At 63.2% G+C, this 53,087-nt stretch carries 42 protein-coding genes; 13 read left to right on the top strand and 29 right to left on the bottom strand.

The window, feature by feature from the left end:
• Window positions 1-332 precede the first annotated feature (332 nt).
• From J9889_RS07765 to yidZ, 3 genes are all read left to right on the top strand, one after another.
• Complete coding sequence (locus J9889_RS07765; RefSeq protein WP_063860845.1) at window positions 333-1,481, top strand: CMY-1/MOX family extended-spectrum class C beta-lactamase MOX-2; 1,149 nt, start codon at window positions 333-335, stop codon at window positions 1,479-1,481.
• A 292-nt stretch (window positions 1,482-1,773) separates the two neighbouring features.
• Window positions 1,774-2,940 (top strand): MdtL family multidrug efflux MFS transporter, encoded by a 1,167-nt coding sequence (locus J9889_RS07760; protein WP_210556309.1) that lies wholly within the window; start codon window positions 1,774-1,776, stop codon window positions 2,938-2,940.
• A gap of 10 nt (window positions 2,941-2,950) precedes the next feature.
• Window positions 2,951-3,991: an HTH-type transcriptional regulator YidZ gene (gene yidZ / locus J9889_RS07755; protein WP_210556307.1), complete on the top strand. Its 1,041-nt coding sequence runs from the start codon at window positions 2,951-2,953 to the stop codon at window positions 3,989-3,991.
• Here the strand turns inward: yidZ and ruvX are convergent.
• The 7 genes from ruvX to metK all read right to left on the bottom strand — a co-directional run bounded on the left by ruvX (window position 3,988) and on the right by metK (window position 9,728).
• Window positions 3,988-4,410 carry a Holliday junction resolvase RuvX gene (gene ruvX, locus J9889_RS07750; protein ID WP_010673863.1) on the bottom strand — a complete coding sequence of 141 codons (423 nt, stop codon included), beginning with the start codon at window positions 4,408-4,410 and terminating at the stop codon, window positions 3,988-3,990. The two genes, yidZ and ruvX, sit on opposite strands and share 4 nt — an antisense overlap.
• 101 nt (window positions 4,411-4,511) lie before the next feature.
• Window positions 4,512-5,066 (bottom strand): YqgE/AlgH family protein, encoded by a 555-nt coding sequence (locus J9889_RS07745; RefSeq protein WP_103261728.1) that lies wholly within the window; start codon window positions 5,064-5,066, stop codon window positions 4,512-4,514.
• A 143-nt stretch (window positions 5,067-5,209) separates the two neighbouring features.
• Entirely contained in the window at window positions 5,210-6,160 is a 951-nt protein-coding gene (gshB, locus tag J9889_RS07740; RefSeq protein ID WP_041215610.1) for a glutathione synthase, read from the bottom strand.
• A 182-nt stretch (window positions 6,161-6,342) separates the two neighbouring features.
• A complete protein-coding gene (gene rsmE / locus J9889_RS07735) occupies window positions 6,343-7,074 on the bottom strand; it encodes a 16S rRNA (uracil(1498)-N(3))-methyltransferase (protein ID WP_210556304.1) in 732 nt (243 codons plus the stop codon).
• 129 nt (window positions 7,075-7,203) lie between these two features.
• Entirely contained in the window at window positions 7,204-7,896 is a 693-nt protein-coding gene (locus tag J9889_RS07730) for an endonuclease (protein WP_210556301.1), read from the bottom strand.
• A gap of 73 nt (window positions 7,897-7,969) precedes the next feature.
• On the bottom strand, window positions 7,970-8,509 hold the full coding sequence (locus tag J9889_RS07725) for a SprT family zinc-dependent metalloprotease (protein ID WP_210556296.1): 540 nt from the start codon (window positions 8,507-8,509) through the stop codon (window positions 7,970-7,972).
• Between the two features lie 67 nt (window positions 8,510-8,576).
• Complete coding sequence (metK, locus tag J9889_RS07720; protein WP_010673869.1) at window positions 8,577-9,728, bottom strand: methionine adenosyltransferase; 1,152 nt, start codon at window positions 9,726-9,728, stop codon at window positions 8,577-8,579.
• A gap of 340 nt (window positions 9,729-10,068) precedes the next feature.
• Between metK and tkt the strand changes: the two genes are divergently transcribed.
• The 3 genes from tkt to J9889_RS07705 all read left to right on the top strand — a co-directional run bounded on the left by tkt (window position 10,069) and on the right by J9889_RS07705 (window position 14,377).
• On the top strand, window positions 10,069-12,060 hold the full coding sequence (gene tkt, locus J9889_RS07715) for a transketolase (RefSeq protein WP_210556295.1): 1,992 nt from the start codon (window positions 10,069-10,071) through the stop codon (window positions 12,058-12,060).
• Window positions 12,061-12,727: 667 nt separating this feature from the next.
• Window positions 12,728-13,600, top strand: a complete 873-nt coding sequence (locus J9889_RS07710; protein ID WP_069784475.1) for an ADP-ribosylglycohydrolase family protein — start codon at window positions 12,728-12,730, stop codon at window positions 13,598-13,600.
• Window positions 13,601-13,975: 375 nt separating this feature from the next.
• Complete coding sequence (locus J9889_RS07705; RefSeq protein ID WP_223915755.1) at window positions 13,976-14,377, top strand: hypothetical protein; 402 nt, start codon at window positions 13,976-13,978, stop codon at window positions 14,375-14,377.
• Window positions 14,378-14,489: 112 nt separating this feature from the next.
• Here J9889_RS07705 and J9889_RS07700 read toward each other — a convergent pair whose 3' ends face one another.
• Together J9889_RS07700 and J9889_RS07695 are read right to left on the bottom strand one after the other, a co-directional pair.
• Complete coding sequence (locus J9889_RS07700; protein ID WP_210556294.1) at window positions 14,490-15,614, bottom strand: anhydro-N-acetylmuramic acid kinase; 1,125 nt, start codon at window positions 15,612-15,614, stop codon at window positions 14,490-14,492.
• A gap of 64 nt (window positions 15,615-15,678) precedes the next feature.
• Window positions 15,679-16,989: a peptidoglycan DD-metalloendopeptidase family protein gene (locus J9889_RS07695; protein WP_210556292.1), complete on the bottom strand. Its 1,311-nt coding sequence runs from the start codon at window positions 16,987-16,989 to the stop codon at window positions 15,679-15,681.
• A gap of 114 nt (window positions 16,990-17,103) precedes the next feature.
• On the opposite strand from J9889_RS07695, the gene tyrS reads away from it, so the two are divergent.
• Window positions 17,104-18,303 carry a tyrosine--tRNA ligase gene (tyrS, locus tag J9889_RS07690; RefSeq protein WP_210556290.1) on the top strand — a complete coding sequence of 400 codons (1,200 nt, stop codon included), beginning with the start codon at window positions 17,104-17,106 and terminating at the stop codon, window positions 18,301-18,303.
• 78 nt (window positions 18,304-18,381) lie between these two features.
• Here the strand turns inward: tyrS and ygjK are convergent, their stop codons facing one another.
• The 4 genes from ygjK to J9889_RS07670 all read right to left on the bottom strand — a co-directional run bounded on the left by ygjK (window position 18,382) and on the right by J9889_RS07670 (window position 23,840).
• Entirely contained in the window at window positions 18,382-20,862 is a 2,481-nt protein-coding gene (gene ygjK / locus J9889_RS07685; RefSeq protein ID WP_210556288.1) for an alpha-glucosidase, read from the bottom strand.
• Between the two features lie 195 nt (window positions 20,863-21,057).
• The gene (locus J9889_RS07680; protein WP_210556285.1) at window positions 21,058-21,861 is read right to left on the bottom strand and encodes an AraC family transcriptional regulator; all 804 of its coding nucleotides are present in this window, start codon (window positions 21,859-21,861) and stop codon (window positions 21,058-21,060) included.
• 11 nt (window positions 21,862-21,872) lie between these two features.
• Window positions 21,873-22,406, bottom strand: a complete 534-nt coding sequence (locus J9889_RS07675; RefSeq protein WP_041212601.1) for a YbhB/YbcL family Raf kinase inhibitor-like protein — start codon at window positions 22,404-22,406, stop codon at window positions 21,873-21,875.
• Between the two features lie 177 nt (window positions 22,407-22,583).
• Window positions 22,584-23,840: an adenylosuccinate synthetase gene (locus tag J9889_RS07670; protein WP_210556276.1), complete on the bottom strand. Its 1,257-nt coding sequence runs from the start codon at window positions 23,838-23,840 to the stop codon at window positions 22,584-22,586.
• Window positions 23,841-24,030: 190 nt separating this feature from the next.
• Between J9889_RS07670 and J9889_RS07665 the strand changes: the two genes are divergently transcribed.
• Window positions 24,031-24,933 (top strand): LysR family transcriptional regulator, encoded by a 903-nt coding sequence (locus tag J9889_RS07665; RefSeq protein ID WP_041212603.1) that lies wholly within the window; start codon window positions 24,031-24,033, stop codon window positions 24,931-24,933.
• A gap of 63 nt (window positions 24,934-24,996) precedes the next feature.
• Here J9889_RS07665 and J9889_RS07660 read toward each other — a convergent pair whose 3' ends face one another.
• Both J9889_RS07660 and J9889_RS07655 read right to left on the bottom strand, forming a co-directional pair.
• The gene (locus J9889_RS07660; RefSeq protein ID WP_210556274.1) at window positions 24,997-26,343 is read right to left on the bottom strand and encodes a TAXI family TRAP transporter solute-binding subunit; all 1,347 of its coding nucleotides are present in this window, start codon (window positions 26,341-26,343) and stop codon (window positions 24,997-24,999) included.
• Window positions 26,344-26,491: 148 nt separating this feature from the next.
• On the bottom strand, window positions 26,492-27,631 hold the full coding sequence (locus tag J9889_RS07655) for a PatB family C-S lyase (protein ID WP_041212604.1): 1,140 nt from the start codon (window positions 27,629-27,631) through the stop codon (window positions 26,492-26,494).
• Between the two features lie 164 nt (window positions 27,632-27,795).
• Between J9889_RS07655 and J9889_RS07650 the strand changes: the two genes are divergently transcribed.
• Window positions 27,796-28,968 (top strand): MFS transporter, encoded by a 1,173-nt coding sequence (locus J9889_RS07650; RefSeq protein ID WP_210556272.1) that lies wholly within the window; start codon window positions 27,796-27,798, stop codon window positions 28,966-28,968.
• A gap of 71 nt (window positions 28,969-29,039) precedes the next feature.
• Here the strand turns inward: J9889_RS07650 and J9889_RS07645 are convergent, their stop codons facing one another.
• Together J9889_RS07645 and J9889_RS07640 are read right to left on the bottom strand one after the other, a co-directional pair.
• A complete protein-coding gene (locus J9889_RS07645; RefSeq protein ID WP_210556270.1) occupies window positions 29,040-29,924 on the bottom strand; it encodes a LysR family transcriptional regulator in 885 nt (294 codons plus the stop codon).
• Between the two features lie 89 nt (window positions 29,925-30,013).
• The gene (locus J9889_RS07640) at window positions 30,014-30,769 is read right to left on the bottom strand and encodes a YciK family oxidoreductase (protein ID WP_210556268.1); all 756 of its coding nucleotides are present in this window, start codon (window positions 30,767-30,769) and stop codon (window positions 30,014-30,016) included.
• A gap of 224 nt (window positions 30,770-30,993) precedes the next feature.
• Here J9889_RS07640 and sohB point away from each other — a divergent pair, with 224 nt between their 5' ends.
• Complete coding sequence (gene sohB / locus J9889_RS07635; protein WP_039040521.1) at window positions 30,994-32,001, top strand: protease SohB; 1,008 nt, start codon at window positions 30,994-30,996, stop codon at window positions 31,999-32,001.
• Between the two features lie 230 nt (window positions 32,002-32,231).
• On the opposite strand, the gene astB is transcribed toward sohB, so the two are convergent.
• The gene (gene astB, locus J9889_RS07630) at window positions 32,232-33,569 is read right to left on the bottom strand and encodes an N-succinylarginine dihydrolase (RefSeq protein WP_210556266.1); all 1,338 of its coding nucleotides are present in this window, start codon (window positions 33,567-33,569) and stop codon (window positions 32,232-32,234) included.
• Window positions 33,570-33,929: 360 nt separating this feature from the next.
• Here astB and topA point away from each other — a divergent pair, with 360 nt between their 5' ends.
• Together topA and J9889_RS07620 are read left to right on the top strand one after the other, a co-directional pair.
• Window positions 33,930-36,551, top strand: coding sequence for a type I DNA topoisomerase (gene topA / locus J9889_RS07625; protein WP_210556261.1), 2,622 nt, complete (start codon window positions 33,930-33,932; stop codon window positions 36,549-36,551).
• A 115-nt stretch (window positions 36,552-36,666) separates the two neighbouring features.
• Window positions 36,667-36,837: a hypothetical protein gene (locus J9889_RS07620; protein ID WP_164882955.1), complete on the top strand. Its 171-nt coding sequence runs from the start codon at window positions 36,667-36,669 to the stop codon at window positions 36,835-36,837.
• 83 nt (window positions 36,838-36,920) lie between these two features.
• Here the strand turns inward: J9889_RS07620 and J9889_RS07615 are convergent, their stop codons facing one another.
• The 11 genes from J9889_RS07615 to rimO all read right to left on the bottom strand — a co-directional run bounded on the left by J9889_RS07615 (window position 36,921) and on the right by rimO (window position 51,512).
• The gene (locus J9889_RS07615; RefSeq protein ID WP_039040524.1) at window positions 36,921-37,271 is read right to left on the bottom strand and encodes an MGMT family protein; all 351 of its coding nucleotides are present in this window, start codon (window positions 37,269-37,271) and stop codon (window positions 36,921-36,923) included.
• A gap of 66 nt (window positions 37,272-37,337) precedes the next feature.
• Window positions 37,338-38,891 (bottom strand): PAS domain-containing methyl-accepting chemotaxis protein, encoded by a 1,554-nt coding sequence (locus tag J9889_RS07610; RefSeq protein WP_041212609.1) that lies wholly within the window; start codon window positions 38,889-38,891, stop codon window positions 37,338-37,340.
• Between the two features lie 192 nt (window positions 38,892-39,083).
• Window positions 39,084-40,940, bottom strand: a complete 1,857-nt coding sequence (locus J9889_RS07605) for a beta-N-acetylhexosaminidase (protein WP_210556259.1) — start codon at window positions 40,938-40,940, stop codon at window positions 39,084-39,086.
• Between the two features lie 67 nt (window positions 40,941-41,007).
• A complete protein-coding gene (locus tag J9889_RS07600) occupies window positions 41,008-41,880 on the bottom strand; it encodes a BadF/BadG/BcrA/BcrD ATPase family protein (RefSeq protein ID WP_210556249.1) in 873 nt (290 codons plus the stop codon).
• Between the two features lie 104 nt (window positions 41,881-41,984).
• Window positions 41,985-43,712: a glycoside hydrolase family 9 protein gene (locus J9889_RS07595; RefSeq protein ID WP_210556247.1), complete on the bottom strand. Its 1,728-nt coding sequence runs from the start codon at window positions 43,710-43,712 to the stop codon at window positions 41,985-41,987.
• Window positions 43,713-43,819: 107 nt separating this feature from the next.
• On the bottom strand, window positions 43,820-44,818 hold the full coding sequence (locus J9889_RS07590) for an ABC transporter ATP-binding protein (protein ID WP_039040529.1): 999 nt from the start codon (window positions 44,816-44,818) through the stop codon (window positions 43,820-43,822).
• A gap of 11 nt (window positions 44,819-44,829) precedes the next feature.
• Window positions 44,830-45,852, bottom strand: coding sequence for an ABC transporter ATP-binding protein (locus tag J9889_RS07585; RefSeq protein WP_128345545.1), 1,023 nt, complete (start codon window positions 45,850-45,852; stop codon window positions 44,830-44,832).
• Window positions 45,849-46,754, bottom strand: coding sequence for an ABC transporter permease (locus tag J9889_RS07580; protein WP_010673904.1), 906 nt, complete (start codon window positions 46,752-46,754; stop codon window positions 45,849-45,851). Before J9889_RS07580 ends, J9889_RS07585 begins: the two co-directional genes overlap by 4 nt.
• A gap of 1 nt (window position 46,755) precedes the next feature.
• On the bottom strand, window positions 46,756-47,739 hold the full coding sequence (locus tag J9889_RS07575) for an ABC transporter permease (RefSeq protein WP_010673905.1): 984 nt from the start codon (window positions 47,737-47,739) through the stop codon (window positions 46,756-46,758).
• A gap of 117 nt (window positions 47,740-47,856) precedes the next feature.
• Window positions 47,857-49,539 (bottom strand): ABC transporter substrate-binding protein, encoded by a 1,683-nt coding sequence (locus tag J9889_RS07570; RefSeq protein WP_010673906.1) that lies wholly within the window; start codon window positions 49,537-49,539, stop codon window positions 47,857-47,859.
• A gap of 545 nt (window positions 49,540-50,084) precedes the next feature.
• Window positions 50,085-51,512, bottom strand: a complete 1,428-nt coding sequence (rimO, locus tag J9889_RS07565) for a 30S ribosomal protein S12 methylthiotransferase RimO (protein ID WP_234921231.1) — start codon at window positions 51,510-51,512, stop codon at window positions 50,085-50,087.
• A 486-nt stretch (window positions 51,513-51,998) separates the two neighbouring features.
• On the opposite strand from rimO, the gene J9889_RS07560 reads away from it, so the two are divergent.
• Window positions 51,999-52,958: an IS110 family transposase gene (locus J9889_RS07560; RefSeq protein WP_210556246.1), complete on the top strand. Its 960-nt coding sequence runs from the start codon at window positions 51,999-52,001 to the stop codon at window positions 52,956-52,958.
• The last annotated feature ends 129 nt before the right edge of the window (window positions 52,959-53,087 follow it).

The following is a 53,087-nucleotide window of genomic DNA, read 5'->3' as shown; positions in this document are numbered from 1 at the left end:
ATGACGGTATAACCTGGCCAGAAGGAGGCAATATCAATATGATGCACGGCGACAGCAGGGTGATGGTGGTGGTGTGTTTGGCGACAACCAGTTTACCAGCACCCTGTCTGTCAACTTCCACTTTCCCAGGATCCCGCGAAGAACCAGAAATAAGCCCGCGTTGCAAGGTGATTGAAGGGGAGCCATGGCTCCCCTTTTTCATGGGTAAAAAGAGGGGGCGGCTTCACACTGACTTCACAGAGCCTCATCGGCAGCACACCTCGTGGGACTATGCTGGGCTCATCAGTCGCCGCCATGGCGATACCTTGCTAACGACAGTCAGGAGACATGCTATGCAACAACGACAATCCATCCTGTGGGGCGCTCTGGCCACCCTGATGTGGGCCGGTCTGGCCCATGCAGGTGAGACTTCACCGGTCGATCCCCTGCGCCCCGTGGTGGATGCCAGCATCCGGCCGCTGCTCAAGGAGCACAGGATCCCGGGCATGGCGGTGGCCGTGCTCAAGGATGGCAAGGCCCACTATTTCAACTACGGTGTGGCCGATCGGGAGCGCGCAGTCGGTGTCAGCGAGCAGACCCTGTTCGAGATAGGCTCCGTGAGCAAGCCCCTGACCGCGACCCTAGGAGCCTATGCGGTGGTCAAGGGAGCGATGCAACTGGATGACAAGGCGAGCCGGCACGCCCCCTGGCTCAAGGGATCCGCCTTTGACAGCATCACCATGGGGGAGCTGGCTACCTACAGCGCGGGCGGCTTGCCGCTGCAATTCCCCGAGGAGGTGGATTCGCTCGAGAAGATGCAGGCCTACTACCGCCAGTGGACCCCAGCCTACTCGCCGGGTTCCCATCGCCAGTACTCTAACCCCAGCATAGGGCTGTTCGGCCACCTGGCGGCGAGCAGCATGAAGCAGCCGTTTGCCCAGTTGATGGAGCAGACGCTCCTGCCGGGGCTTGGCCTGCACCACACCTATGTCAATGTGCCGAAGCAGGCCATGGCGAGTTATGCCTATGGCTATTCGAAAGAGGACAAGCCCATCAGGGTCAGCCCCGGCATGCTGGCGGACGAGGCCTACGGCATCAAGACCAGCTCGGCGGATCTGCTGCGCTTTGTGAAGGCCAACATCAGCGGGGTTCATGACAAGGCGTTGCAGCAGGCCATCTCCCTGACCCACAAAGGGCACTACTCGGTAGGCGGGATGACCCAGGGACTGGGTTGGGAGAGTTACGCCTATCCCGTCAGCGAGCAGACATTGCTGGCGGGCAATTCGGCCAAGGTGATCCTCGAAGCCAATCCGACGGCGGCGCCCCGGGAGTCGGGGAGCCAGATGCTCTTCAACAAGACCGGCTCGACCAGCGGCTTCGGCGCCTATGTGGCCTTCGTGCCGGCCAAAGGGATCGGCATCGTCATGCTGGCCAACCGCAACTATCCTATCCCGGCCAGGGTGAAAGCGGCCCACGCCATCCTGACGCAACTGGCCAGGTAATGGTGCGCCGTCGCTGAGCCTTGAGCGTACGTCGCATCGCGGCGTGCCCGTTACCTCGGACCCGACCCCTCAAGGGCGACCTGGCAGGGGGCGGGTCGATGAGCATGCCAGTCCGGGCCTCTCCTGCGGGAGATGTCCGGATTGGCATCCACCGAGTGCCATCTCGTCACTAGGCCCCGGCAGGCCGTCCGCTCTATAGTGCCCGGCATCTTCCTCTGCTTTTGCAGGATTGAGTTGTCAATCTCGCTGACAGCGCACCTGTGATGGTGAAACCTGCTGCTATGGAGCCTTCATGGGTATGTTTCTGCTGTGTACTTTTCTGATGATCATCCTCTATCCCCTCGGGATCGATCTCTATCTGGTGGCCGTCCCCCGCATTGCGCAAACCCTGCAGGGGAGCGAGGCGCAGATCCACACCGCTTTTTCCATCTATCTGCTGGGCATGGCGGCTACCGTGCTGCCGGGGGGCATGCTGGCGGATCGCCATGGTAGGCGCCCCGTGGTGCTGGGGGGCGCCCTCATCTTCGTGGTCGCTTCCCTAGTGGCGGCGGAGGCAACCGGCATCGCCCAGTTTTATCTGGGGCGTTTCTGGCAAGGGGTGGGCGCTGGAGCGCTCTACATCATGACCTTCACCGTGCTGCGGGATGTGCTGAGCCAGGCGCGCCTCGCGATGGCCCTCTCCCTCATCAACGGCGTGATTTGCGTCATTCCGGTGCTGGCTCCCGTACTCGGTTATCTCATCCTGTCGCACTTCGAGTGGCGCGGCATCTTCGTGGGCATGGCGCTGGTGGCTGCCATCAGTGCCCTGGTCAACCTGCGACTGCTCAAGGAGACCCGCCCCGCCCGCCAGCCTGCGTGGGCATCGCCGTTGGCCCTGCTGGGCATGGCCCCCTTCATGCAGCGCGCCTTGCTGACCAGCGCCAGCGTGACCGCCATCCTGGTCTATGTGAGCGTCTCGCCCCTCGTCCTGATGACCACGTTCGGCCTGTCTCCCGAGCAGTACACCCGGCTGATGATGGCGATGGCCGGGGTGAGCATGTCCGCTTCCTTCCTGACCCTCTTGCTGCTGCGCTGGTTCGGCAAGGCAAGGGTGCTGGCGCTCTCCCATCTCGCCTACCTGCTGGCCTTGCTCGCCCTGCTGTGCAGCAGCGGGCCCGAAGGCGGCCTGTCCTGGCTGCTGGCGGGATGTGCCCTGGTCTGCATCGGGTTTTCCTGCGGGTTCGGGGTGGCGATGGGGGAGGCGCTGGATGTGTGCGGGGATCAGGTGGCATCGGCCAGTGCCCTGCTCTGCATCATGCAGATAGGGTTGTCCGGGCTCTTCATCTGGGGGATGGGCCATCTGGGGATGCCTGCGCTCTGGATGCTGATCCTGGCACTCCTGCTGGCGCTGCTCGGTTACCTGGTGGTCAAGGTGCTGCTACCATGGCGTGCGATCCGGCGAGTCCGGGCTCGGGGATAGGAGAGAAGCGATGCGCAATCTGGGTGAACTCGATTTGAACCTGCTGGTGGTCTTCAGGCACCTGATGCAGGAGCGCAGCGTGGCGGGGGCGGCCAAGAAGCTGTGTGTCACCCCGTCGGCGGTGAGCAAGGCGCTCGGCAAGCTGCGGGACTGGTTCGGGGACCCCCTCTTCGTGCGCGTGCGTCAGGGCTTGCAGCCGACCAATCTCTCCCTGACCCTGGCAGAGGAGCTCAAGACCTGGTTCCAGCTCACCGAGAGCATCAGCACCCTCAACAGCGAGGCGATCCCCGAGGGGGCCCGCTTCAGTCTGGTGATGGAGTCCCCCTTCGGCATCAGCTTCCTGAGCGAGCTGCCCACGACCATCTACCAGAAGTACCCCCACTCCGTGGTCAGGATGCTGGGCTGGGATCACCACTCTCTCAACGACATCGTCAACGGGGAGGCGGATCTCGGCTTCTGTGCCCGGGAGACCCACGGCCGCTCCCATGCCAGGGTCAACCGGCTGCCCTATTACATCGATCACGAGGTGCTGTTCTGCGATCGTCCCGTGGTGTTCCTGCGCAAGGATCACCCCTTGCTCGGGCAGACGTGGTCGCTGACCCGCTTTCTGGCCTGCCCCCAGGTGAGCGTGGTGTGGGAGGCCAGCGACAGCTGGGCACTGGATGATCTGCTGGAGGACGAAGGCCACAGGCGGCAGGTGCCCATCATGGTGGCGAGCTTCGAGCAGGCGCTGCACATCGCCGCCCAAAAGAGCCACGAGCTGATCGCCGTGGTGCCCTCATATTGCGCGGACTATGCCGCCAGACATCACCCCGACCTCATCCCCATGCCGTTGCCGCTGGAAGAGTCTCTCTATGCCCAGCTGGAGATCGCCTTCATCCTGCTGTGGCACAAGCGCCACAATCAGGATGCCAAGGTGATGTGGTTGCGGGGGGAGATCCGGCGGCTCTATGGCCTGGCCGCGGCGGGGATGACGCGTTTTGCCTGGGGCGGGCCCATGGAGAGCAGGGCGGCGAAAGAGAAGCAAGGGGGAGGAGGCTCCCCGGTTTAGTCGTACTGCTCTTCCATCCAGGCTTCGACGATGAGCTGGGCGGAGACGCCGTCCACGCTCCCCTTGTCCAGCGCCTTGTAGCCGCCACGTTCAAACAGGCGGGCGCGGGCATCCGTGGTGGTGAGCCGCTCGTCCTTGAACTCCACCGGCTTGCCGAAGCGACCGTGCAGGCGATTACCGAACTTGCGAGCCCGCACCGTGATCTCCTGGTCCGTGCCATCCATGTTGAGCGGCAGACCGACGATCAGCAGATCCGGTTGCCACTCCTTGATCAGCTTCTCTATCTCGTCCCAGTTGGGGATGCCGTCGTTGGCCTTGAGGGAGCGAAGGGGGCGGGCGCTGCCCGTGAGCTCCTGGCCGATGGCGACGCCGATGCTCTTGGTGCCGTAGTCAAAGCCCATGATGCTGCGTGATGACATGGGGTCTCCTCGAAATGGATGGATAAATGAGGGGGGAAGCCCCCTCCCTGTCTCCCCCTGCTCGTGAGGGGGGAGCGTGCCGCGGAGGGGAGGGCCGGGTGTCAGCTATGGCCCACCTGGCTGGAGAGGTGCAGGGGGTTGACCCCAATGCTCGCGGCGGCTTGCTGCCAGCGCAGGTGGATGGGTGTATCGAAGACCAGCTTGGGATTGGGGGGGATCACCAGCCAGGCGCCATCCACCAGCTCCTGCTCGAGCTGGCCTGCACTCCAGCCGGCGTAACCGAGCGCCACCAGCCAGTGGTCCGGCGCCTCGTCGGTGCCCAGGGTCTCCAGGATGTCCTTGGAGGTGGTGACCATCATCTCGTCGCTCACCTGCAGGGTGGAGTTGAAGCCCGGGCGGAAGCTGTGCAGCACAAAGCCGCGATCCCCGTGCACCGGTCCCCCCTGCAACACCGGCTGTTTCATCTCGGCGGTGGCGGGGGGATTGAGGTTGAGCTTGGTCAGCATGGCGTCCAGGGCCATGTCGACCGGAATGTTGACCACCAGTCCCATGGCGCCTTCGCTGCTGTGTTCGCACAGATAGACCAGGGAGCGCTGGAAATAGGCGTCCGTGAGGCTCGGCATGGCGAGCAGAAAGTGATTTTGCAGTGTTTGCATGGAGCGTATGTATCTCTTAGCGTGCAAAGGTATTTGGGGTGATTATGGCAGTTGATGGCGGCGGGCAAAACCGCTTTTTGCCGGCAGTCAAAGGGGCCTTCACGGCCCCTTGTGTGTGTTTCCTCGCCGCGGCAACGAAGGGGTCAGCGGCCCAGTCGGCGCTCGATGGCGTCCATCAGCATGCCGGTAATGGAGACGTCGAAGGCCGCCTCAATCTCTCGGATGCAGGTCGGGCTGGTGACGTTAATCTCGGTCAGGCGATCGCCGATGATGTCGAGGCCGACGAAGATGAGCCCCTTCTCTTTCAGGGTCGGGCCCACCGCGCGGGCGATGGCCCAGTCCGCGTCACTCAAGGGGCGGGCCTCGCCACGGCCACCGGCCGCCAGGTTGCCACGGGTCTCACCCTGGGCCGGGATCCGGGCCAGGCAGTAAGGTACCGGTTCGCCGTCCACCACCAGCACCCGCTTGTCGCCATCCTTGATGGCGGGCAGATAGGTCTGCGCCATGCAGTACTGGCTGCCGTGGGAGGTTAATGTCTCGATGATGACGCCGACGTTGGCGTCATCCTCCTTCATGCGGAAGATGGAGGCGCCGCCCATGCCGTCCAGCGGTTTGAGGATGACGTCCTTGTGCTGGGCGTGGAAAGCCCGCAGCTTGTCTGCTCTGCGAGTGACGAGCGTGGTCGGGGTGTGCTCGGCAAACCAGGCGGTGTAAAGCTTCTCGTTGGCGTCGCGCAGGCTCTGGGGCTTGTTGACGATGAGGCAACCCTCATCCTCGGCCCGCTCCAGCATGTAGGTGGCGTAGATGAACTCGGTGTCGAAGGGGGGATCCTTGCGCATCAGGATCACATCCAGGCTGGAGAGCGGCTGATCCACCACCTCGCCCAGCGTGTACCAGTCGGCATAGTCATATTTGACGGTGAGCGGACGCATGGTACCGAAGGCGCGACCGGCCTCCATGTAGAGATCCTTCATCTCCAGATAGAACAGCTCGTAGCCGCGCTTTTGCGCCTCTTCGAGCATGGCGAAGCTGGAGTCCTTCTTGATGTTGATGGCCGAGATGGGGTCCATCACGATGCCGAGTTTGATGGTCATCCGAGATTCCTTCTGGTGGCTCGATTGCGAGTGAGATTCTTAAAACTTGTTCAAGGTCTGTCACGAGAGGTCGTCAGCAAGGTAAAGAGCAGCGCAGGAACCGGAGCGTATAGACATACGTGAGGATTCCGAGCAGCGCATGAGCCTTGATCACGACCTCGCAGTAAGACATTGGACTGGTTTCAGGCCAGATCGCCAAAGCGGCACTGAAGCGCAGTAATCGCCGTCAGGGCGGCGGTTTCGGTGCGCAGCACCCGCGGCCCCAGCAGCATCTCCTTGAAATCTTCCTGCACGGTACGGGCGATCTCGTCGCCGGACAATCCCCCTTCCGGGCCGATCAGCAGGCGCACGCCGTGCTCGGGGATGGGCAGGGTGTTGATGCTGTAAGGGGCGCGCGGGTGCAGGTTGAGCTTGAGCTCCTGAGTCTCTTCCCCTAGCCAGGCGTCCAGCTCCATCGGCATGCGCACCTCGGGCACGGTATTGCGACCGCACTGCTCGCAGGCACTGATCACCACTTTTTGCCACTGCTCGCGCTTTTTCTCCAGCCGATCGGCGGGCAGCTTGACGCCGCAGCGCTCGGAGAAGAGGGGAGTGATGCAGGTGACGCCGAGCTCCACCGATTTCTGGATGGTGAAGTCCATCTTGTCGCCGCGGCTGATCACCTGACCCAGGTGGATGGCCAGCGGTGACTCCACCGAGCGGGTCTCGCAACTGTCGATGGTCACCTCAACGGACTTCTTGCCCACACTGGTGATGGTGGCGGGGTACTGGTGGCCGTCGCCGTTGAACAGCTCGAGCTGCTGGCCCGGCTGCATGCGCAGCACGCGGCCGATGTGATTGGCACCGTCTTCCGACAGGGCGAGGGTCTGGCCAACCTGCAGGCTGGCCGGTTCATAGATACGTGGAATGCGCATGGCTGATAGTCAGTCTCTTGCTTGGAAACCCTTCAATACCCTACTGCACGGCGGCGAGCAAGGCTCGCGAGACAGAGAGTGAAGGGATTCAGGAGGAGGGGGACGCTCCCCCTCCCTGGTCAAATGGGGTTATTGGCACTGCTTTTCAATGAAGGGATTGGTATTGCCCTGCAGCTTGCCGATACGGCGGTTGCGCTCGCACTCCCAGCGATCAGCCGGATACTGCCTGTCCCAGGCTTCGTAAAGCTTGCGCTGCTGGGCTGCCAGACGCAGTCCGTACTGCTGGCTCATGTAGAGGTAGGCGCGTGCGATCTGGCCACGCACCGGCCCCTTGGGCGGCTGCACCTGGCGCTCCTTGAAATCCACCAGCATCTGGCACTTGCCGTACTGGTTCGGTTTGCCGTTCCAGTCGCTGAAGCGGAAGTTCGCCCGATCGCCGTTCACCTCGCCGATGGCAGGGAAGAGGTTGTGCATGTCTCCCTCCATCCTGTTGAACTCGTCGCTCTTGCCGCAATTCTTGCGACCCCCGTCCTGCCAGCACTGGAGCTGGTGGCCGAACTCCCAGGCGGGCACCACGTGCTCCCATTCGATGCGGGAGGCCCGCTCGGCCTGCTTGCGCGGCAGGTAGCCGCAGCTCTCCCAGTCGGGGGCCATCTTCTTGCCGCTGAACTTGATGTTGCAGCCGCAGTAGAAGGTGACGGGGTGGTTCTGGTAGAGCTTGTTCAGATCCTGCTTGGCGGCGCGAAAGGTCTGGATGTTGTCGGCATGGGCCGGGGCGCTGACCAGCAGGGCCAGGCAGAGGGAGAGCAGAGGGCGAAACATGAATATCCTTGGCAATGAGACAGTTGAATGAAGTAAGCGCGCACCCTATCACAGGAGCGCGACACGGGGTGACTCAATCCGCCGTCGTGTCGCGCTGCCACACCAGGGGCTGGCGACAGCGGCGGCAGTGATAGCGGGCCTCGCCGCGTATCACCTTGTTGTGGCGGCGCACGGAGAGGGGATGCTGCTGGCAGGCGCAGGCATACACGAAGGTACGCTGGGCCAGCACCCCCAGATCGAAGCTGTGGGTGGTGCTGGGTTCGAGACCGAACAGCTCCCGCATCACCGACTGCCACTGGCGACCGTGGGGCAGTACCCGGCTCTTGCCGCGCCCCTCTCCCCAGAGCGCATAGACCAGCAGGTGTGCCACCTCGTGGGGCACCACTTCCCTTAAAAACGCCTGCTGATTGGCCTGATAGAGCGCCGGATTGAAACGCAGCTCCCAGGTTTGCAGCCGCGCCGACCCTGCCGCCCGGCCCCGCATGTTGAAATGGACTTGCGGGCGGGGGAAGGTGCGGCCAAGGCGCGTTTCGGCCTGCACAAAGCAGGCCTCGACGCGCGCGAGCAGCATCTCGATGAGGGCGGGGTCAAGCCGGGTGGCAGTGGCAGGCATGGGATCCTCGGGACGGACACAAAAGCAAAAGGGGAGCCAGGCTCCCCTTTTATCACAACCTCGAGCCTTACAGGCCGGCGGCAGCACGCAGCAGCTCGGCCTTGTCGGTCTTCTCCCAGGGGAACTCGTCGCGGCCGAAGTGGCCGTAAGCGGCGGTTGCCTGGTAGATCGGACGCTTCAGATCCAGCATCTCGATGAGGCCATAGGGGCGCAGCTCGAAGAACTCGCGCACCAGCTTGACCAGCAGGGCTTCGGCCACCTTGCCGGTGCCGAAGGTTTCGACGCTGATGGAGGTGGGCTCGGCCACGCCGATGGCGTAGGAGACCTGCACTTCACAGCGATCCGCGAGACCTGCGGCCACGATGTTCTTGGCCACGTAGCGGGCGGCGTAGGCGGCGGAGCGGTCCACCTTGGACGGATCCTTGCCGGAGAAGGCGCCACCACCGTGACGGGCCATGCCGCCGTAGGTGTCGACGATGATCTTGCGACCGGTCAGACCGCAGTCACCCATGGGGCCGCCGATGACGAAACGGCCGGTCGGGTTGATGAAGTACTTGGTGTCCTTGTTGATCCACTCGGCCGGCAGCACCGGCTTGATGATCTCTTCGCGCACCGCTTCCACCAGATCGCTGTGGCTGATGGAGTCGCAATGCTGGGTGGAGAGCACCACGGCATCGACACCCAGGATCTTGCCTGCGTCGTCGTAGGCGAAGGTCAGCTGGCTCTTGGCGTCCGGACGCAGCCACGGCAGGGTGCCGTTCTTGCGCACTTCTGCCTGACGCTTCACCAGCAGGTGGGAGTAGGTGATGGGCGCGGGCATCAGCACGTCGGTTTCGTTGGTGGCGTAGCCGAACATCAGGCCCTGGTCACCGGCACCTTGCTCCAGCGGGTCGGTACGGTCGACGCCCTGGTTGATGTCCGGAGACTGTTTGCCGATGGCGTTCAGCACGGCGCAGGAGTCGGCGTCGAAGCCCATGTCGGAGTGGGTGTAACCAATCTCGCGCACGGTGTCGCGCACGATCTGTTCGATGTCGACCCAGGCAGAGGTGGTCACTTCGCCGGCTACCATCACCATGCCGGTCTTGACCAGGGTTTCGCAGGCGACGCGCGCCTTGGTGTCCTGCTGCAGGATGGCGTCCAGCACCGCATCGGAGATCTGGTCGGCGATTTTATCGGGATGGCCTTCGGAGACCGACTCGGAAGTAAACAGCTTTGCCATGTTTGGTTCTCGATTCGTAAGGGTTATCGCCTTGGCCATAACCGGATAATGACAGGATGACTGTAGAGGTATCTACATCTGGACGTCTATTTTAAATAGGTCATCCGGTGATTGCCAGCACTATTTGGGGGTGGAGCCGCCCGGGGCGGGATGGGGAAGGGATACACCTCCATGGAGGTAAGGCAGGGGGCGGATTGAATCGTTTTCCCCGCCCAGAAAAGCGATTGTGCTCCCAAAGCCACTTTATTCGCCCAGATAATATTTGCACGCCGCGCCCCCTGCTGGGACAATAACGCGCCTTAATCTTGGCCATCAAATGAAGCAATCGCAGGAGATACAGATGCCTTCTCGTAAAGAGCTTGCCAATGCCATTCGTGCATTGAGTATGGATGCCGTTCAAAAAGCCAACTCCGGTCACCCGGGCGCCCCCATGGGAATGGCGGATATCGCTGAAGTGCTGTGGCGCAGCCACCTCAAACACAACCCGAACAACCCCAAGTGGGCCGACCGCGACCGTTTCATTCTCTCCAACGGCCACGGCTCCATGCTGCTGTACTCCCTGCTGCACCTCTCCGGTTATGACCTCTCCATCGACGATCTGAAAAACTTCCGCCAACTGCACTCTCGTACCCCGGGTCACCCGGAGTACGGTTATGCGCCGGGCGTTGAAACCACCACCGGCCCGCTGGGTCAGGGCATCACCAACGCTGTGGGCATGGCGATCGCCGAGAAGGCCATGGCCGAGCAGTTCAACCAGCCGGGTCACGACATCGTCGACCACTACACCTACGCCTTCATGGGCGACGGCTGCCTGATGGAAGGTATCTCCCACGAAGCCTGCTCCCTGGCCGGCACCCTGGGTCTGGGCAAGCTGATCGCGTTCTGGGATGACAACGGCATCTCCATCGACGGTCACGTAGAAGGCTGGTTCACCGACGACACTCCCAAGCGCTTCGAAGCCTACGGCTGGCACGTCATCCCGGCCGTTGACGGTCACAACCCGGAAGCCATCAACGCTGCCATCGAAGCCGCCAAGGCCGAGACCGGCAAGCCGACCCTGATCTGCTGCCGCACCATCATCGGTTACGGTTCCCCGAACAAGTCCGGCTCCCACGACTGCCACGGCGCACCGCTGGGCAATGACGAGATCGCCGCCGCCCGTGCCTTCCTGAAGTGGGACCACGCGCCGTTCGTCATCCCGTCCGACATCGCCGCCGAGTGGAACGGTCAGGAAAAGGGCGCCAAGCTCGAATCCGACTGGGCTGCCAAGTTCGCCGCCTATGAAGCCGCTCACCCGGCCCTGGCTGCCGAGTTCAAGCGCCGCACCGCAGGCGAGCTGCCGGCCAACTGGGCTGCTGAATCCGCCAAGATCATCGAAACCCTGCAGGCCAACCCGGCCAAGATCGCGACCCGTAAAGCGTCCCAGAACTCCCTGGAAGCCTTCGGCAAGCTGCTGCCGGAATTCATGGGCGGCTCCGCGGATCTCGCGCCGTCCAACCTGACCATGTGGTCCGGCTCCAAGTCCCTGACTCCCGAGAGCGCCGCAGGCAACTACATCCACTACGGCGTGCGCGAGTTCGGCATGTCCGCCATCATGAACGGCATCGCCCTGCACGGTGGTTTCATCCCCTACGGCGCCACCTTCCTGATGTTCATGGAGTACGCCCGCAACGCCCTGCGCATGGCTGCCCTGATGAAGCAGCGCGCCATCTTCGTCTACACCCACGACTCCATCGGTCTGGGTGAAGATGGCCCGACTCACCAGCCGGTGGAGCAGATCGCCTCCCTGCGTCTGACCCCGAACATGAGCACCTGGCGCCCGTGTGACCAGGTAGAGTCCGCCATCGCCTGGAAACACGCCATCGAGCGTACCGACGGCCCGACCTCCCTGATCTTCTCCCGTCAGAACCTGGCCCAGATGGACCGCACCGCCCAGCAACTGGCCGATGCCGCCAAGGGTGGTTATGTGCTGAAGGATTGCGCCGGTACTCCGGAACTGATCCTGATCGCCACCGGTTCCGAAGTGGAGCTGGCCGTGGCCGCCTATGAGCAGCTGACTGCCAAGGGCCGTGCCGTGCGCGTGGTCTCCATCCCCTCTACCGACGTGTTCGATGCCCAGTCCGCCGAGTACAAGGAGTCCGTCCTGCCGGCCGCCGTCACCAAGCGCGTGGCCATCGAAGCGGGCATCGCCGACTACTGGTACAAGTACGTGGGCTTTGGCGGCAAGATCATCGGCATGCGCACCTTCGGTGAGTCTGCCCCGGCCGAGCTGCTGTTCAAGGAATTCGGCTTTACCGTGGAAAACGTGGTGGCGGCCGCTGAGTCCCTGTAATCGCTGAACGTTGGGCCTTTTTGGCTCAATAGCCGGAACAATAAAACGCCCTCCATCGCAAGATGGGGGGCGTTTTTTATTGGGAAAGAAAAAATAATAAATTCAAAATATATTTAAACATCTGAGAGTTGATAGTACTTTCTCTAGGGAAGGTGCGAATAAGTCATATGGCACGAGAGCATTTACTGGTAATCCATTGATATTAAATGACTAAAATTTTCATTTTTTGTTCGTGGGATACTTGTTCGCACTTTCCCTATGCCATATCTTTTCAGTGGCGCGAACGCAGCCCGCCAGCAGGGCGCAGAAGCAAGGGGAGGGGGCCTTCCCCTTGCCTGCCCCGACTTGCCGCCCCCCGATGCATATCACTCCTGTCATGACCCTCCCTGTGAGGGGGCCCCGGAGTCCGCCCTGCTTTGCCGCCCTGGCGTATCCCGCACTCCTTGCGATGCAGCCGGCTCATCTTCCCCGCACCATCCTTATTTGTGTTCTTTGTCATCAACTGCCGTTATTGCGACCTGGGTCGGAGTTTGGGTGGATTATTAATTGTATGATTAATAATGAAATCAGGGACCCTGCCGACGAGCAGCACGGATCGGCACTCATCTGCCCGGGAGTGGCGCATGCGATCGCATCGCGATCCCCGTCATCTGACTTCGGAGGTTTTATGCTTGGATTCATTCTGGGTGACATGTACAGCCGCACCAGCGGGTTTCGGCCACCCCCCCGCCTAGGCAAGCACTTCCCCCTCGTCCCCGACTATCAACTGCGCGGTCGCACCGGTGCCGCCATCCTGACCATGGAGACCCTGCTCGATACCCCCTATCCCCAGAAGAAGTTCAGGGCCCTGATCTATGGCGCCTTTATCGAGCGCCAGCGTCGCCTCTTTGCCGAGCAGGTGGTCATTGGCCGAATGGAGGAGGGTCAGGACCTGGCGATCGCCATCGATCTTGCCTTTATCAGCACGGCGGTGCCCATCGGTCTGCTCGCCATCTCGGAGGAGATCGCGCTGCTGACCACCCCCCGTCCCACCCAGACCCATCCTCATCAGGAGGCCTTGAGCCAGGCGCTCGACTGCACCGCCATGCTGATGTTCTATGCCAAGGTCATTCGCCAGCGCAATGCGGTGCTTGAGCACATCGGCCACCAGTTCGGCTACAGGCCGCAGGCCGGGCTGGTGGCCAGGGTGGGCCACGGCGGGGAAGATGACTATGCCGCCTTCATGGTCAATGTGATGACCTGCATCGCCCATTCGGGCTCCTTCAAGGAGGCGCTGGAGAATGGCGTCAGGATGGGCATGCACGAGCCCGCCTTCTTCTGTATCGTCGGCGCCCTGGCCTCGACCCTGTGGGGAGTCCCCAAACCCTGGGCCCATGAGATCTCTCGATTCATCCAGCGCCAGCACCCCCACTATCTCCAGATCCTGCTGCGGGGCGAAGCCAGGGTGGGCCGCAGACAGATCAACCTGGAGCCTCCCAAACCGCCGCTCTGTGCACCGGTCAAGCGCCAGGTAAACCGCTTCCTGAAGTGGGCCTTCTAGGGCCATGGGAGTGCTCTCGAGGTGCGGGCCCATGGCACCATCCCATCGGCCCGCCCCTGCTGAGGGTCATCACGGGACTGTTATCTCACTGACCCCTGATCCCCCGGCTACCTTGCCCAAGAGAGGATTGCCAGAAAAGCCAACGGCTGCACGGGGGACAAGGGGTGGGTAGAAGGTGATCCACCTCGCCTTTTGATGTGAACGCCTTTTGATGTTTGGCGCCATACGATACCATGCGCAGCGTGTGTTCCTGTTGGGGGAGGCGCCGCCCATCGCCCCGTGGCTGGCCGCTGGTCCGTCATGATCACGGGATGCACAATCCGGGGCCGCCACGGCAACCCCTTATCGCCATAGCCAACAGGACGGAGTATCAGGATGGCCATTGCCATTGAACAGTCGGACAACACACTGAGGGTGAACAAGGATCGCTACGATCTGGGCCGCATCGTCGGCGTGCAGGTAAAAGCACTCGGCTGGATGGATCGGCTCAAGAAGACCTTGTTGCTGGGAGTGGTCACCTCCAGTGTGCTCTTTTACTTCACCCCTTCCTACGAGCAGGCGGGCAACTGGCTCATCGTGCTCTTCCTGCCCCTGGTAGGTTTTCTGTCTGGCGCCCTGATGGGGCTGCTCTCCTGCGCGAAATATGAGTTTTGCATCGAATTTTCCCACGCCGACGAGACGGGCGTGCAGTGGATCACCGCCGCCAGGAGTCGGCATGTCGCCGATTATGAGACCTTCAAGGCGCAGGCGGCCAGGTTGAAAGAGCGGCTCGGATAGGGAGCACAGAGTGACGGGTCTGCGCCATCTGGCGCCAGGCATAACAACAAGCCCGATCAGGTGCACCTGTTCGGGCTTGTTCCATTAGAGGGGAGGGCGCTCGGGGAGCGGCTCAGGCGGGATAGAGGGCGCCCAGCACCGCCGGGCGGCTCGCACCGGTCACCGCAGGCAGGTTGCCCGGCTTTCGCTGGATAAAGCGTTGTGCCAGCCAGGCAAAGGCGGCCCCTTCCACCCAGTCCGGTGCAAGGCCGAGCTGGGCGGTGCTGGTCAGATGCCAGTCGGGCAGCAGGGCTGCCAGCTCCGCCAGCAGCGGGGCGTTGTGGGCGCCGCCGCCGCAGACAAACAGCTCGGGCCGGGTTGGCGCATCACTGTGGGCGGGCAACTGGCGGGCGATGCTGTGGCAGGTGAGGGATTGCAGGGTACGCTGCACATCTGCGGGGGCGTATGCGCAGCCGTCCAGCTCGCCATCGAGCCAGTCGAGGGTGAACATCTCACGCCCCGTGCTCTTGGGGGCGGGGGCGGCGAAGTAGGGGTGAGCCAGCAACTGCTCCAGCAGCGCAGGGATAAGCCTGCCGCTGGCGGCCCACTGGCCACCGGCATCATAGCTGCCGCCGTGGGGCTGATGGCGGCGATACCAGCCGTCGAGCAGGGTGTTGGCGGGGCCGGTATCGAAGCCATATACCCCTGAACCAGCCCCCCCGTCGGTCTGGCCGGGCAGCACCGAGATATTGGCAATGCCGCCGAGGTTCAGCACCACCCGCAGGGCGCCGGGGCGGGCAAAGAGCGCCTGATGGAAGGCGGGCACCAGGGGCGCCCCCTGACCGCCGAGGGCCATGTCCATGGTGCGAAAATCGGCCACCACGTCGATGCCGGTCAGGGCCGCCAGCAGGGCCGCGTTGCCTATTTGCAGGGTAAAGCCGAGGGCAGGGCGGTGGCGTATGGTCTGGCCGTGACTGCCGATGGCGCGAATCTCCTTGGGAGTCAGCGCCGCCTTGGCGAGCAAAGCCTGGGTGGCGGCGGCAAATTCGCGGGCCACCAGGTTGTCGGCGACCCCCATGCGGTCGATTTCGTTCTCCCCCGGGGTGCAAAGCTCATGCAGGGTGCGAGCCGTATCGGCAGGCCAGGGATGGCAGAGGGCCGCCTCGACCCGCAGTGCATCCCCCTCAAGCTGCACCAGCACGGCGTCGATACCATCCATGCTGGTACCGGACATCAAGCCTATATAGCGTTCAGTCATGACAACCCCTTTCAATGATGCGGGGGAACCGTCCGATACCGTGTTCCACCTTGGTCGACAGCGGTCAGCTGTCGTCGCCGTTGTCCTTGTTGCTGGCCAGTTGCAGCTCGGGGCTGTCCAGCTTGGCCAGTTGGGGCATGGCCTGGGCCTTGAAGCTGGCAAGCGCCCGCCCGCTGAGAGACTCCGCCTGGGGCAGGTTGAGGGTGCGCGGGTTCTTGTGCACGCCGCCCACCACGAATTCATAGTGCAGGTGCGGGCCTGTGACCCGGCCGGTGCCGCCGAGCAGGCCGATGGTCTGCCCCTGCTTCACTCGCTGCCCCTTGTTGACGGTGCGCTTGGAGAGGTGCAGGTACTTGGTCACGTAGTTGCCCGCGTGCTTGATGAAGACGTAGTTGCCGTTGAACTGGTTATAGCCGGCGGCCACCACGCTGCCGCCGCCCGCCGCCATGATGGGGGTGCCCACCGGCGCTACGTAGTCGATGCCGTTGTGGGGGCGCACCTTGCCGGTGACCGGGTGAAGGCGGCGCGGATTGAAGTTGGAGCTGATGTATTTGAAGTTGACCGGCGCGCGCAGGAAGCTCTTGCGCATCGCCTTGCCGTCCGGGGTGTAATAGTTGCCATCCGTGTTCAGCACGGCGCGGTAGATGGCCCCCTGGTTGACGAACTCGGCGGCCAGGATGTCGCCGGAGGCAACCCGCTCGTCATCCTGGTATTTGTCCTGGTAGACCACCCGGAAGCTGTCCCCCGGTTGCAGGTCCTGGGCAAAGTCGATGTCCCAGCCGAAGATGGCGGCGAGATCCATGATCTGGTCTTCCGTCATGCCCGCTTCGACGGCGGCGCCCCAGAAGCTGGAGCGGATCTCCCCCTGGGCCACCTGTTCGCGGGTGTCGAGCTCGATCTTCACCGGCCTGGCCACGAAGCCGTCATCCCGGCGGTTCACCTTGAGCGCCTGCTCCAGGCTGTGGGGGTAATAGAGGCTGTGCAGCTCGCCGCCCTTGGTGAGCTTGAAGGTGAGCTCCTGACCGGGCTTGAGCAGGCGCAGGGTATCCGTGCCCTCGAGCTGGTCGATGAGGTGCAGATCCGTGGTACTGAGGCCCAGGCGCTGGAAGATGACCCCCATGTTGTCGCCGCTGCGCACCTTCACCTGTCTGGTGACATAGCGCGGTTTGGGCGAGGTGACGGGCTCGGCCCGTGCCAGCTGCGCCTCCTCGTCGACCTGCTGCTCGACGGCCAGTTCGTTGTCGTTGTCATCGACCCGGGTGGCGACTGCCTGTTCGCTCGGCCAGGCCGCCAGCATCATCACCATGATGCTCAGGATAAGCACCATCTTGCGGTGCCAGTGAGGGAGAGAGTTGAAGGCGTGCCAAAGGACCATGAGAAGCAGACAAAGTTGAACCCGGAAGAAGGTCGGAGTTTACCGCCTTTCCAATTGGCCCGCCATTCCAGTAATATGTCTGGCCCTGTGGAATCGTGATTGGAGAGTCAAAAAATGTCCCAGCTCGAGGTGGCGCTAGCCGAGATCAAGCGCGGAGCGGAAGAAATTCTGGTTGAAGAAGAACTGATCGCCAAGTTGAAGGAAGGGCGCCCCCTGCGCATCAAGCTGGGGATGGACCCGACCGCGCCGGACATCCACCTGGGTCATACCGTGATCCTCAACAAGCTGAAGACCTTCCAGGATCTGGGCCATGAAGTGATCCTGCTGATCGGTGACTTCACCGCCATGGTGGGTGACCCCTCCGGCAAGAACGCCACCCGTCCGCCGCTCTCCGAAGAGGCCATCAAGCACAACGCCCTCACCTATGCCGAGCAGGCGTTCAAGATCCTGGACCCGGCCAAGACCCGCATCGAGTACAACTCCACCTGGCTGAGCGAGCTGGGCGCGACCGGCATGATCAAGCTGGCGGCCAAGCAGACCGTGGCCCGTATGATGGAGCGCGACGACTTCAAGAAGCGCTACAGCAACGGCCAGTCCATCGCCATTCACGAATTCCTCTATCCGCTGCTGCAAGGCTATGACTCGGTCGCGCTGAAGGCGGACGTCGAGCTGGGCGGTACCGACCAGAAGTTCAACCTGCTGATGGGCCGCGAGCTGCAAAAAGATGCCGGCATGGCGACCCAGTGCGTGCTGATGATGCCGCTGCTGGTGGGCCTGGACGGCGTCAAGAAGATGTCCAAGTCCGCCGCCAACTACATCGGCGTACACGACGCCCCGGGTGAGATGTTCGGCAAGATCATGTCCATCACCGACGATCTGATGTGGAACTACTACGAGCTGCTCTCCTTCCGTCCGCTGGCTGAAATCGAAGAGTTCAAGGCGGGCATTGCCGCCGGCACCCTCAACCCGCGCGACGTGAAGATCTGGCTGGCCAAGGAGATCATTGCCCGCTATCACGACGAGGCGGCGGCCGAGGCGGCCCACGAGGACTTCACCCAGCGCTTCTCCAAGAACGCGATCCCGGACGAGATGCCGGAGGTCGAGCTGGCCCTGGAAGGGGACGGGCTGGCCATCGCCAACCTGCTGAAAGACGCCGATCTGGTGGCCACCACCTCCGAAGCGCTGCGGATGATCAAGCAGGGCGCGGTCAAGGTGGATGGCGAGAAGCTGGATGATGGCAAGGCCCTCATCGGTGCCGGTACCGCCGTCTACCAGGTTGGCAAGCGCAAGTTTGCCCGGGTGACCGTGAAGTAAGTCGCCACCTGCGGCCCTGCCATAAGAAAGGCCTCCCTTGCGGAGGCCTTTTTGTTGGCTCATTGCTGCAAAGAGGGATCAACCCTCGGTTTTCAGGAAGTTGCGATAGAGCATGTAGAGGTGGGCCGAGCTCCAGCTGAAGTTGCTGGCACCCTGCATGGCGCCGGTTTCCGGGTTGTAGTTCTCGCGGATGGGGCCGCTACCCGCCAGCCCCTCGGCGTTGGCAAACAGCTTGTTGACGAGCTGTTGGGCATCGCTGCGATAGCCGTAGTTCTCCAGCCCCTTCACCCCGAAGTAGAACTGATCCAGCCAGACCCGACCGCGCCAGTAGATGTCGGGGTCGTAGGCCGGGTTGGTCAGTGCCGCCGTGCCGAGCGGCACCCTGGTGTTGAACTCCTGGGCATTGAGCATCACCTCGCGCACCCGCGCCGCCTTCTCCTTGTCCGCTACCTCGGCCCAGAGCGGGCTCCACCCTTCCGGGCCACGGCCGCGGGCGGTCAACAGCTTGCCGACGCAGCCGTTGGCGTCGGGCAGATCCCCCTGGGCTATCTGGCGGTCGTAATAGAAGCCGGAGGCCTCATCGAACAGGCAGCTGTTGATGTAATCGGCCAGCTGGGTCGCCCCTTCGCGGTAGCGGCTCGCCTCGTCCGGCTTGCCGAGCAGCTCGGCCATGTCGGCCAGGATGCGCTTCTCCTTGGCGAGGAAGGCGTTGAGCTCCACCGACTCCTGATCGATGGAGAAGCCGATGAGGTTGCCGTCGTCCTGATGGTTTTCAAAGAAGAAGACGTTCCAGTCCTGGCGCGCCCTGGCCATGTCGCCGCCATAGGTCTTGTCGGCATAGCGCTTGAGCTGATCCGGCTCGATAAAGCCGAAGCGGGCGGCGTTGTCCATGCCGGACTCCCAGCCTGCGCCGTGCTGGGCGCCGATATCCATGTCGGCGTAGCCGCCAAAGCTCAATACCTGCTGATAGAGCGCCATGCCGGCGCAGCCATACCAGCCATCTCCCTCATTGGTACAGCTCGACAGATCCAGCCCGACCGGTGCCCCCGTCGGGTACTGCACCTTGAAGGTGATGTTGCCGAACTCGTCGTTGTGCTCGACGTGGCGGGTGGCGCCATATTCGATGATGCCGTTGCGGTTGTTGTCCCGCGCCCGATACCACCAGTCGTGATAGGCCTGGATCTTCGGGTACATCTCGGCGATGAAGGCCTTGTCCTGGGTGGCGCTGTAGATCTCCCAGATGGCCCAGGCGGAGAGGGGCGGCTTGGTGTCGCGCTCGTTCCAGTTGCCGCCGTCGCCACCGCGATCGGCGAGCTTGTTGTAGAAGACGGCGTCGATCACCATGCCGGCATCCTGCGGCCGAACCGGGTCATCGGCCTGGATCTGGTAGTCATACATGGCGCGCACGTTGTTCTTGGCTACCTCGGGGTTGAAGTGGGCCATTGCGTAAGCGTGCTTCCAGCTGTCCCAGGCCCAGACCCCGTCGAACCAGCGGGCGGTGTTGGAGGGGGTCACCCCGTCGTGCAGGATGGCACCGGCCGGCGAGCGCCAGTTGCCGTTGAGGGTCTCCATCGCCTTGACCGCGATGCGCCGCTCCGACTCCGGGATCCCCTGATTGGAGAGGCCGCGCGCCAGGTAATCCTCCCAGCGGCGGATGGAGTCGTCGAAATGGCTGGCGGGGTCGGCCAGCAGCGCCAGGCGGCTTCGCTCGAAGCGACTCGCGTCAGCACTGCTGTGGACATAGCTCTGCAGGGTGTAGATATCCTGCTGGCCCTTGGCGGCCAGGGTGAGGCTGGCCTCGCTCACGTAGCCGAGCCCCTGCTCGTCGAGGGTGGTACGACTGGGCAGGGTGCGATCGATGCGGTAGCTGGCGCTGCCGCTTTGCATGATGTTCCAGGTGCTGCGCAGTTTGCCGAACTGGAATGCCACGCCACGCTCGGTCTGGCTGATGGTGCGGGTCCAGGCGGGGTACTGCTCGGCGACCGTCTTGTTGGCATCCCACTGGTTGAGCAGCTCCCCCTGCCAGTTGAGCTTGAGGGTGAGGGGGGCATCAGTGTGGTTGATGAGGCGGGTACGAACCAGCGCAGTGCGGGCATCGCCGTAGCGCAGCTCCAGCTCCAGGGTGAAGGGGTCGAAATCGAAGCGCTGCACCAGCGCCCCCGGGATGGCGTACAGCGCCTGTTTGCTGGCGCTGGTAAGCGGGAAGGCGCGGCCGCTCTCGTCGCTCAGGGTCAGCTTGTCCAATTCGCTTGCGAAGAACAGGCTGTACTCCTCGGCGATGACCATGGGACCGGTAAAGCCGCCCCATTCGCTGTCGCTGGCGGGCAGCAGGAAGCCGTGCCAGGCGCCGAGATCGAGCAGCGGGTTGTATTTGAGGTTGGCGTAGCTGTCAAAGTCACGGAACTGGAGCGGGGTGCCGCTGCGGTCGATCACGTTTTGATACTGGTTCGCCAGGGTGGCGCTGGGGGCGGCCGGGCTGCTGGAGTCATTGCCGTTGCAGGCAGTGAGGCCGAACAGGGCGACGCTCAGGGTGATGGAAAGTAAATTTTTACGAAACATCCCTCGCTCCAATGACAGTTTTTGTAGGTTAAGGAAGGTGTTTTTTAGTGATTGTTTTAGTGAAAGCGTTTGCGAGAGCCATTATAGGGCGATTCTGACGGGATTATTGGCGCTGTGTCACAGTGCAGGAGGGGCGAGTGTGAGCCGGATCACCCGGTTACACGAGGTTACATAGCTCTTTGTTTTAGTAATTATTTACTTTTTTGTGGTGGCAGTCAGTGAGAGAGAGGAGGGGCAGGTACGCAGGTATTGGTGGGGGGTCAGGCCGAACTCCTCCTTGAAGCGTGCGGCAAAGCGGCCGGGGGAGTCGTAGCCACAGGCGAGGGCGGTCTGAAGCGGCGTGAGCCCCTGTTGCAGCAGGGAGAGGGCGTGCCCTAGGCGTACCTGGGTCAGCACCTGGCGAAAGCTGCGTCCCTCGGCGGCCAGTTTGCGGACCAGGGAGGCGCGGCTCATGGCGAAGTGGGTCGCTACCGTCTCCAGTCGGTGATCAAGACCAGGCTCTACGCTGAGGTAACGGGCCAGCCGCTCCCCCAGGGTCATGGTGGTGGCAGGAAAGAGCAGGCCAAGGCCCCCCGCTTCCCTGAGCTCGCCATAAAACCCTTGCAGCAGCTGGGTCTGGGCCGTCTCGCAGAGCTGCCGCTGCGCCATGGTGGTGACGAGATCGAAGCAGAAGGCGAGGGCCGACGTCACCCTGATGGCCGGTGGCTTGAGGAGATCGAGGGTGCTCTCTGCCAGCCACTCGGCCGGTGGCGGGGCCAGCAGGGTGAGCGCCTGGGAGCGAAACGTGCCCTGCTCCGGCTGGTTGACGAAGGTGAGCCGGTGACCCGCCGGGATCAGCAGCCAGCTCTCCTTGTCAAAGGAGAGGCGCTGCTCCCGCCACCACAGCTGCTTGCGGCCCTGCTGCACCCAGATGAGGGTCGGCGCGTAGATGAGCACCCGGCGCAGGGGCTGCTGGCGGATCCCGAAGTAGTGATTCAGTTGCAGCAGGGGCGTGCTCATCGGGCGGGCTCCTAGGGGGTGGTGAAGGTGGCGGTCAGGGTGGCCTTGCCAAGGGCCAGGCTGTTGAGCATGTAGCCTACCATGGCGGGCGGGGTGTTGGCCTTCACCTCCAGTGCCTTGGGCAGGGCCCAGACGGTGAACTGGTAGCGGTGCATGCCGTGACCGGCGGGCGGGCAGGGGCCGCCATAACCCTGGGTACCGTAGTCGGTGCCAAGCTCCAGCCCCTGCTTGAGCTTGCCGGAGGCATTGCTTGGCAGCTCGCTCTGGCTGGCCGGCAGGTTCACCACCAGCCAGTGCCACCAGCCGCTGCCGGTGGGGGCGTCCGGGTCATAGGCGGTGATGGCGACGCTCTGGGTGCCGGCGGGCAGGCTCTGCCAGCTCAACTGGGGGGAGCGGTTCTCGCCGCTGCAACCAAAGCCGTTGAAGCTGAAGACCTTGTCCATGGGTTCACCCTCGCGGATGTCGGTACTCTTGAGGGTCATGGCACCGGCGGGCAGAGCCGCGAGGCAGAACAGGGGCAGCAGCGGGATAATGGGGGATCTCATGATGGGCACTCCTTTGTGTGAATATGGCATTCACTCTAAGGGGGCTGGCTCAAAACAGAGTGCCCGTATGGCTCAAATTATGCCATATAGGTGGCTTTTGTGAGCTGTTCGGGGCTTTTGAGGGGCATAAAAAAACCGGCATCCTGGGATGCCGGTTTTTGGGAGAGGCGAGGGGCCTTAGCGCAGGATCATCTCGTCACGGCCCGGGCCGACGGAGACCATGGGCACCGGCACGCCCAGCAGGGCTTCGATGCGCAGCACATAGTCCTGGGCAGCCTTGGGCAGCTCGGCGAAGGTGCGGCAGCCGCTGATGTCTTCGCTCCAGCTCTCCATCTTCTCGTAGACGGGGGTGAGGGCGGCGGTCTGCGGCCAGATCGGGTTCTCGGTGTGGGCACCTTCGTAGGCCACGCAGATCTTCAGATCCGGCAGACCGGTCAGGCAGTCCAGCTTGGTCAGGGCCACTTCGGTGGCCGCCTGCAGCTCGACGCCGTTCTTGGTGGCGACGGCATCGAAGTAACCCACGTCACGGGGACGGCCGGTGGTGGCGCCGAACTCGTTGGTGATCTTGCGGAACTCGTCCTGGTTCTCCATGGCGGTCAGCAGGGTGCCGGTACCGACGGAGGAGCTGAATGCCTTGGCCACGGCGATGACGCGCTCCGGGCGCAGGCCCGGCAGACCGCCACCGATGCCGGCGTAGGCGCCGGAAACGTGGGAGGAGGTGACCCAGGGGTATTCGCCGTAGATGAGATCACGGCCGGCACCCAGCTGGGCTTCGAACAGCAGGGTCTTGCCTTCGGCTTGCAGTGCCTTGAGGGGCATGCTGACGTTGCAGACGGCGTCCAGCCAGGGAGCGGACGCTTCCAGCAGCCAGTCGGCCATCTCCTGGGCGGTCTGGGTGAATTCGAAGTCCGGATAGAGAGCCTTCATCTGCGGCAGTTTCCAGTCCAGCATGAACTGGATGCGCTCGACCAGCACGTCCGGCTGTTTCAGCCAGCCCACCAGGATCGCCTTTTTCATGACCCGATCACCGTAAGCCGGGGCGATGCCCTGACGGGTGGAGCCGTAGGCGCCGTCACCCAGGCGTTGCTCTTCCAGGGTGTCTTCCAGCGCGTGCAGCGGCAGGCAGAGGGTGGCACGGTCAGAGATGGCGAGCTTGGGAATGACGCCGGAGGCCTTGACCTCTTCCAGCTCGACGGTGAGCTTCTCGGGGCTGATCACCATGCCGGGGCCCAGCACGACCAGGCAATCCGGGTTGAAGACGCCGCTCGGCACCTGGTGCAGCTTGAAGGTGCCCAGATCGTTGACCACGGTGTGGCCGGCGTTGTTGCCGCCCTGGAAACGAATACTGGCGCCAGCCTGGCCTGCCAGATAATCGACGATGCGGCCTTTGCCTTCATCACCCCAGTTAGCACCTACGACTACGATAGACGACATGACTCTTTCTCCTAAGACGTTAGGCGTCCATCCTAGGAGCCCCGTGAGGATTAGAAAAATTAATTATCTTTATAATTCCGATAAGGAAGCCATATAATTCCGGTGCAATTATCGACACCGCGCTCCCTTTCGTGGTGCCCGTGCCCTGGCGGCGCTGGCCCTGCCACCGACCCGGGAGAAGAGGAACCCCATGCTGGACATTCACTGGCTGCACACCTTCGTCACCCTGGCCCGGTTGCAGCACTTCGGCCAGACGGCCACCGAACTGCACATGACGCAACCCAATGTGAGCCTGCACCTCAAGAACCTGGAGCAGGCGACCCGGGTCAAGCTGGTGGAGCGCAGCCCGTTTCGCCTGACCCAGGCGGGGGAGCGGCTGCTGCAAAGCGCCGAGCGCGCCATCAACGAGTTGCAGCTCTGCCAGTCCGATCTCAATGCCCTGAGCCAGTTGAGCCAGGGGACGCTCGCCATCGCCGCCAGCGACATCATCTCGCGCCTGCTGCTCATCCAACCGTTCCAGCGCTTCAAGCAGGCCTTCCCCGGCATCGACCTCACCCTGTTCAACACCACCTCGGATCAGGCGGCGGATCTGGTGCGGGCGGGCAAGGCGGATCTGGGCTTCGTGATGGCACAAAAGCGCAGCGAGCCGCTCTTCTACACCGAGTTGCAGCAGGTGACCTGGTGTGCCCTGGGGCACGGCCTGGCCCGCTGGCAGGCGCGGGCCAGCTCGGGGGAGAGCGATCCTCTGGACGAGCCGACCCTGATCCTGCTGGGGCACGACACCCGGACCCGGGCATTGATCGACCCCTCCCTGCCCCTGCTCGGTCTGCCGAGCTGCCGCATCATGGAGGTGGGGAGCGTGGATGCCCAGCTCGACTGGGCCGAGGCGGGTTTTGGCGTCGCCATCGTGCCGGATTTCTCCCTTCACCCCAGGCTCAAGCTGACCGCCCCGGTGACCCGGCTCACCGATTTTCCCGGTACCAGCCTGGGGTACGTGGTGCGCCAGAACCAGGTGCTGTCACGGGCCATCAAGCAGCTGCTGCACTGGGTGGAGGAGGAGATCCAGAATCCGGCGCTGCTGCTGGCGCCGTGACAGGCCAGGCGCCCGTTCCCGATAACCAAGAGGCCACCCCTGGGGTGGCCTCTTGGTTGGTGTTCATTGCCCGGCGGGGGTTGTGGTCCCCACCGCGTGGCTGGCCGGCATGGCCTGCGGTGATGGCGCCTCCAGCGGCGTTGCCGACGAGGCGGGCGCCTCAGGCGGGGTCAGGGGATGGCCTGGTGCCAGGGTTGCGCTGCCCGGTGTGGGCGGCTCAATCAGGGCCGGGGCCTGGTTGGTGGAGGCCGCCCCCGAACTGGTTGAGAGGGTCGCGGCGGCCGGCTGCTCCGGCAAGGTGTCGGACCCCTCCAGTGGCGCGGTGCCTTCCTGGGGGCCTGCCCCATCGGTCGGTGTGGCCGCGCTGCTCGCCGGGGGCAAGGTTGGCAGGGCACCCGAGGTGGCCACGGCACCGGATGCCGTGAGGGTGTCCGCCGGGAGGGTGGGCACGGCATCCAGCATGCCGGGATGGAGCAGGGCGATGCTGCCCGCCTGCATGCCTTCCCAGGTGAGGGTGGTCAGTGCCGGATGCAGTCGGGTGAACTGCTTGAGCCGCTCGTTCAGCACGTCCCGCAGGGTGCGCACCTCGCTCTCGGGCAGGCTGGCCAGGGCCACCAGTTCGGCGGTGACGGCGAAGGTATTGACGCCGCTTGTCTGCCCCGGATAGAGGTTGGCGCCGATGCGGCTGCGATCGTAGTAGGGGTGCTGCTTGAGCAGCTTGTCCACCTGTTCCCCCTCGATGGGAATGAGGCGGGCCTGACAGCGGCCGGTGAGATCGCCGATGGCCTGATTGGGGTGACCAGCGACCACGAAGGCGGCATCCAGGGTGCCGTCACAGAGCCCCTCCAGCCGGTTGCCCGGGGAGATCACAGGCGGGCGGCTGAAGTCGGCGACCCGCCACCCCATGGCATCGAGCAGGGCCCGGCTGGTGACCCTGTCCCCGGAGTTGGGGGCGCCGACATCGACCCGCTTGCCCTTGATGTCGGCCAGGGTGGTGATGTTGCTGGTGGCGCTGGCAATCAGGGTCAGGGACTCCTTGTGGAGCCGCAACAGGCTGCGCAGCTGATCGTCCGGGGCCTGGCCCGCGAAGGGGCCGGTGCCGTGCACCGCATGGTAGAGCACATCCGACTGCATCAGGGCGAGCTGTACCTCTCCCTTGGCGAGGGCCGCCAGATTGGCGATGGAGCCCGAGGTACTCTGCACCGTGCAGTGCAGGCCGTGGCGGGCACTCTCCTCGTTGAGCAGGCGGCAGATGGCCCCCCCTGTGGGGTAGTAGACGCCGTTGAGGGCTCCCGTACCGATGGTGACATAGGCGGGGGAGGCGAAGAGGGAGGGCGCCAGCACGGCCGCAAGCCAGGGCAGGGCGGTACGTGACAGACGCAACAGGGCAGAGAAGGCGAATGGGCGCATAGTGGACCGAAACCGTGGCTGAACATGAGGAGGAGGCGGGCTCATCCGGTGATGAGCCTCATCTTATCCGTATCAGACGGGAAGCTGAACGGATTTTACCGCTTTTGCGCGCACCGGGCGGCCTGGGGCCGCCGCCCGGGACGGTTCGCTAGCGGGTCTGGAGAATGGCTTTCTCCATGCGGGCCAGGGCCTCGGTGAGACGGGCCCGGGTGCAACCAAAGTTGAGTCGCACGAACTGGCCGTTGCCGAACTGGGCGCCGGGGGAGAGACCCACGCCCGCCTGTTCGAAGAAGGCGACGGGATCGTCCAGCCCCAGGGCGCTCATGTCGATCCAGGCGAGGTAGGTGGCCTGGTTGCGGGCCAGCTTGACGCCGGGCCAGCGGGCCACGGCCTGCTCGATCAGGGCCAGGTTGCCGGTCAGGTAGTCGAGCTGTTCATTCAGCCACTGCTCGCCCCCCTCATAGGCCGCCTCGGCCGCCACGAACCCCAGCAGATTGACGTCGGCGCTGATGCCGCGCATTGCCTGTTGCAGCTTGAGCCGCAGGCGGGCATTGGGGATCACGGCGAAGGAGCAGCACAGGCCCGCGATGTTGAAGGTCTTGCTCGGCGCCATCATGACGGCGGAGCGCTCGGCCGCCTCCGGGCTCAGGGCACCATAGGGGATGTGGCGGGCATCCTTGTCCAGCAGCAGATCGCAGTGGATTTCGTCGGAGCAGATCACCAGGTTGTGGCGCTCGGCGATGGCGTCGATGGCCAGCAGCTCTTCCCGGGTGAAGACGGTGCCGCCCGGGTTGTGGGGGTTGCACAGCAGCAGCAGATCCGCCGAGGGGGCCTGACGCTCAAGCTCTTCGAGATCCAGCACCCAGCGACCTTCTTCCTCCACCACGGGGACGGTGAGCAGGGGGCGGTCATTGAAGCCCGGCGCCTGCAGGAAGGGGTAGTAGACCGGCTTGGGGGTGATGATGCCGCGCCCGTGTTGGCTCCAGGCCTTGCAGGCGAGATTGAGGCCCGGCACCACCCCGGGCAGGAAGACGAGCCATTCGGGCTGGATGGTCCAGCCATAGCGGCTGGCCAGACGCGATACGATGAGTTCGATGAGCCGGGGAGAGGGGCGCGAATAGCCGAAGATGCCGTGGGCGACCCGTTTGGTAAGGGCCTCCAGTACGGCGGGGGGAGAGACGAAGTCGGTGTCTGCGACCCACATGGGCAGGACATCCTGACCCTTGTATTTGTCCCATTTCAGGCTCATGGTACCGCTGCGATCTATTTCCCGGTCAAAATCAAACATGTTAAATCCTTGTACTGGCGCTGGATGGGCTTCCAATGTACGGACTTGGACGCCCCCCCGCAACCCTTGAGGTGGCTGTTGATAATGGCATAAAATAGCCGCCGCCATACGCCAAGCCCGCCCGCATCTGGCTCCTTTTTTTCTTCCATATCAATGGTATCTCTATGAGTTTGCTGTCTGCTGCCCGCAAGAGGCCGGATCCCGTCTCTCTCTCGTTTCTCGCCGTGACCTTCATGACCGGGGTGGCGGTGGCGCTGCAGGTGCCGACCTTGAGCCTGTTTCTGGCCGAGGAGGTGCAGGTGCGCCCCTTCCTGGTGGGGCTCTTCTACACGGTGAACGCGGTGATCGGCATCCTCATCAGCCAGTGGCTCGGCCACCGCTCCGACAACAAGGGGGATCGCAAGCAGCTGATCCTGCGCTGCTGCTTTGCCGGCATCGTGCTCTCCCTGCTGTTTGCCTGGAACCGGCAGTACTGGTTGCTGGTGAGCCTGGGGGTGCTGCTGGCGAGCCTGACCGCCACCGCCAGCCCGCAGCTGTTCGCCCTGGCGCGGGAATACGCCGACAGCCGCAACAAACAGGCCGACATGTTCAGCTCGGTGCTGCGGGCCCAGTTCTCCCTGGCCTGGGTGATAGGGCCGCCCATCGCCTTCGCGCTCGCCATCGGCTACGGCTTCAAGGTGATGTATCTGGCCTCGGCGCTGGCCTATGTCATCTGCGCCTTCGTGGTGTGGCGCTGGCTTCCCTCCCTGCCGCTGCCGGTGATGGACAGCGAGGTGGAGCGGGTAAGCAGCTGGCGGGACCCGTCGGTGCGGGCGCTCTTCATCGCCTCCACCCTGATGTGGACCTGCAACAGCATGTACCTCATCAACATGCCCCTCTACATCACCCGCGAGCTGGGGCTGGAGGAGAAGCTGGCCGGTTTGCTGATGGGCACGGCGGCGGCCCTGGAGATCCCCTTCATGCTGCTGGCGGGCTACTACACCCGGTGCTTCGGCAAGCGGCCCATGATGCTGCTGGCGGTGCTGGCCGGGGTCGGTTTCTATGGCGGTCTCGTGACCCTGTCTAGCCAGCATGCCCTCATTGCGCTGCAACTGCTCAATGCCATCTTCATCGGCATCGTGGCCGGCATCGGCATGTCCTATTTCCAGGACTTGATGCCGGGGCGCGCCGGAGTGGCGACCACGCTCTTTTCCAACAGCATCCGCACCGGCTCCATCATGGCGGGGGCCATCGCGGGGACGGTGGCGGAGCTCTGGAGCTTCCACGGGGTCTTCATGGTGGCGGCGGCCCTGGCGCTGATGGCGCTGGCCGCCTGTTGGCGGGTCCCCAACGTATAGGGGATGCAAAAAGGAGCCGATGCCAGGATGTGCCGGCACCAGTGCCCCGGTCGTGCGGGGAAGAAGCGGCCTTACCTGGGGTTGTCTCCCTGGTATTCGATGCGCAGGCAGCGCAGCAGCAGCTCGGCCGCCGGTCCCAGCGCCTCCACCGAGGGGGTGAGCAGGTAGGTGTAGAGATAGCGTTCGTTGCCGCCGGTGAGATCCAGCTGCACCAGCGAGCCCTCGGCGAGCTCCTCCTGCACCAGGTGGCGGGGCACCCAGGCGTAACCCATGCCAAGGCGCATCATGTTGAGCACCTCGTGATAGTGGGTCGCCTTCCAGCCGGTGTCGTCCGCATCGTTCCAGTCCACCGAGCGGTGGATGGGGGGATGCAGGCTTATCTGGTTGTGGCTGGCCAGCACCTCGGCGGTGATGGGCTCTCCCTGCTCCGCAAGGGGGTGGCCCGCTGCGCACAGAGGAAGCAGACAGACTTCGTCCAGCGGCAGGCCGGTGCGATCCTGGGGCAGGTGCTCGGAGAGCATCAGATCTCCCGCCTGCAGCGCATTGAAGTGGCAGTGGATCCGCTCGTGCAGGTTGATGCGGCAACCGCGGCTGCGGGGGTAGAAGTGGGCCAGCGCCCGGTAGAGGCGCTCCCGCGGCTGCACCACGGACACATAGAGGTTGATCTGCGGCTCCCACTGCCGCTCCAGGTTGTTGGCCAGGTTCTCCAGCTCTTCCACCTGCTGGCTGAGCTGGCGCGCCCGCTTGAGGAAGATCTCCCCCGCCGGCGTCAGCACCGCCTTGCGTCCCCGCACCTCCAGCAGGGCCACCCCCAGACTCTGTTGCAGCTTGGCAACCGCATGATTGAGGGAGGATTGGCTCTTGTTCAGCGCCTCGGCAGCCTGGGCATAACCGCCGCAGTCCACCACCGCCTGAAAGATCCGCCATTGCTCAAACGTGCTCTTGGGACGAAACATAGTGCAACCTGTCTGGGGCCGATGGGATTCAACAGGGCGCGCCTTGGCACCCCCTCTTCACTGTAATCCCATCCGGTTGATTTGTTGATTTATTTGGGCTGGGCCCCGAAGGTCTTGCCGCTCTGGCCCTGACTGTCACGCCCCATCAGGTAGAGATAGAGGGGCATCAGATCGGCCGGGGTCTTGAGGGTTTGCGGATCTTCCGCCGGGAAGGCGCTGGCCCGCATCCTGGTGCGGGTGCCGCCCGGGTTCAGGGTGTTGACCCGCACCCTGGTGTTCTCCAGCTCGTCCGCCAGCACCTCCATCATGCCTTCGACGGCGAACTTGGAAATGGCATAGGTGCCCCAGTAGGCGCGCCCTTTGCGGCCCACGCTGGAGGAGGTGTAGACGATGGACGCCTCGCCGTGCTCCTTGGCGGTCTGGCGAATGAGGGGCAGCAGCGCCTGGGTCAGCAGGAATTCGGATTTGACGTTGACCTGCATCACCTCGTCCCACTCCTGCTCCTGAATGTGTTCGAACGGCGACAGGGTGCCGAGCAGCCCGGCGTTGAACAGCACGCCATCGAGGCGGCCGAACTGCTGGGCGAAGGTTTCCGCCATACCGCGGTAGTGGGCGGCAGTAGCCCCTTTCAAGTCCACTGGCACGATGGCGGGCAGGGGGTGACCGGCCGCTTCAATCTGGTCGTAGACCGCCTCCAGCTTGGCACTGGTACGCCCGAGCAGGATCACGGTGGCACCGTGGGCCGCATAGGTGAGGGCCGCTTCGCGGCCGATGCCGTCACCGGCACCCGTCACCAGAATGACCTTGTCCTTGAGCAGATCACGGGGGGCCTGATAGTCGAGCATGTGGACTCCTGTTAACAATGCCTGGCGGCTTGGCGCAACGAATCGAGTGGGCAAGTGTACTGATCCGGCCCGGCAGTTGACCAGTATGAGACGGCAAAAATGTGAATAAAACAGGGCGATAGCGTCGATCCCTCCGCCCTTGGCACGGAAGATGGCAGAGTTTTTGCGCGAGGGGGGCAAACTCCTTACTATGTGAAAAAACCGGACATAGCGCGGAGCATCAAGTGGCATTTTTGACCGAATACGGCCTGTTTCTGGCCAAGACCCTCACCTTCTTGCTGGCTATCGGCGCCGTCATCCTGATGGTGGCGAGCAGCCGCCAGCCCAAATCCCGCAAGGGGGAGCTGGTGGTGACGGATCTCTCCGGCGAGCTGGAGCAGGGGCGCCATCAACTGCAGGCAGCCTTGGCGGGCAAGGCCGAGCGCAAGCAGATGGAGAAGACCCGCAAGGCGGAGCACAAGGCCAAAGCCAAGGGGGAGGATGAGCGCAGCCGGCTGTTCGTCATCGACTTCAACGGCAGCATGGATGCCAAGGAAGTGGCCTCCCTGCGGGAAGAGGTGAGTGCCGTGATAGGCGTGGCCCGGCCCGGGGACGAGGTGCTGCTGCGCCTCGAATCCGGCGGCGGCGTGGTGCATGGCTACGGCCTGGCCGCCTCCCAGTTGCAGCGGCTGCGGGACAAGGACATTACGCTGACCGTGGCCATCGACAAGGTGGCGGCGAGCGGTGGCTACATGATGGCCTGCGTCGCGGACAAGATCCTGGCGGCGCCGTTCGCCATCGTCGGATCCATCGGGGTGATTGCCCAGATGCCGAACTTCAACAAGTTGCTCAAGAAGCACGACATCGAATTCGAGATGCACACCGCAGGCCAGTACAAGCGCACCATCACCATGTTCGGCGAGAACGACGATCTGGGGCGGGAGAAGTTTCGCGAGGAGCTGGGGGCCATCCACGAACAGTTCAAGGCCTTCGTGGCCGAGCACAGACCCGGTCTCGACATCGACAAGGTGACCACCGGCGAGCATTGGCTGGCGAGCCAGGCCAAGCAGCTCGGTCTGGTGGATGCGCTTTGCACCAGCGATGACTACCTGCTGGCCCAGGCCAGCCATCACAAGGTGGTCGGCATCCGCTACAGCAAACCAAGGAGCCTGACCCAGAAGCTTGGCAAGCAGGCTGCACTGGGGCTGGAGGCCGGCCTTGGTCGGCTGTGGCAACAAAGCCCCTGGCGCTGAGAACCTGTTTCGAGCTTACTGCGAGGTCGTGATCGAGGCTCATGTGCTGCTCGGAATCCTCATGTGTATCTACACACTCCGGTTCCTGCGCTGCTCTTCACCTTGCTGACGATCTCTCGCTACAGCTCGTGAACAGGTTTTATAGCTCAGTGCAAAGGACTAAAAAGAGAGCCGGGCATTGCCCGGCTCTCTTTTTTTATTGCGTCGGCTCTGCAGGCCGATGGCGCACCTCAGCGCTGGAAGGGGTAGACGGAGCCGAGTTTCAGGATCTGGGTCAGCTCGTCCAGGGCGGTGCGGGTCTCCAGCACCAGGGAGGGGTCGCGCAGATCGTCCAGCGCCAGGCTGTCGCGATAGTGCTTCTCGACCCACTGATCCAGGCGGGCAAACTGGCTGTCGGTGATGAGGCAGGCCGGGTTGACCGCGGCGAGCTCGGTGTCGTTCATGGCAACCCGCAGACGCAGACAGGCGGGGCCGCCGCCGTTTCTCATGCTCTGCTTCACGTCCATGTAGTGGACGTCCTTGATGGGGGTGCCCAGGATCACCAGCCTGGCCAGATAGGCGGACACCGCCGGGTTGTCGCGGCATTCGGTGGGGGCGATGATCGCCATCTCGCCGGATGGCAGGGTGAGGATCTGGGTGTTGAACAGATAGGACTTCACCGCATCCTGCACCGACACTTCGCTGGTCGGCACCTCGATGAAGTGCAGCTCCCCGTCGCCGAACTTGGTACGCACCTCGGCCAGCGCAGCGTCGGTATTGAGGAACGCCTGCTGGTGGAAGAACAGCACGTTCTGGTTGCCCACCGCGATGACGTCGTTGTGGAACACCCCCTGATCGATCACGTCCGGGTTCTGCTGAATGAAGACCGCACTCTCATCCCCCAGGCCATGCAGGCGGGCGATGGCCTGGCTCGCTTCCAGGGTCTGGCGGGCCGGATAGCGTTTGGGGGCGGGCTGGGAGACGTCGAAGGCGCTGCGGCCATAGACGAACAGCTCGACCCCGGCCTCGCCATAGGCGCGGCACAGCCGGGTGTGGTTGGCGGCGCCTTCGTCACCGAAGTGGTCGTTCTCCGGCAGATGCTGGTGGTGATAGAAGTGGCGATCGTTGTTGAACACGGCCCGCAGGATGCGCCCGGTCACCTCGGGCTCCAGGGAGCGGTGGAACTTGTTGGTCAGGTTGGCGGGGGTGAAGTGGATGCGGCCATCCTGGGTGTCGGCGCTCGGGGAGACGGTGGCGGCGTTGGCGGTCCACATGCTGGAGGCCGAATAGCAGGCGGCCAGCACGGCGGGGGCCTGTCTGGCGGCCTGGGCCAGGACGCTGGCATCGTTGCCGGTGAAGCCCAGGCGGCGCAGGGTCGCGAGATCCGGTCTCTCCTGGGGGGCCAGCACGCCCTGCACCATGCCGAGGTCGGTCAGCGCCTTCATCTTGCGCAGCCCCTGCTTGGCCGCTTCCTTGGGGTTGGAGGCCTCTTTGGCGTTGCTCTGGGAGGCGACGTTGCCATAGGAGAGGCCGGCATAGTTGTGGGTGGGGCCGACCAGGCCGTCGAAGTTGACCTCGAAGTGCTTCATGATCACATCCTTTCGATTTTTATATGGGGAGCGGTTCCTTCCGCGCACAAAGCTGCGGTGTGCGGCCATTATAAAGAGATTTCATCCTTTGTAACAAGCTGATAACCAGAATGGGTTTTTATGTCACAAGGGTGGCTGGATATGTCATTTCCAATCTAAAAAAGGGGGGGATATAGCATAAAAACAAAAAAGCGGTTGCTTCCCGCGCCCCGGCTTCGCATTAATAAATAAAGAAGCAGGGCGGTTCGGGCTGTCGGGCAAATTGACCCGCAAGATTGCTTTTTCCCGTCAAATCTCTTATACAGCCCCACAAAACCGCACGCCAACCCCGTCGGGTGCAATGAGGATAATAGTTACAGCATGGGCAAATCACTGGTCATCGTGGAGTCTCCGGCCAAGGCCAAGACCATCAACAAATATTTGGGCAAGGACTACGTGGTGAAATCCAGCGTAGGCCACGTGCGCGATCTGCCGACCAGCGGCAGCGCCAGCACCGAGCCCAAAAAACCTGTCATTCGCGGCATCAAGCTCAGCGAATCCGAGAAGGCGGCCAAGGATCGCAACGCCCTGTTCTCAAGGATGGGCATCAACCCGACCGCAGGCTGGCAGGCCAACTACCAGATTTTGCCCGGCAAGGAAAAAGTGGTCAGCGAGTTGCAAAGTCTGGCCGCCAAGGCCGACACCATCTATCTCGCAACCGACTTGGATAGAGAGGGGGAAGCGATCGCCTGGCACCTGCGCGAGATCATCGGTGGCGACGACAGCCGCTACAAGCGCGTGGTGTTCAACGAGATCACCAAGAGCGCCATCCAGGAGGCGTTCGCCCAGCCGTCCGAGTTGAACATTCATCGCGTCAACGCCCAGCAGGCCCGTCGTTTCCTCGACCGGGTGGTGGGTTACATGGTCTCCCCGCTCTTGTGGAAGAAGCTGGCCCGCGGCCTCTCCGCCGGTCGGGTGCAATCCGTCGCGGTGCGCCTCATCGTCGACAAGGAGCGCGAGATCAAGGCGTTCGTGCCGGTGGAGTTCTGGGAGCTCAACGCCGACCTGCTCACCGCCGAGAAGAGCGAGCTGCGCATGGAAGTGGTCAGCCGCAACGGTGCCGACTTCAAGCCGGTGACCCAGGCCGAGACCTTCGCCGCCGTGGCGGCCCTGGAAGGGGTCGACTACAAGGTGGTCAACCGGGAAGACAAGCCGACCGGCTCCAAGCCGTCCGCTCCCTTCATCACGTCCACCTTGCAGCAGGCCGCTTCTACCCGTCTGAGCTTCGGGGTCAAGAAGACCATGATGATGGCCCAGCGTCTCTATGAAGCGGGTTACATCACCTATATGCGTACCGACTCCACCAACCTCAGCAAAGAGGCGGTGGACGCGGTGCGGGAATACATCGGCGAGCAGTATGGCGCCGCCTACCTGCCGAGCGAGCCGAACCTCTACGGCGCCAAGGCCAATGCCCAGGAGGCCCACGAGGCGATTCGCCCCTCCAGTGTCCAGGTGACTGCCGAGATGCTGGAAGGGATGGAGCCCGATGCCATGCGGCTCTATGACCTCATCTGGCGCCAGTTTGTCGCCTGCCAGATGACCCCGGCCCAGTACGACTCCTCCACCCTGACCGTCAAGGCAGGGGAGTTCGAGCTCAAGGCGCGCGGTCGCACCCTGCGCTTCGCCGGCTGGACCAAGGCCCTGCCGCCCATGGGCCGCAAGGGGGAAGACAGCCAGCTGCCGGCGGTGACCGTCGGCGAGGTGCTGAAACTGGTCAAGCTGGATCCGCGCCAGCACTTCACCAAGCCGCCCGCCCGCTTCACCGAAGCGGCCCTGGTGCGCGAGCTGGAAAAGCGCGGCATCGGCCGTCCGTCCACTTACGCCTCCATCATCTCCACCATCGTCGACCGTGGGTATGTGCGGGTCGAGAGCCGCCGCTTCTTCGCCGAGAAGATGGGTGAGATCGTCACCGACCGCCTGGTGGAGAACTTCGTCGAGCTGATGAACTACGAGTTCACCGCCAAGATGGAAGACAAGCTCGACGGCATCGCCGAGGGGAGCCTGGAGTGGAAGAAGGTGCTCGACGCCTTCTACGCCGAGTTCACCCAGGAGCTGGAGCAGGCCGACAAGCCCCATGAAGAGGGAGGCATGCGTGCCAACCAGATGGTGCTGACCGACATCGACTGCCCGGATTGTGGCCGCAAGATGGGTATCCGTACCGCCACCACCGGCGTCTTCCTCGGTTGCTCCGGCTATGCCCTGCCGCCCAAGGAGCGCTGCAAGAAGACCATCAACCTGGTCAGTGCGGACGAGTTCGTCTCCGCCACCGACGGGGATGAGGCGGAAACCGATGCGCTGCGTGCCAAGCATCGCTGCGGGATCTGCGGCACCGCCATGGACGCCTACATCATAGACGACAGCCGCAAGCTGCACGTCTGTGGTCGCAACCCGGATTGCGATGGCTACGAAGTGGAACAGGGGCAGTTCAAGCTCAAGGGTTACGAAGGGCCGAGCATTGAGTGCGATCGCTGCGGATCCGAGATGCAGCTCAAGAATGGCCGTTTCGGCAAATACATGGGTTGCACCAACGAGAGCTGCAAGAACACCCGCAAGATCCTGAAAAATGGCGACATCGCGCCGCCGAAAGAGGATCCGGTACCCCTGCCCGAGCTGAAATGCACCCAGTCCGACGCCCACTTCGTGCTGCGGGACGGCGCTGCCGGCCTGTTCCTGGCCGCCAGCAACTTCCCCAAATCCCGCGAGACCCGTGCGCCCCTGGTGGAGGAGCTCAAGCGCTTCCGCGATCGCCTCTCTCCCAAGCACCAGTACCTGGCGGACGCCCCGGCGTCAGATCCTGACGGAAACGCCTCCGTGGTGCGCTTCAGCCGCAAGACCAAGGAGCAGTACGTGATGACCGAGGTCAACGGCAAGGCGACCGGCTGGACAGCCCATTACGACAACGGAAAATGGCAGGAGAGCCTGCCCAAGGCGAAGAAAGCCTGATGGCGACGCCGCTCACAGCATGATGAAAGAGGCCCCTTGCGAGGGGCCTCTTTGTTGGTGGATGGCGATATACTGGAATGGCTGCATGGATGGCAGCGCAAGACAGGGAGTTGTCATGGAGATACATGAAATACGGCCGGGCATGACCTGCCTGACCCGTGAAGGAACCGCCTATGTGCTGGAGGTGGACAGACAGAGTCTGCTGGTGCTCTTGCAACGGGAGGATGAGACCATCCCGGTACAGGTGCGCAGCGATGACATTCTGGGGCCCATTGCCGGCGACTAGGGAAGAGAACGTGACGGAGGGCGACCACAGAGGCCCTCCCTTTGTTGCAAGAGCCCCCATCCCTTCGGGGCGTGCCAGCCTCGTCAGAAGGGAACCAGAAAGAGCAGCTCGGCCAGGTCGGGCTGCCACTGCCACTCCCGCATCCTGACCCGCCCGCCAATCACGGGCACCCCCTCCTCCTGCAGCAGCCCCGCTTGCTTGTCAAAGCCTGCGGATCCTTTTGGCAGCGAAATGGTGCCTGCCGCCCCCAGCACCCGGTGCCAGGGCAGCACCTTGTCGGTCTCCCGCAAGACTTTTCCCACCAGTCGTGCCCGTCCGGGCAGGCCCGCGAGATCCGCCACCTGGCCGTAGCTCACCACGCGGCCGGGGGGGATCAGGGCCAGGATCGCCTCGATGCGGGCCGTCTTGTCCAGGGGGGGCGCGTTCGTTCTCATGATGATGGCTCGTCAAAAACAGCAGAAGCGCCATTGTGGCGCTTCTGTCATGGAGCTTGCAATCTGTCAGCCGAAGGTCTGGCTCAGTCCCCTGAGCTCGCGGGCCCGCCTGAGCAGCTCCTGGCTGGAGTCGTCCACCGCCTGGATCTTCTGGCTGTTGGCGCGGGAGTATTCGGAGATCTGGTGGATGTTGCGGCTGATCTCCTCCACCACCACCTGCTGCTGCTCCGCGGCGGCGGCGATCTGGGTGGAGAATTCGGTCACCTGATCGATTTCACCCAGCACCAGGTGCAGGTTGCCTGATCCCTGGCGGGTCATCTCGACGCATTCCCGGGTCTGGGCCAGGTTGTCCTGCATCATGCCCTGCCAGCGCTCCAGGGTGTGCTGGATTTGGCTGATGCTGCCCTGGATCTGCTCGGTCGCCTTGTGGGTACGGGTCGACAGGGTGCGCACCTCGTCCGCCACCACCGCAAAGCCGCGCCCTTGCTCGCCGGCACGGGCGGCCTCGATGGCGGCGTTGAGGGCCAGCAGGTTGGTCTGCTCGGCGATGCCCTGGATTTCACCCATCACGCTGCCAATGCGCTCCGACTCGCTGGCGAGCTCCACCGCGGAGTGGAAGGCCTGCTCCGCCTGGCTGGCTAGCCTGGTCATCTGCTGCTGGGTCTGGTCCAGCTGTTCCACCGTGCTCTGGCAACTGCTGCGTGCCTCGGTCACCTGGCCGTTGGTGTCCTGGATGTTGCGGGCAATCTCGTGTGCGGTGCTGGCCATCTGGGTCATGGCGGCCGCCATCTGCTGGGTCTGGGCATCCTGCTCGTTGATGTCGAGGAAGGCGCGGTGTGAGGAGTCCTGCAGATCGGTTGCCAGGGCCTGAAGCGGATGGGTGGCATCGTCGACCCGCCCCAGCACGGTGCGGATCCGGGCTTGCAGCATCTTCAGGTGAAAATCGGCGATGGCCCCCGGGGCATCCCCCGAATAGACCAGCCGGGTCAGGCTGTCATATTGCTGACCGAGCTGCCTGAGATAGCGGGGCAAGGCGATGAGCTCGCGCCAGTAGGCGCCCGCGATGGCGAGGGGGGGAAGCAGCATCAGCAGCGCGGTGAGGGGGCCCTGGGTGAGGGCGGCCCAGACCAGCAGCGCCAGCAGTGGCAGGCCGAGCATCAGCGGCCTGAAACGGCGCAGCGAGGGGCGGGCCGGGGTGCCCCGTTGCTCGGCCGAAAGCAGGGCCCGATAGGCCTGGGCGGCAGCCTGCTTGAGCTGGGGGTCGGGCTTGCAGCGCACCGACTGGTAGCCGCTTATCTTGCCGTGCTCGTAGATGGGGGTGACGTAGGCGTCGACCCAGTAATAGCGGCCATCCTTGCAGCGGTTTTTCACCACTCCCCGCCAGGGGTTGCCCTCCTTGAGGCGATCCCAGAGATCGGCGAAGGCGGCCTTGGGCATGTCGGGGTGGCGAACCAGGTTGTGGTTGTGGCCGACCAGTTCATCGACCTGGTAACCGGCGATGCGGCAGAAGGCGGGGTTGGCGTAGGTAATGACGCCGCGCAGATCCGTGGTGGAGACGAGTTGCACGTCGGCGGGAAATTCCACTTCACTGTCCACGACCTGGGCGTGTTTGCGGGCCATAAGGGTAAGCTCCGATCTGTTTGCTGATTGTTATTGTGGCGGAACCGCAGGGAGATGCATCCCCTGTCTGGTTTCATCGGGGGCCTTATTTTGCCAACAAAGGCAGATGAAAAGTAGGGGCTAGGTTGGGTTTTTGTTGTTGATGGGTAAAAAAACGGCGACCAAAAGGTCGCCGAAAAGAAAAAGATAACACTACCTCTGTGGCACCCGGTAACGCACTTGCAACTGGTCGAGGATGTGCAGCTGGCCGGGCAGACGGGCGACGAAGTGCTCCCACACCTTGCGGGCGGGAGTGCTCCAGGCCACCTCTGCCGTGGCCAGCATGCGCGGGAACAACATGTAGTCGAGACGATCGCGAGAGGTGATCAGTTCCGACCACAAGGGGCTCAGCACCCCCAGGATGTTATCGTTGGCATGGAAATCGGCCGGGGCAGGATCGCATGCATGCACCTGCGCCAGGTTGAGGGTACCCGCCCAGTAGAGTCCCGGCTCGTGGATGTCCTGACTCCAGGCGAGATCCAGATAGAGGTGCTGGGCAGGCGCCATCACCACGGGGTAACCGGATGCGGCGGCATCCAGGCCGGCCTGGAAGCTGGTCCAGGCGAAGACGGTGGCCTCCCGGCTCACCTTGTCACCGTGCAGTATCTCTTCCCACCCCAGCATCTGCTTGCCCTTGCTGGCCAGGTATTGCTGGCAGTGGCGCAGCAGGTGCCCCTGCAGCTCGCCGCAATCCTGATACCCTTGCTCGGCCATCAGCTGCTGGCAGGCGGGACTGTCGGTCCAGACGCCGGTGGGCACTTCGTCCCCCCCCATGTGAACCTGACTCCCTGGGAAGAGATCGCACACCTCGTCCATCACGGCGTCCAGGAACCGGTAGGTGCCGGGCAGGGCCGGGTTGAGCACGTTGTCGTCGAAATATTGCACCGAGAGGTAGCGGGAGCGGTCTGCCTCTTCCACCAGCAGCTCGGGCAGCGCCTTGATGGCGGCGTGACAGTGCCCCGGGATGTCTATTTCCGGAATGATGGTGATGCCAAGCCCGGCGGCGTAGGCGACCAGCTCGCGCACCTCGCTCTGGGTGTAGTAACCGCCATAAGGGTCGGGGCCGCCGCTCAGCTGGGGCCCCACCGCCAGGCCATGGCCGCGCCAGGCACCCACGGCGGTCAGCTGGGGGAAGGCCTTGATCTCAAGGCGCCACCCCTCGTCATCGGTGAGGTGCCAGTGGAAGCGGTTGAACTTGTAGAGGCTCATCTGCTTGAGCAGGCGCTTGAGGGTGGCGATGGAGTGGAAGTGGCGGGCACAGTCGAGGAAGATGCCGCGAAAACCGAAGCGCGGTGCATCCCGCACCGTCAGGCAGGGCAGGCTCTCTCCGTGTTGCAGCGCCCACTGGGCCAGGCTCACCAGCCCGTGTCGCCAGCCCGCCTCGCCGGCGGCCCGGATGACGATCTCCTCAGGGGTGATGGTGAGCTCATACCCCTCGGGGGGAAGTGTCGCCTCGACGAGGTGGATCTCCGCATCGTGATCCTGGGTCAGGGCCAGGCCTGTCAGCTCGTTGAAATGGGCTAGCAGGGAGGCGAGGGGAACGGGGCCGTCGACGTGGGCCCGCTCGGCCAGCCGGAAGTTGCCTTCTGTATAAATCAGGTGGGCGGGCTGGGGCACGAGGCCATTGACGGCCTCCACCTGTGGCAGGTCGGGGCCCGGGGAGGGCGGGTTGGTCAGGCCAAGGTCTTCCCCCTCCAGCACCAGGGGTTGCAGCTGTCCCTTGCTCTCCAGGCTCAGGAAGAAACCCTTGGGCATATCGGAGTCATGCTTGAGCGGGGTGTTGCGACAACAGAAGAGCAGCTCGCTCACCCCCTCATGGGGCACCATGACCTTGTAACTGCCGCTCTGACGCTCCAGGGTGCCCCCTTCGATCGAGTGGGGATCGATCTGGCGGGCGAGGCAGAAGTGGAGTTTCCAGGGGGCTGCTGGCAGTTGGCTCAGGGTGAAGCGAAACCAGACATCGTCACCGTCACGGTGATCGACCCGGGTGTGGATCAGGGGTGCGGACATGGGAATTCCTCTGATGGGGTGAAGGAAACGGGAGCCTGTCCCGCAGGTGTTGTCGGCCCGGCAAGGCTCAGGGATGCAGACATGGCAGCGCCTCCGTCCTGGCAAACAGGATGGCCCCCTCCAGCGCGTCGCGCTTGGGGGCGACCAGATGGAAGTGGCCCAGACGGGGGGCGAGGCGCGTGCCGATGCCGCCCAGCAGGGCGATCCGGTCTGCCCCGAGCTGGGTCATGCCCTCCAGCAGCATGCCGAGCTGGGCACAGGTCTCATCCAGCAGGGCGGTGGCGAGATCGTCCCCGTCGCTCGCGGCATCGAACACCCAGGGGGCGAAGCGGCCATAGTCGGCCGGGATGGCGCGCGCAGCCCAGCGCACCACCTCGGCCTGATCCCGCTTGAAGTGATCCATCAGGCGCACCGCCAGGGTGCTGGGGGGCAGGATGCCGTCGTGGCAGAGCTGGGATTGCTGGATGGCGCGCAGCCCGAGCCAGGCGCCGCTGCCGAGATCCGAGACGGGGAATCCGCGACCCGAGCAGGTGCGAAGGTGTCCCTCCCGGTAGATGAGCCCCGCCGAGCCGGTGCCCGCGATCAGGATGGCCCCCTCCTGGCCGTCGAAGGCGCCGAGGCAGGCACCAAAGGCATCGGAGGTGAGCTTCACCCGCGCAAACGGGAAGGGCATGGTCAGCATGGCGTGGTAGCAGTCGGCGAGCTCGGCGGAGGCGAGTGCGAGCCCGACTCCCATCCGCTGTTCGCTCTCTCTGGGCAGACCCGCGTCGATGCGGGCCTGATCGATGGCAGCCAGCACATGACCGTGGGCGAGGGCGATGCCCAGCTCCAGATTGGAGCCGGCGGCGCGCCCCTCGCCGAGCAGCTTGCCTGCGTTGTTGCGAATGCGGGCCCGGGTGTGGGTGCCGCCGCCGTCCACCCCGACCCAGAATTCAATCATGGGGGCCTCCCTGCGCGCTTTGCCAGGTGATGGCCAGGGTAAACCTGGCTGGCGGTATGGAGGATCCAGGGCTCTCCCCGGTGCGAGTGATGTGTGAACCGCTCTCAATCATGGTGGCCTCCTTGTGCGCTCTGCCAAGTGATGGCCAGGGCGAACCAGGCGGCGTGCGGGATCCATTGCTCCCCCCAGCGCCAGTTCTGATCCAGCCGATCCTTGTACGCCTCTGGAATAAAGGCCACGTCATTTTCGTCATCGAAGCCGGCGGTGATGCCGTTGCAGATCCCCCCCTGCGCATTGGGGTAGCCGGCGGTGTATTCCGGGTTGTTGATGCCCTGACCCGCCAGCATGCAGGCGTTGAAGGGGTTTCTCCCCAGGATCCAGTCGAGCTGCTGCTGGCCGAAGGTGCGCAGCAGTGCGCTCTGCCCGGGCAGGTGCTGCGCGGCAGCAAACGCCATGGTGGCGAGCGATGCCAGCCGGGCGTTCTCCCCCTGCCACCAGTAACCCGACTCGTTGTGATGGGGCATAAAGAAGCTCACCCGGGGCGCCTCATCGACCCCTTTCACATACTGGCGGGCGAGGGCGAACGGGTTGCCTGCCCGGGCCGCGAGGGCCAGCTCGGTCGCCAGGGCCTGCTCGGCGACGGTCCGGGCCGCCCACTGGCGCGCCGGATCCGGCTCGATGGCGAGATACTCCAGCAGCGCCAGTACCGGCAGGCCCGCCTCGGCGGCGTGGTAGTAGGGGCGAGAGCCATCGTCGTTGGCGGCCCAATGGTGGCCGAGATCGGGATGGGCGCGCTGGCGGGCGCACAGCCGGCCAGCCCGATCCCGCGCCTCGGAGAGCCACTCGGCGCTCAGCGTTCTGGTGAGCTCGACCGCCGCCAGCAGGGCGCAATAGTCGTCGATGATGTTCTCGACCCCGTCGTCCAGGTAGGCGAGGTTGTGCTCGCGCAGGTGCAGGTAGCCGCGTCTGGCCGCTTCGGCGTACTGGCTTGTGTCAAGGTCGCCGCCACTCGGTTCCCGGGCGGCGCGGGCCAGGGCGGCGATGGTCATGCCGCCCCCCTGGCGAAAACCCGCCTGCCAGCGGGCGGACTTGATCCCCTGCTGGGTCGCATAGGCGCACAGCTCCCGCTGTTCGGGATCCTTGCTCCACTTGTCGAACAGGGTCATGTAGAAGAAGCCGCTCTCGTCCTGCATCCGGCAGAGAAAATCCGCCCCGTGCAACCCCTCGTCATTGAGCCGTTTGCACAGGTTCATCCCGTCGATGTCGCGACGTGTCGCCAGGAGTTCCCGGCACTTGAGCAGGGACCAGACCACCATGGGGGTCTGCTGGGGATTGAGGTAGTTGGCGTAGGAGAGGTGACTCAGGTACTTGCTCATGTCGCCGCTGGCGTCGAACCAGCCGCCATGTACGTCCCGGCGCTGATCGGTGCCAAAGAGGCGTGCCCTGCGGTCTGCCCGGTCGAAGGTGCCGCTGGCGCGTTGTCCCTTGAAGTAGTGGATGACATCGGAGAGGCAGCGGCGCGCCAGCAGCCCCCGGCCGATGGCAAAGGGGGTGGAGCGCACCAGGCGCTTCTGCGCTCCCGTGGTCACGACGGCCTCCAGCCGGTAGTGGCCGGGCTCGGTGAAGGCGGAGAAATCGGCCCGCCAGTAGTGGCGCCCCTGCCAGCCGGGGACGCATCCCGCTGCCACCAGCGGCGTCTCCAGCAGGAGGTGGTCGTCCTGCTGGCGCAGCAACCTGACGTGGCCGCGGATATCGAGGTCGGCGCCGCACTGCAGCAGGGCGCTCTTCTCCCCGTGGCATTCGTAACCCACCTGGTTGATCAAAAGTTCCATCAAGGTCTTACTCCGAAGGCTCGCCCCTGGCGGGCGAGGCTCATTGCGGGGCCTTGCGGCCCCGACGCGAGGCATGGCCGGGCGACGGCGCCCGGCCGCGGGCCTGCTTACCCCTGTTCGTGGAGGTAGCAGCGCACGAAGTGGTTGTCGGCGAGCCGGGTCACCGGGGGCAGGCTCTCCTTGCAGCGGGGCATGGCCTGATGGCAGCGCCCGGCAAAGGGACAGCCACGGGATTCCGGGGTCCAGAGCGGGATCTCCCCCTTGCGGCCTCCCTCCAGCTCGGCGTGGATGCTCTTCTCGGGATCCGGCACCGCCGAGATGAGCAGCTGGGTGTAGGGGTGCTGGGGGTGGTGCAGGATCTCGTCCACCTCCCCCCACTCCACCATGTGGCCCACATACATCACCGCCAGATCTTCGGCCACGTAGCGGGCGGTGGCGATGTCGTGGGTGATGTAGAGCATGGAGACGCCGAGCTCGTTCTTCATCTGCTCCATCAGGTTGAGGATGCCGATGCGAATGGAGACGTCGAGCATGGAGGTGGGCTCGTCCGCCAGCACCACTTCCGCCTCCACCGCCAGGTTGCGGGCGATGTTGACCCGCTGGCGCTGGCCGCCGGAGAGCTGGTGCGGGTACTTGGCCGCGGTCGCCTTGGCGGGAGTCAGCCCCACCTTTTCAAGGAGGCCATAGACCATGTCGGGCAGATCCCGCTTGTCACTCACCTTGCTGTGCAGCAGCAGGGGGCGGGCGATGTGGTGGTAGATGGTGTGGGTCGGATTCAGTGAACCGAACGGATCCTGCCACACCATCTGCACGCTCTGGCGATAGTCCAGCAGGGCGGTGCCCTTGTTGAACTCCTCCAGATCCCGGCCACGGTAGAGGATGCGGCCGTTGGAGAGCTTGTACATCTTGGCGATGATCTTGGCGATGGTGCTCTTGCCGGAGCCGGATTCCCCCACCACTGCCAGGGCGCGGCCCCGGTGCAGGTTGAAGGTGATGTCGGACAGCGCCCGCATCTTGCCGCTCTTGATGGCGTTGGAGTTGACGGCGAAGTCCTTGTAGAGGTGCTGGACCTCGATGATGGGCGCGTCGGTTTGGGCGATTTGCATGACAGACATCCTTAACAGCCAGCGGCCTTGTCCAGATGGATCGGAAGATCCGGTTGTTCCTCTGCTGCCTCATGAAGGTGACAGGCAGCTTGTTGGCCGGGCCGGATCTCGGCCAGCCGGGTGTATTCCTGGCGGCAGCGCTCATGCACCTTGGCGCAGCGTGCCTGGAAGCGGCAGCCCACCGGCACCTCCAGCAGATTGAGTGGGCTGCCAGGGATCCCCTCCAGCACGGTCTTGGGCCCGAGCAGGGGGGGGAAGGAGTTGCCAAGGCCCCGGGTGTAGGGGTGCAGGGGCGCGGTCAGGATCGCTTTGGCCGGCGCCACCTCCACCAGTTCCCCCGCGTACATGATGCCGATGCGATCGCAAAATTCGACCATCAAGGAGAGGTCATGGGTGATGAAGAGGATGGAGAAGTTGAACTTCTCTTTCAGTGCATAGACCTTCTGCAGGATCTCCCGCTGCACCACCACGTCGAGCGCCGTGGTGGGTTCGTCCATGATGAGCAGCTCGGGGTTGAGGGCCATGGCGATGGCGATCACCAGCCGCTGGCGCATGCCGCCGGAGAACTGGTGCGGATAGTCCTTGAGCCGGCTCGGGTGGATGTCGACGATCTCCAGCAGCTCCTGGGCGCGCTTGATCGCTTCATAGCGGGTCATGCCGGGGTTGTGGGCCAAGAGCACGTCGCAGAACTGCTCCTCCATGCGCAGCACGGGGTTGAGCGCATTCATGGCGGACTGGAACACCACGCTCGCCTGGCGCCAGCGGTAGCTGCGCAGTCGCTCGTCGTCGAAGCCGAGGATGTTCTCTCCCTTGAACAGGATCTCGCCGCCGCTGATGTAGGCGGGCGGTTTGTGCAGGCGCGCCACCGAGAAGGCGACCGTGGACTTGCCGCAGCCGGACTCGCCGGCGAGGCCGAACACCTCACCCGGCATGATGTCAAAACTGACCGAATTGACGGCGCGCACGTCGCCGCTCTCGGTGATGTAGTCGACGCAGAGCTGGCGCACCGACAGCAGGGGTTGTTGCGGCTTCATGCTGTCTTCTCCTGAGCAGTGATGGGAGTGGCAAGCTGCTTCCAGCGGCGCAGGCCCTTGTGGGAACGAAGCTGCGGGTTGGCGATTTCGTCGATGGCGAAGTTGAGCATGGCGAGGCCCGCCCCCAGGGTGGCGATGGCGAAGCAGGGGGCTAGGATCTCCCACCAGGCGCCCACCAGGATGGCGCTCGAGGTCTGGGCGTTGTAGAGCATGATGCCCCAGCTCACGACGGTCGGGTCGCCAAGGCCCAGGAACTCCAGGGTCGCCTCGGTGACGATGGCGTAGATGATGGACCCGATGAAGCTCACCCCGATGATGGAGATGAGGTTCGGCAGTATCTCCACCAGGATGATGCGCCAGGCCGGTTCACCCAGCACCTCGGCGGCGATGACGAACTCCTTCTCCCGCAGGGCCAGGGTCTGGGCGCGGATGACCCGGGCGCCATAGGCCCAGGAGGTCAACCCTATGATAAGGGCGATCACCATGGGGGAGGCCTCTCCGATGAAGCTTGCCAGCACCAGCAACAAGGGGAGGTTCGGGATCACCAACACCACGTTCATCAGGAAGGTGAGGCACTCGTCCACCACGCCGCCGAAGTAGCCGGCGGTGATGCCCACCGTGATGGCCAGGGCGCACACCAGCAGGCCTGCCCCGAAGCCCACCATCAGGGAGATGCGGGCGCCGTTGGTGAACTGGGCCCAGAGATCGTGGCCCATGCGGTTGGACCCCATCACCAGCTCCACGCTGGGGGGCTGGTGGGGGCGGGCGACCCGCTTGGTGGGTTCGTTGCTGGCGAGCAGCGGGGCGAACAGGGCCATCAGCACGAAGGTGACCACGATGGCGAGGCCGAAGGCGGCCTTCTTGTTACCCAGCAGGATTTTCAAGATAGTCGGCATACGCATCTTATTTGCCTCCTGTACGCAGACGGGGATCCAGGAAGACGTAGAGCACGTCCGCCAGGAAATTGAAGCTGAGCATGGTGATGGTCATGATGAGCAGTTGCCCCTGGATGAGGGGGTAGTCACGGGCCAGGATGCCCTGATAGAGGGTCAGTCCCAGGCCGGGGTAGTTGAAGATCACCTCGGTGATGAGGGATCCGCCGATGACGAAACCGAGCGCCATGGAGAGGGCGGTGACGCTGGGCAGCACGGCGTTGCGCGCGCCGTAGTTGAAGATCACCCGGTTGCTGGAGAGCCCCTTGGCCTTGGCCATGGTGATGTAGTCCTCGCCCAGGAGGTTGATCATGTTGTTGCGCATGGTGATGAGAAAGCCCCCTACCTGCACCGCGGCCAGGGTGCCCACCGGCATGATGGCGTGCAGCAGGATGCTCTTGATGTGTTCCCAGCCAAAATCGGCGGGGATCTCGGGGCTGTAGGCGTAGCCGATGGGCAGCCAGCCGAGGCTCACGCCGAACAGGAAGAGGGCGAGCAGGGAGACCACCACGGGGGGGATGGCCTGCATCACCAGGGTGAGCGGGGAGAGGATGCTGTCCATGCGTCCGCCTCGGTACCAGGCGGCGAAGATGCCGACGATGGAGCCGATGGAGAAGCTCAGAATGGTGGAGGTGCCCACCAGGAACAGGGTCCAGCCGATGGCGCGGCCGAGGACGTCGGCAACCGGTTGGGGGTAGTAGCGCACCGAGGTGCCGAGATCCCAGGTGAAGACGCTCTTCACATAGGTGAGAAACTGGGTGCCGATGGGGCCGTCCACGAAACCGAAGGTGGCTTTGAGGGCTTCCAGTGCGGCGGGTTCCATCATGGCGCCGGCCCGGGCAAACATGACGGAGACGGGGTCCCCCGGCATGGCTCTGGGTAGCAGGAAGTTGATGGTGGCGGCCACCAGGAAGGCGACCAGATAGAAGGAGAAGCGTCTAAGTATAAATCCCATGGTGATACCTTTTACTGCAAGCCTGCCCCGCGCCGGGCAAAGCTCCCCCAACCCCGGCAACGACGGGGGATGGAAGACATGGCGGGGAAGAGGGCCCCCCGCAGGGGGCCGGGGTGATTAGCTGTTTGGCTTGAGTGACAGCACGTGCAGCAGACGCTCCGGAGTGTCCGGGTGTACCTGCGGCTTGGCGACCGGGTTGTCGGCACTGAACCAGCCATTGAAGCGCTTGGTGCTGTATTCGTACCAGGTCGGGTTGTTGAACACCGGGATGATGGTCTGGTTGGCCCCGACACGCTCCTGGATGGCGAACATGATCTCCTTCTGCTTGGCCGCATCGGCGGTCTGGGTGAAGTCGTCGATCAGCTTGTCGAGCTCGGGATCCTTGTAGCGGGGCGCCGCGAAGCGGTTGCCGCGCTCACCCATGTTGCGGGAGTGGAAAGCGGTCTCGAAGTACTTGTGCGGGTTGGCACCGGCAAAGTAACCCTGCAGGGCGACGTCGAAGTCACCGGTGATCAGGGACTCGGTCCAGACGGTGGCTTCCGGGGTGGCGGTCTTGGCGTTCAGGCCCAGGGCCTGCAGGCCTTCGACCCCGATCTGGACGGTGTTGACCCAGTCGGTCCAGCCGTTCGGTACCAGCACCTTGAACTCGATCTTCTTGCAGCTCGGGGTGTCGAGGAACTTGTCGCCGTCACAGTCCTTGTAGCCCGCCTGTTTCAGCAGGGCCTTGGCCCCTTCCAGGTCGAACTTGTTGTACTTGCCGTACTTCTTCTCGACATCCGGGTTGTCCCAGGAGGCGAATGCCTTGCCAAGCCCTGACGGGTACTCGTTGACGGTGGGGTAGCCGTAGCCTGCGATGTCCACCATGGACTGGCGGTCCATGGCCATGGAGAAGGCGCGGCGGAAGTTGATGTCGTTGAAGGCTTCGTGGTTGCCCGGGTTCTTGCTCTGGAAGTTGACGTTGAACGCCACTGTGCCGGAGGCGGGGAACCAGTACTTGTTGTTCTTGGGATCGTTGCCGACGTAGAGGCGCTCGATGTCCGGCACGAAGGAGCCGAACCAGTCCACGTCACCCTTCATCACGGCGGCCAGTACCTGGTCGTTGGTGGCCATCTGCGGCATGCGCAGGCAGTCGATGGAGAGGCTGGCGTTGTCCCAGTAGTGCGGGTTGCGGCACTGGGTGTAGAGCTGGGCGGAGAAGTTGTCCACTTCGGTGAAGGGACCGGTCCCGACCGGCTTGTCGTTGGTGAAGGCCACCGGGTCTTTCACCGACTTCCACTGGTGCTCCGGCACGATGGGCACCAGCACCAGGTCGTTCACCACGTTGGTGTTGATCTCGGCCAGGTCGAATTTGACCTTGTGGTCACCCAGCTTCTCGACACCCTTGATCTGGGTCCAGATGGAGCGCTCGTCCAGCGCCTTGTTGGCCTTGACCAGGTTGAAGGAGAAGAGGATGTCGTCGGCGGTGAAGGCTTCACCATCGGACCACTTGACCCCTTCGCGCAGGTCGAAGGTGACGGATTTCAGATCATCGCTGAAGGCGTAGTGGGTGGCCAGACGATAGACGGGTTTGCCACCCTGCATATCGTTGAAGATCACCAGCGGCTCATAGATGAAGTGACGGGTGGTGTGGAGCAGACCCGCTTGCAGGAAGGGGTTGAAGTTCTTGACCCATGCGGTTTCCTGCTGGGCAACCAGGGTCAGCACCGTCTTGTTGTCGGCGGCCATGGCTGTGCCGGTGGCACCGGCGAGCAGAGTTCCCAGCATGACTGAGGTTGCGATTTTGGATACTTTGGCAAGCATATTTTTTCCTTTCTTATTGGTCTTCCATGGTTTTGGAATGGAGCACCGACATCGCATGCTTGGATACCGGCCCTCGCTGTTGGTCAGGTTTTGCACCCTTGTAGTTGTGTCGTCCAACGCCCTTAGAAAAGCAGAATTAACAGGAAAACAACAACCCTTCATTTCGTCGATATCGTAAAAATTGCACGGCGCACGTCATTATCGTCAAAATGAATTTTAAATCTTTTTAAATTATAAAGTTACGTTAATTCTCACAAAGTAAAAAGTCTCATTGCCACTCCCTGTGACAACGATAATGTGAGCTGGATCGTGCTCGTTTTTTCCCCGTTGACACGGCTTATTTTTGTGCAGGAAACAAGCGACTCACGCGAGCGGAGAGAAGTGTGCGCTGGTTCACGGGCGCGTGCGAAAAGAGGGAGGGGAGGGAGATCGGTGATGAGGGGCGGGACAGGGGATGACAGGGGGGCATGCAAGAGCCTGACGGGCTGCAGACATTAAAAAAGCCAGTCGGTGAGACCGACTGGCTTTGAGGGGGAGTGGCGTGATTATTCCACCAGGCTGGCCCAGAGGTCGTACTCGTCCGCTTCGTCGATGCGGACCTTGACCATGTCGCCGGGCTTGAGGCCGGTTTCACCGTTCAGGTAGACCAGGCCGTCGATCTCGGGGGCATCGGCGGCGGAGCGGCCGGTGGCACCCTCTTCGTCCACCTCGTCGATCAGCACCAGCATCTCTTTGCCCACTTTACGGGCCAGCTTGCGGATGGAGACCTGCTGTTGCAGCTCCATGAAGCGCTGGAAGCGTTCTTCCTGCACCTCGGCCGGCACCGGATCCGGCAGCTCGTTGGCCTTGGCACCCTCGACCGGGCTGTATTTGAAGCAGCCAACCCTGTCCAGTTCCGCCTTGTCGATGAAGTCCAGCAGCATCTGGAACTCTTCTTCGGTCTCGCCGGGGAAGCCGACGATGAAGGTGGAGCGCAGGGTGATCTCGGGGCAGATCTCGCGCCACTTCTGGATGCGCTCCAGGGTGCGCTCGACGGAGCCGGGGCGCTTCATCAATTTGAGGATGCGCGGGCTGGCGTGCTGCAGCGGGATGTCGAGGTAGGGGAGGATCTTGCCGTCGCGCATCAGGGGAATGACGTCATCCACGTGCGGGTACGGGTAAACGTAGTGCAGGCGCACCCACATGCCGAGCTTGGCCAGCTCTTCGCACAGGGCCACCATGCTGGTCTTGACCGGCATGCCGTCGTAGAAACCGGTGCGGTGCTTGACGTCCACGCCGTAGGCGGAGGTGTCCTGGGAGATCACCAGGATCTCCTTCACGCCAGCCTCTTTCAGGCGCTTGGCTTCGGCCAGCACTTCGCCGATGGGGCGGCTCACCAGATCCCCGCGCATGGAGGGGATGATGCAGAAGGTGCAGCGGTGGTTGCAGCCTTCGGAAATCTTGAGATAGGCGTAGTGGCGCGGGGTCAGCTTGACGCCGTGGGCCGGCACCAGGCTGGTGAAGGGGTTGTGGGTGGGTTTTTCCACGTATTTGTGGACGTGGCCCAGCACCTCTTCATAGGCGTGGGGACCGGTGATCTCGAGCACCTTGGGGTGGATCTCGCGGATCTGGTTCTCTTTGGCACCCAGGCAGCCGGTGACGATCACCTTGCCGTTCTCGGCCAGGGCTTCACCGATGGCTTCCAGGGACTCCTGCACCGCGCTGTCGATGAAGCCGCAGGTGTTGACCACCACCAGCTCCGCATCGTCATAGCTGGGCACCACGTCGTACCCTTCGGTACGCAGCTGGGTCAGGATGCGTTCGGAATCAACCAGGTTTTTGGGGCATCCCAAGCTCACAAAACCAATCCTTGGGGGATGAGACCTAATAATGCTGGAAGTCGCTTGTTGGACAGGTTGGTTGTCCAATGGCTGAGCCTGCGTGGTTGCAGGCGTCAGGCTGTCTGAGCTGGGGTCAAAACGGTTGACAGTCATAGGGGGTCGCTGGTCACTGATGCAAAAAAAGATGGCGGATTATACCTGATGAGCAGGAAAGAGGAAGAAGTGATGTGTGTATTTTTTGACCTGCCATATTAGGTTTCAATACACGATATTTTGTGTCTTTTCCTGAGAGATGAAGATGATGCGCTCATCAACGACAGGGGCCTCGGTTACGAGTTCTGCCTCTAAGTCTTCAAGCCATCTTCGGCCGCCAGCATGTGCGGGAGACCTACATCAAGCAGTCCAGTACTGCCGTTGATTGCGACCGGCAAAATGAATCGCAGCTTGCTGATGATCCTAGCGTTGTTTCCTGATACCACGATTCGGAACATCCTCAATAGTTCAGCCCTCTAGGGTCGCTACTAGTTCAGATATGGCGATGGAGGGCGTTGTTAATGGGATGGTCGCCCCTACCCAAAACGGCATCTGAAGTGCCAAAGTGGCGAATGTACGTTCCCACTGATGAGAGAGGCGACCACCATGAAGGCTACGACAATCGGCATAGATTTGGCAAAAGAGGTATTCCAGGTTCACGGGGTGGGCGAGCACGGTAAGCGGTTGTTCAACAAGCAACTCAAGCGTTCACAAATGACCTCCTTTTTTGCCAATATCCCACCCTGTTTGATCGGCATGGAGGCCTGTGCCTCTGCCCACTTTTGGGCCAACAAGCTGAGCGCATTGGGTCATCGCGTCAAACTGATGGCTCCCCAGTTCGTCAAACCCTATGTCAAAACCAACAAACATGATGCTGCTGATGCAGAAGCAATCTGCGAAGCCGTCACTCGACCCAACATGCGGTTCGTGCCTATCAAGACCCCTGAACAGCAAGCAGTGCTGGCACTTCATCGGAGCCGTCAGGGATTCATCAAGCAGCGGACTGCACAAGCCAATCAAATCCGGGGTCTATTGGCTGAATTTGGCATCATCGTGCCCCGAGGGATCCATCAACTACAGCAACGGTTACCGGAGATTCTGGAGGATGCCGATAATTCGTTACCCAGCCTGTTTCGCGTGCAATTGAGTTTGTTACAGAAACATATGGAGTACTTGTTTGATGTTGTGGCTACGCTCGACAAGCAGATTGAGCAGTGCCATCAGCAAAATGCGCTATGCCAGCGTATCGGTAAGATCCCTGGCATCGGCCCTATCACTGCCAGTGCGTTGATTGCGACTATCGGCAACGCCAACAATTTCGAGAATGGCAGACAACTTGCGGCCTGGCTTGGCTTGGTGCCACGCCAGCATTCCAGTGGTGGTAAGCAAGTACTGCTAGGGATCAGCAAACGAGGCGATACCTATTTGCGGACTTTGCTTATCCATGGCGCCAGGGCGGTGTTGCAGTCAGTCAAACGTAAACAGGATACTGTATCGGGCTGGGCCAGTCGGCTATTGGAGCGCCGGAATAACAACATTGCCTCGGTAGCCAGGGCCGACGCATGATCATTCTTTGCGCTAGTTGATCAAGTATCGATCAGTTGAGCGGCGCCAAGTACGATTTTAATTGTACCTTGCGTTGCCAAGCTGTAAATAGTCGAGATCTTAACTAACTGTTTATTTTTATGGCCCAGA

The sequence above is a fragment of the Aeromonas sp. PrichA-15 genome (assembly GCF_017939245.1).
Classification (GTDB): Bacteria; Pseudomonadota; Gammaproteobacteria; order Enterobacterales; family Aeromonadaceae; genus Aeromonas; species Aeromonas caviae.
Note: the sequence above shows the minus strand (reverse complement) of the source record. Positions and strands in the feature narration are given on the sequence as shown.

Coding starts and splice junctions, on each gene's coding strand:
- J9889_RS07765 (WP_063860845.1), top strand. CDS start 333: ATGCAACAACGACAATCCATCCTGTGGGGCGCTCTGGCCACCCTGATG.
- J9889_RS07760 (WP_210556309.1), top strand. CDS start 1,774: ATGGGTATGTTTCTGCTGTGTACTTTTCTGATGATCATCCTCTATCCC.
- yidZ (WP_210556307.1), top strand. CDS start 2,951: ATGCGCAATCTGGGTGAACTCGATTTGAACCTGCTGGTGGTCTTCAGG.
- ruvX (WP_010673863.1), bottom strand. CDS start 4,410: ATGTCATCACGCAGCATCATGGGCTTTGACTACGGCACCAAGAGCATC.
- J9889_RS07745 (WP_103261728.1), bottom strand. CDS start 5,066: ATGCAAACACTGCAAAATCACTTTCTGCTCGCCATGCCGAGCCTCACG.
- gshB (WP_041215610.1), bottom strand. CDS start 6,160: ATGACCATCAAACTCGGCATCGTGATGGACCCCATCTCGGCCATCAAC.
- rsmE (WP_210556304.1), bottom strand. CDS start 7,074: ATGCGCATTCCACGTATCTATGAACCGGCCAGCCTGCAGGTTGGCCAG.
- J9889_RS07730 (WP_210556301.1), bottom strand. CDS start 7,896: ATGTTTCGCCCTCTGCTCTCCCTCTGCCTGGCCCTGCTGGTCAGCGCC.
- J9889_RS07725 (WP_210556296.1), bottom strand. CDS start 8,509: ATGCCTGCCACTGCCACCCGGCTTGACCCCGCCCTCATCGAGATGCTG.
- metK (WP_010673869.1), bottom strand. CDS start 9,728: ATGGCAAAGCTGTTTACTTCCGAGTCGGTCTCCGAAGGCCATCCCGAT.
- tkt (WP_210556295.1), top strand. CDS start 10,069: ATGCCTTCTCGTAAAGAGCTTGCCAATGCCATTCGTGCATTGAGTATG.
- J9889_RS07710 (WP_069784475.1), top strand. CDS start 12,728: ATGCTTGGATTCATTCTGGGTGACATGTACAGCCGCACCAGCGGGTTT.
- J9889_RS07705 (WP_223915755.1), top strand. CDS start 13,976: ATGGCCATTGCCATTGAACAGTCGGACAACACACTGAGGGTGAACAAG.
- J9889_RS07700 (WP_210556294.1), bottom strand. CDS start 15,614: ATGACTGAACGCTATATAGGCTTGATGTCCGGTACCAGCATGGATGGT.
- J9889_RS07695 (WP_210556292.1), bottom strand. CDS start 16,989: ATGGTCCTTTGGCACGCCTTCAACTCTCTCCCTCACTGGCACCGCAAG.
- tyrS (WP_210556290.1), top strand. CDS start 17,104: ATGTCCCAGCTCGAGGTGGCGCTAGCCGAGATCAAGCGCGGAGCGGAA.
- ygjK (WP_210556288.1), bottom strand. CDS start 20,862: ATGTTTCGTAAAAATTTACTTTCCATCACCCTGAGCGTCGCCCTGTTC.
- J9889_RS07680 (WP_210556285.1), bottom strand. CDS start 21,861: ATGAGCACGCCCCTGCTGCAACTGAATCACTACTTCGGGATCCGCCAG.
- J9889_RS07675 (WP_041212601.1), bottom strand. CDS start 22,406: ATGAGATCCCCCATTATCCCGCTGCTGCCCCTGTTCTGCCTCGCGGCT.
- J9889_RS07670 (WP_210556276.1), bottom strand. CDS start 23,840: ATGTCGTCTATCGTAGTCGTAGGTGCTAACTGGGGTGATGAAGGCAAA.
- J9889_RS07665 (WP_041212603.1), top strand. CDS start 24,031: ATGCTGGACATTCACTGGCTGCACACCTTCGTCACCCTGGCCCGGTTG.
- J9889_RS07660 (WP_210556274.1), bottom strand. CDS start 26,343: ATGCGCCCATTCGCCTTCTCTGCCCTGTTGCGTCTGTCACGTACCGCC.
- J9889_RS07655 (WP_041212604.1), bottom strand. CDS start 27,631: ATGTTTGATTTTGACCGGGAAATAGATCGCAGCGGTACCATGAGCCTG.
- J9889_RS07650 (WP_210556272.1), top strand. CDS start 27,796: ATGAGTTTGCTGTCTGCTGCCCGCAAGAGGCCGGATCCCGTCTCTCTC.
- J9889_RS07645 (WP_210556270.1), bottom strand. CDS start 29,924: ATGTTTCGTCCCAAGAGCACGTTTGAGCAATGGCGGATCTTTCAGGCG.
- J9889_RS07640 (WP_210556268.1), bottom strand. CDS start 30,769: ATGCTCGACTATCAGGCCCCCCGTGATCTGCTCAAGGACAAGGTCATT.
- astB (WP_210556266.1), bottom strand. CDS start 33,569: ATGAAGCACTTCGAGGTCAACTTCGACGGCCTGGTCGGCCCCACCCAC.
- topA (WP_210556261.1), top strand. CDS start 33,930: ATGGGCAAATCACTGGTCATCGTGGAGTCTCCGGCCAAGGCCAAGACC.
- J9889_RS07620 (WP_164882955.1), top strand. CDS start 36,667: ATGGAGATACATGAAATACGGCCGGGCATGACCTGCCTGACCCGTGAA.
- J9889_RS07615 (WP_039040524.1), bottom strand. CDS start 37,271: ATGAGAACGAACGCGCCCCCCCTGGACAAGACGGCCCGCATCGAGGCG.
- J9889_RS07610 (WP_041212609.1), bottom strand. CDS start 38,891: ATGGCCCGCAAACACGCCCAGGTCGTGGACAGTGAAGTGGAATTTCCC.
- J9889_RS07605 (WP_210556259.1), bottom strand. CDS start 40,940: ATGTCCGCACCCCTGATCCACACCCGGGTCGATCACCGTGACGGTGAC.
- J9889_RS07600 (WP_210556249.1), bottom strand. CDS start 41,880: ATGATTGAATTCTGGGTCGGGGTGGACGGCGGCGGCACCCACACCCGG.
- J9889_RS07595 (WP_210556247.1), bottom strand. CDS start 43,712: ATGGAACTTTTGATCAACCAGGTGGGTTACGAATGCCACGGGGAGAAG.
- J9889_RS07590 (WP_039040529.1), bottom strand. CDS start 44,818: ATGCAAATCGCCCAAACCGACGCGCCCATCATCGAGGTCCAGCACCTC.
- J9889_RS07585 (WP_128345545.1), bottom strand. CDS start 45,852: ATGAAGCCGCAACAACCCCTGCTGTCGGTGCGCCAGCTCTGCGTCGAC.
- J9889_RS07580 (WP_010673904.1), bottom strand. CDS start 46,754: ATGCGTATGCCGACTATCTTGAAAATCCTGCTGGGTAACAAGAAGGCC.
- J9889_RS07575 (WP_010673905.1), bottom strand. CDS start 47,739: ATGGGATTTATACTTAGACGCTTCTCCTTCTATCTGGTCGCCTTCCTG.
- J9889_RS07570 (WP_010673906.1), bottom strand. CDS start 49,539: ATGCTTGCCAAAGTATCCAAAATCGCAACCTCAGTCATGCTGGGAACT.
- rimO (WP_234921231.1), bottom strand. CDS start 51,512: ATGACTGTCAACCGTTTTGACCCCAGCTCAGACAGCCTGACGCCTGCA.
- J9889_RS07560 (WP_210556246.1), top strand. CDS start 51,999: ATGAAGGCTACGACAATCGGCATAGATTTGGCAAAAGAGGTATTCCAG.